This window comes from Bacillus sp. RIT 809, from assembly GCF_016892495.1.
GTDB lineage: Bacteria > Bacillota > Bacilli > Bacillales > Bacillaceae_G > Bacillus_A > Bacillus_A cereus_U.
Genome location: NZ_JAFEMR010000027.1, coordinates 1 through 57,671, shown reverse-complemented (window position 1 = coordinate 57,671; position 57,671 = coordinate 1). Strand labels below are relative to the sequence as shown.

Genomic DNA, 57,671 nt, shown 5'->3' with positions numbered 1-57,671 from the left:
TTATTTTTTCATTGTTTGCAGTTGGTACAAAGGTGGGCATAGGGGCAATTTATGCAACAATGGCTGTCGCGTTTGTTATGTGCTTTATCCAGGCATTTAGACAAAGTGAAAAAGGAAAGAAAAAGGTATATTTACTAAATGGTTGTATTGCAATAACTGTTTTGGTAGGAGTAATGGCTTATACACCTTTTTCACCATTTTTAAAAAACATGGGAATTCATGTCCAAATAATTGAAGAAAAACAGAGTGCAAAAAAGGAAGAGAAGAAGAAAGAATCGGAGAAAGTTAAAGAGCATAAACCTCCTGTTACAGAGAAAGAAAAAGAGAAAGAAAAGGTAGCGGAAAAGAAAGAAGAAACACAAGCTATTATTTTCAGTGGGCGTCAATTATTTGAACAAATGTATAAAGATTTCTATAAGGAAGCCCCAACGTCTCAAAAATTATTAGGAATGGGTTATGCTGGTAACTATAAAGAAGAGCCGAAATTAATTGAGCGCGATTTCCACGATTGGTTTTATTCTTTCGGAATCATAGGATTTGTTTTACTTATCATTCCGTTCCTATACTTTGGTATTAAATTTATTGTATGTGTATTTACTAAATTTAAACAAATATTCACAGTGAAATATGCAATGGTGACTATGGCAATACTTCTCGGATTAGGTATTTCATTTATGGCTGGTCATATTTTAATGGCACCTGGAGTGAGTTTCTATTTAGTGTTAATCATGGCATACTTAATAGTTGACTTGGAAATTGAATGATAGAAAAATAAAAGCTAGCATATGTTAGCTTTTATTTTTGTTATAGTAAATTAAAAAGGAAAATGGGGGATGTAAGAAATGAAAGTGTTGCATATTAATGCTGGTGCAGAAGAAGGTGGGGGAAAAACACATATTATTTCACTTTTATCGAAGTTCCCGAAAAAAGAAGTGGAATTAATGGTATTTGAAGAAGGGGCAATTGCTAGAGAAGCGAGGGACCTTGGTATTCAGGTACATGTTTTTACTCAATCATCTCGGTACGACCTATCAATTCTTTCAAAAATAAAATCATTTATTAATGAGAATCAATTTGACATTGTGCATACACACGGCGCACGAGCGAATTTCTATCTCTCCCTCTTGAAAAAAGGTATAAAAGCGAAATGGATAATGACTGTCCACAGTAATCCAACTTTGGATTTTATGAAGAGGGGATTAAAAGGATGGGCATTTACGAAGTTGAATTTACGTTCTTTCAAGAAGGTAGATTTGTTTTTTGCAATTACAGAAAACTTTAAGGAAAATATTATAAAACTTGGTGTGCCAGAAGAGAAAATTTGTACAGTTTATAATGGAATTGAGTATGATAATATTCCGGTAAAACCTTATGATAAGAGTGAATTTGGCATTGAAGAAGGAGTATTTACAGCCATTCAAGTAGCTCGTCTGCATCCTGTTAAAGGTCATAACATTTTATTTGAAGCACTACAAAAAATTAAAATCTCAAATATAAAAGTACTTTTACTGGGTGATGGACCTATAGAAGCAGAGTTAAAGGCAATGGTGAAACAAAAAGGCTTAGAGGATAAGGTGATTTTTCTAGGTTTTCGTACAGATTCAAAAGAGTTATATGCATCTGCACACATTAATTTGTTAAGCTCTTATAGTGAAAGTTTCCCTCTTGTTTTATTAGAAGCTGCAAATCAACGCTTAACATCTATTGCAACAAACGTGGGTGATATGAGAGAGTTAATAGTTGATGATACGTATGGATGGATTGTACCGATTGGTGATGCGGATTCATTAGCAAACGCATTAGAAAATGCTTATGAAAAATGGTTGAATGGTGAATTAGAAGCGATGGGAAATCGTTTATATAATCACGCATCTACTCATTTCTCGTTAAAGAATTTGTATGAAGATACTTATAATGCATATAAAAAACTTTTACTGAAATAGAGAGGATAGTTAATTATGGCAGTACAAACAGTTGATATTCTTGGTGTTCCTTTCTCTACAATGACAATGGATGAGACGGTCCAATATTTAAAGGAACAATTAGAAGTGGAGCAAACTCATACTTTTCAGGTAGTAACAGCAAACCCTGAAATTGTTATGTGTGCAAAAAAGGATGAAAAATTCCATAAAACATTATTAAATACAGATTTAATTACACCTGATGGTATCGGGGTTGTTAAAGCAAGTGGTATGCTTGGTACACCTTTAAAAGAGCGTGTGGCAGGTTTTGACTTAATGTGTAATTTATTAGCGAAGTTATCGGAAGAGAATAAACCAGTATCTGTTTTCTTATTAGGTGCAAAACCACATGTTGTACAAGCTGCATCAGAGTATGTAACGAAGACGTATTCGGCGGTATCTATTGTGGGTACACAAGATGGGTACTTTAAACAAGAAGAAGAAGAGAATATTGTTTCTCGCATTCAAGAAGCAAAACCAGATCTATTACTTGTTGCGCTTGGTTTCCCAAGACAAGAAAACTTTATCCAAAACAATAAGCATCGTTTAGAAACGAAAATGGCTGTTGGAGTAGGCGGTAGTTTAGATGTGTGGGCCGGAGAGGTAAAACGTGCGCCAAAATGGATCCAAGCTATTAACTTAGAATGGTTTTATAGATTATGTAGTAATCCAACACGCTGGCGTCGTCAGTTAGTATTGGCTGAGTTTTTAAAAGAAGTAATGCGTTCAAAAAAGTAGCGGAACATCGCTACTTTTTTTTATTTGTTTATTTTTGATAAAGTGAAACTTTAATCAGTGGGGGGGGTTGTTCATCCGCCACTGATTATCAGCCCTCACCAATCGGGCATTTGGGCAGCAGGGCTCCCAACTAACTTCTTTACTCCAGCTGGATTTTGAGGCGGGATTTTTACTGCCACAAATAGCGGGATAAGCATTTTACTTTTTGGGAATGATGAAGGAGAATTTTTTACACGAAAGTATTTTACTTATACAATTCACACATGTAAAATGATGTGTAAAGACACCTGTGTAAGGAGGACTTCTTGTGGGCAAAATAAAAGAAATTTCGAAGCGAAAGCTACTTGGTATAGCGGGGCTTGGATGGCTATTCGATGCAATGGATGTTGGAATGCTTTCATTTGTAATGGTAGCACTGCAAAAAGATTGGGGATTAACTAGTCAAGAAATGGGCTGGATAGGTAGTATTAACTCAATTGGTATGGCAGTAGGAGCGCTCATTTTTGGGATACTATCAGATAAAATAGGACGGAAATCGGTCTTTATTATTACATTATTACTATTTTCTATCGGTAGTGGTTTAACTGCTTTAACGACGACACTCTCGGTGTTCCTCGTTCTACGATTTTTAATTGGTATGGGGCTTGGCGGAGAGCTTCCAGTTGCCTCGACACTAGTATCAGAGAGTGTTGAAGCACATGAACGTGGCAAAATAGTTGTGCTATTAGAAAGTTTTTGGGCAGGTGGGTGGCTAATTGCAGCTCTTATCTCATATTTCGTTATTCCGAAATATGGTTGGGAAGTAGCCATGGTATTAAGTGCGGTTCCTGCACTATATGCTTTATATTTAAGATGGAATTTACCAGATTCCCCGAGATTCCAAAAGGTTGAAAAAAGACCGTCTGTTATCGAGAATATAAAGTCAGTTTGGTCTGGAGAATATCGTAAAGCTACAATTATGTTATGGATTTTATGGTTTTGTGTTGTATTTTCCTATTATGGAATATTCCTTTGGTTACCTAGTGTAATGGTATTAAAAGGATTTAGTTTAATAAAAAGTTTCCAGTACGTACTTATTATGACATTAGCTCAACTTCCAGGGTATTTCACAGCTGCTTGGTTTATCGAACGTCTTGGGCGTAAGTTTGTTTTGGTTACCTATTTAATCGGTACAGCGTGTAGTGCGTACTTGTTTGGAGTTGCAGATTCATTAACAGTTTTAATCGTGGCAGGCATGTTACTATCGTTCTTTAATTTAGGTGCTTGGGGTGCATTATACGCGTATACACCTGAACAGTATCCGACAACTATTCGCGGTACAGGTGCAGGAATGGCCGCGGCATTTGGACGTATTGGTGGTATTCTTGGACCACTATTAGTAGGGTATTTAGTTGCTTCACAAGCTTCACTATCGCTAATATTTACGATTTTCTGTGGATCAATTTTAATTGGGGCACTTGCTGTCGTTATACTTGGTCAAGAAACGAAACAGAGGGAATTAGTATAAAGTGAAACTTTAATCAGTGGGTGTTTTGTCCATCAATGACTGATTATTAGCCCGCACCAATCGGGATAAAAGAAAAGGGAAACCAAGGTGGTTTCCTTTTTTCTGTTTTTTTAGATAAATAATGGTATAGTAAGAAAAAGGGATTGTTTCTTACTAAAGCGAATGTATACAACAAGACATATGGACAAAGGAATTAGGTGGCTGGATAAATGAAAATCTTACTTATCATGGAAGAGAAAGAAGAGCGAAGAAAATTAGTTGAGAACTTTACTGAAAACATTCGAAATGTAGAATGTTTTGAAGCGGAAACTGGAACAGAATCTTTGCTAATAATGAAAAAACATACACCTGATTTTGTTTTTTTAAATTCGCAATTAATGGATGGTACTGGTTTTGAATATTCGAGTTTGTTACGGGAAGTGAATTGTTATACGAAATTTATTTTTATTGGTGAGGATATAGAAGAGGCAATTACAGCTTTTCGTTTCCAAGCGTTTTATTATTTATTACGACCATTTCGTGAAGAGGATTTACAATTCATTTTATATAAAATGGGAAAAGAACAAGGTGAGAAAGCAAAGAGTCATCTGCGTAAACTGCCGATAGAAGGCCATGAGGGGATTAGATATATTTTCCCGGAGGATATTGTATATGTAAGTAAAAATAAGGAAAACAAAACCGTTTCAATTTATACAACGAATAATCAGTATATTTCAACATACACACTCCAGGAATTAGAAAATAAACTAAATGCATATGATTTTTTACGTGTACATAAAAGCTATTTAATTAATATGTCATATGTACAAGAACTTAAACCTTATTATAATGGCACGTATAATTTGCATTTAGACAGGTACGATGAGCAACCGATTCCAGTAAGCCGCAATTATGTAAAACGACTTCGAAATAAAATTGAACTGTGACAAGTAATGAGAGAATTTTAACATGATAATCTAAAAATCCTTCATGATAAGGAGGATTCAAGTAAAATATTCAGAAAATTTAGTACAATCTCCACTAAGAAGTAGTAATGGGGGGATTGTATGTGAAAACATTGAAGTCAATTTTACTTTGGGGAGTTATTGCAGCGCTAGGAGCATCTGCTTTTGGTGTAATAGCGTTATCGCAAGGTGAGACAATTAATGCTGTATGGCTATTAGTTGCTGCTGTATCAGTGTATGCGATTGCGTATCGCTTTTATAGTAGATTTATAGCGAGGAAAGTTTTTGGTCTAGATAATAATAGACAAACACCTGCTCATACGTTAAACGATGGCAAGGATTATGTTCCGACAAATAAATGGGTTTTATTCGGACATCACTTTGCAGCGATTGCAGGGGCAGGTCCTTTAGTAGGACCGATTTTGGCGGCGCAGATGGGGTATTTACCTGGGACAATTTGGATTATTGTTGGGGTAGTTATTGCTGGAGCTGTACAGGATTTTGTAATTTTATTTGCTTCAATGAGACGTAATGGTAAATCATTAGGAGAAATGATTAAAGATGAGATTGGTCCTGTTACAGGATTAATTGCAATGATTGGTATTTTAGGTATTATGATCATTTTATTAGCGGTATTAGCTTTAGTAGTTGTGAAGGCGCTTGTTGGAAGCCCATGGGGAATGTTTACAATCGCAGCAACGATTCCAATTGCTATTTTAATGGGAGTTTACATGCGTTACATTAGGCCAGGGCGAGTAGGGGAAGGATCAGTAATCGGTATTGTTCTACTAATCTTATCCCTTATTGGAGGACAATATGTGGCGGAAAATCCGACACTTGCAAGTATGTTTACTTTTAGTGGTGAGACAATTGCTATTATGCTTATCGTATATGGATTTATTGCATCGGCATTACCGGTTTGGATGCTTCTTGCGCCACGTGATTATTTAAGTACATTTTTAAAAATAGGGACGATACTTGGGTTAGCAATCGGTATTTTAGTTGTAGCACCAGATTTAAAAATGCCAGCAGTTTCGCAATTTATCGATGGGACAGGTCCTGTTTTCTCCGGTAACTTATTCCCGTTCTTATTTATTACAATAGCTTGTGGTGCTGTGTCAGGATTCCACGCTCTCGTTTCATCAGGCACGACGCCGAAAATGATTGAGCAAGAAGGCCACGCAAAGCCAATCGGTTATGGAGCAATGTTAATGGAATCGTTTGTAGCAGCGATGGCAATGATTGCTGCTTGTGTATTAACACCAGGAACTTATTTTGCAATTAATAGTCCTGCAGCACTTATCGGTACGGATGTATCGCAGGCAGCTCAAGTTATTTCTTCATGGGGATTTGCTATTACACCGAATGAATTAAAAGATCTTGCTGTTAATGTCGGAGAACAGACCATTTTATCACGTACAGGTGGTGCACCAACATTAGCAATTGGTATGGCGTATATATTTTCGCAAGTAATGGGCGGAACGGCGATGATGGCATTTTGGTACCATTTTGCTATTCTTTTTGAAGCACTATTTATTTTAACAACGATTGATGCGGGAACACGCGTAGGGCGATTTATGATTCAAGACATTTTAGGTCATGTATATAAGCCGTTTGCGAAAACAGATTCAACATTAGCAAATGTGATAGCTACAACACTATGTGTACTAGGATGGGGGTATTTCTTATACCAAGGGGTAATAGATCCGCTTGGTGGAATTAATACATTATGGCCACTTTTCGGTATTGCAAACCAAATGTTAGCAGGTATTGCATTATTACTTGGAACGACAATTTTGTTCAAAATGGGAAAAAAGGCATATGTTTGGGTAACACTTATTCCGACTGTCGGATTGCTTATTGTAACAATGACAGCAGGTTATCAAAAGCTATTTCATGAAAATCCCAAAATAGGATTTCTATCACATGCGAAAGTATTCCAGGGAGCATTAGATGATGGGAAAGTATTAGCTCCGGCTAAAAATATTGCGCAAATGAAACAAATTATTTTGAATGACTATATTGATGCAGCGCTTTGTGGAATTTTTATGATAGTTGTAATCGCTGTATTAATTTCTGCACTTCGAATTTGGATTCAAGTATTAAGAAATAAGCCAATGCCGTTAAAAGAGGCACCATATATTCCAAGAGATGAAAGTGAGTCGAGGAACTATGCTTAAAAGTTTACGGAACGTATGGGGAAAGAGAAAGCAATTTATTAGTTTACTTGTCGGAGTTCCAAGTTATGAAACGTATGTAAATCACATGAAAGTACATCATCCAGAAGAGAAAATTCTATGTCAAAAGCAATTTTTTGCTGAGGCACAAGAAGCTAGATTTAATGCAAAAGGCGGAAAGATATCGCGATGTTGTTAATGGAGGGGACGAAATTTCGTCTCCTTTTTTATTTTGCTTTTTGCTGTTCCACGTGGAACAATAAAATAAAAAAGTTTGGGAATTATAGGTATTTCGTAATACAATAACATATAGAAAGTGATAGATGGAAAAGAAAAAGTAGGGAGATTATTTTATGTTCAGAGATTTATTTGTAAATATGACAATCATTCTTTCCTTTATCTTTGTAGGTGCTCAGCTTTTAAGAGATAAGCCGTTAAAAGAAGGGTTCTCTTTTTGGCAGAAATGTTTGGTCGGCATTTTAACTGGAATATTAAGTATATTATTGATGAATTTTGGTGTACATATTGAAAATATTATGTTGGATTTACGTTATTTAGCAGTTATTTTGGCAGTTATAATTGGTGGCCCAATAGCTAGTAGTATAACAGTTATGATCATTTTAATAACGCGGGTATTTTTTACTGAGTATTCTTTAGCCTCTGAATTGGCTTGCTATACTATCGTGGCAATAGGGATTGGCAGTACACTCATTTGGCGGATGAAGATTTCTATATTTACAAAATGGATATGGTTTAATGTGTACAGTTTGTCTATTTTAATACTACCACTTTATATTTTATTTAAGGATATATATGTAGTGGTTTTATATTTAGTTTGTTGTATTGTAGCGGCATACATCACATTTGTAAGTGCAAGTTACGTATTGCAATCCAATGAATTATTTCAAACGATGAAGCATTATGCAACGATAGATGCATTAACGAATCTAGGAAATGTAAGGCAGTTTGATTTCGAGATGAATCGTCATATTGGTAGCAAGCATATGAAAAATGATTCACTTTGTTTATTACTTATCGATATTGATCACTTTAAGTATGTAAATGATACGTACGGTCATCCTGCTGGAGATGAAGTGTTAAAACAACTAGGGCGTATTTTGTTAGAGAATGCACCATTCCCAAATTTAGTCTTTCGAAAAGGTGGCGAAGAGTTTGCTCTGTTGTTACCAAAAAAGAGAGTAGCATTTGGAACTCGTATAGGGGAACAAATTCGACTAGCTGTTGAAAAGCATTCATTCCAACTGCAAAATGGGGAAAAAATTAAAATTACAGTTTCTGTCGGAATTTCAGAGTATAAAAAATCACCTGATCAATTTATTCAATCAGCGGATGATGCGTTATATTATTCAAAAAGAAATGGTAGAAACAAGGTTAGTTCAGCATCATAGGAATTCGGGGAGTACTTTAAAACATTTCTGCAAAGTAATTAAAACCCACAGAATAATAAATGTTCTGTGGGTTTTAATTTATTTTTAAATGTATTAATAAAAAGCTTTATGTTAGACAAGTTCTTTCGGTGCAACGAATTTACGGTATGCACCGTGATGTGTTGGTCCTACATATTCGTTAATCTTAAATGAATGACGAATTGCAGCTGTGATGAATTCTTTCGCAGTTTTTACTGCTTCTTTCACAGTTTTTCCTTTTGCAAGTTCTGCTGTAATTGCAGCAGAATATGTACAACCTGCACCGTGTGTATTTGTCGTATCAATCTTTTCAGATTCTAGAAGATCGAATGTTTCGCCGTCATATAATACATCAATAGCGGTTTCTGTGCCTAGTTTGCTACCACCTTTAATCAGTACGTATTTAGCGCCTAAAGCATGGATTTTTTTTGCAGCTTCTTTCATATCCTCAAGAGAATTAATTTTCACACCACTTAATTGATATGCTTCAAATAAGTTTGGCGTTACAACCAATGCCTTTGGAACAAGAACGTCACGTAAGCAGTCATTTGTTTCAGGATGTAATGCTTCATCTGCTCCTTTACATACCATAACAGGATCAACTACTACATTTTCGAAATTGTGCTTTTCAATTGTTTCCGCAACCATTTCGATAATTTCTACTGATCCAAGCATACCTGTTTTTAAAGCATCTACGCCAACGCCTTCAATTGTTGTTTCTAATTGTGGTTTTAATGTAGAAGCCGCAATTGGGAATACGTTATGTGCCCAACCGTTATGTGGGTCCATTGTTACGATTGTTGTAAGAGATGTCATTCCATATACGCCAAGTTCTTGGAATGTTTTTAAATCTGCTTGTATACCAGCACCGCCACTTGTGTCAGAACCAGCGATTGTAAGTGCCTTATTTAATGTCATTATGAAAGCCCCCTCAAGTGATATAATGAAAACTATGTTTTCACTATTATATCAATGTTACGAATAAGTACAAAGTGAAAAGTAGATGATTTACTTGAGAAGCGATTTAAAATCTTGTATGTAGGAGACTTGATATGTTTCGAGATAATCGTACAAATGAATTAGTTATATTAAAAGAAATTGCAGAAACGCTAAATACATCAAATGATACCTACCATGTATTGCAAGCGGTCCTAGAAAAATTACTAAGTGTAACAGGTTTAACGACAGGATGGATTTTTCTTGCGGATGAAAATGGGAGGTATACAAAGTTAATTGATTATCAGTTACCAGAGGCACTTACATATGAAAATAAACGCCCAATGTGTGAAGGTGAGTGTTGGTGTTTACGTGGTTTTGTAGATGGGAAGCTAGAGCGCGCGGTTAATATTATTGAATGTAAAAGAATTAATAATGCAATTGAATATAATTGGGGAGATACGGAAGGAATTCTCCATCATGCTACGGTTCCTTTAAAGGCCGGAGGGGAAAAAATCGGGGTATTAAATGTTGCAAGCCCAGGTAAAACACATTTTTCAGAAGAAGAATTGGTTTTGCTCCAATCCGTTGCTTTTCAAATCGGGACGGCTTTAAAGCGAACCAAATTATATGAAAATGAAAAACGAAGAGCACATTATTATGTGAAATTGGAACGTTTTATTCAAGCGTTAAAAACGATTCATAAGTTTAATGTATTACCTGAGAAAGTGGTAAATCACGTGGGTGAAGTATTTCAATGGAATCAAGTGGCGTTTTTTATTAGAGAAGAAACAGAATTATCTTTGCGAGCGTCTTATGGTCAGGAAGAGTTACAGGACGATGTGAAAGAAGCAGCAAAGAAGGCATTAGAAAAAGATGAGCCTGTTTTATTAAAACGTCAAATTGGTCATATTGTACATCCAAATAGGGCCGTTATCGCTACGCCAATACATATTCAAAGTCATATGTTTGGTGTCTTGTGTGTTAGTTCAAATAATGGAGAGTTTGATGTTAATACAATAGATGTAATGCAAGCTCTATCGAATCATATTTCGTTAATAATAGAGAATTTAAGATTAAATGAGCAACGCCGTGAACTTGTACGGATGGAAGAAAGAAATCGGTTAGCAAGAGATTTACATGACTCAGTTTCACAAAAATTATTTTCATTAACTTTTATGACGAAGGGTGCTGAAGCTGTTTTAAAAGGCCAAAATGAAAAGGTAGATAGTTCTTTGTATGAGATGCGTGAACTAGCGCAAGGTGCTTTGAAAGAAATGAGGACCTTGATTTGGCAGCTTCGTCCGGCAGGATTAGAGAAGGGGTTATTACCAGCTTTAAAGCAATATGGCGAAAGTTTAGGATTGAAAATTCGGGAACAAGTTACAGGTGTGCGTGATTTGCCGCGTGTAGTAGAAGAAGCGCTATGGCGAATTGGACAAGAAGCTTTAAATAACGTAAGTAAGCATGCGAATGTAGGAGAAGCGACGATTTATTTCAAAGTGACGGAGAAAAATGTATCATTAGAAATAGTCGATCAAGGAAATGGTTTTGTAGAAAAGGATATAAAAGAGAAGAAATCACTCGGTATGACTACGATGCGTGAAAGAGTAGAATTAGTTGGTGGAACAATTAAAATTGTAAGTAGTAAGAAACGAACGAGTGTAAAAGTAAATGTACCATTATGATGTGAAAATGAGGGAAGTTTGTGAAAATAAAAGTATTGTTAGTTGATGATCATACAGTTGTTTTAAAAGGATTGGCATTTTTTCTAAGCACACAGGAAGATTTTGAATTAGTTGGGGAAGCAAACAATGGGAAAGAAGCGTTGGTGAAAGTAGGCGAAACGAATCCAGATGTCGTATTAATGGATTTATACATGCCTGAGATGGATGGAATTGAGGCAACAGCTTGTATTAAAAAAGAATATCCAAACGTGAAAGTAATTGTATTAACTAGTTTTTCTGATCAAGCTCATGTATTGCCGGCACTAAAAGCTGGGGCGAGCGGTTATATTTTAAAAGATATAGAACCAGATCAGCTTGTTGAAGCTATTCGAAGCGCGTATAAAGGTAATATTCAATTACATCCAGATATAGCAAATGCCCTTCTTTCTCAAACATTACCACAGGAAGAAAAAGAAGAAGAACCTTCCGTTCAAGTGGATGTGTTAACAGCGAGAGAAAATGAAGTATTGCAGCTATTGGCGAAAGGGATGAGTAATAAAGAAATCGCTTCTGTTTTAGTTATTACAGAAAAAACGGTAAAAGCTCATATGAGTAGTATTTTGAGTAAGTTACATTTATCCGATCGCACACAAGCAGCATTATATGCAGTGAAAAATGGAATTGTATAAGACAAAAGTCGTAAGACCTAGTTCGCCTTTAGAAGGTGGACTTTTTTTATGGAAAAATACGTCTATGTGAGGACGTAATTGTCTTGATATAAAGATAGAATATATTTGTAAGCAACAGCAATTACAAGGGAGTACCCTTTTTCGTAAGTGATATATAACAACATAAGAGTGAGTATTAGGAGGAAAAACAATGGCAACAGTTTTATTTGTAAAAGCAAACAACCGCCCAGCGGAACAAGCAGTAAGTGTGAGATTATACGAGGCATTTTTAGCAAACTATAAAGAAGCACATCCAAATGATACAGTAGTAGAACTTGATTTATATAAAGAAGAATTACCATATGTAGGCGTAGATATGATTAATGGTACATTCAAAGCAGGTAGAGGATTTGATTTAACAGAAGAAGAAGCAAAAGTGGTAGCAGTTGCTGATAAGTATTTAAATCAATTTCTAGAAGCTGATAAAGTAGTTTTCGGTTTCCCATTATGGAACTTAACGATTCCAGCCGTATTACACACGTATATTGATTATTTAAACCGTGCTGGTAAAACGTTTAAATATACACCAGAAGGTCCAGTTGGGCTTATTGGAGATAAGAAGATTGCGTTATTAAATGCACGCGGCGGCGTATATTCTGAAGGGCCAGCAGCTGAAATGGAAATGGCTGTTAAATATGTAGCAAGCATGATGGGCTTCTTCGGCGCAACAAACATGGAAACAGTAGTTATCGAAGGACATAATCAATTCACAGATAAAGCAGAAGAGATCATTGCAGCAGGTCTTGAAGAAGCGGCTAAAGTAGCAAGTAAATTTTAATTAAAAACATAATCGTCACTCGAAAAAACAGCATTAACATTTACATGTTAATGCTGTTTTTTTATATTAGTTTGTAGTTTCGTTATGTTTAGGAAGCGGAAATGCATTGCCGATTGCCGCAGCCCCGAGCATCGGTAATAATAAATTGAGCGGGAAAAACATGAGTAATAGTAATGTTATAGCTATTGGTTTTCTTAATGCATAGCTTGAAATAGCTGTCGTGACGATGGCTACAGAAGATATGGGATCTATAGGCAGAATAGAAGCTATAGCGTATCCGATACTTGATCCAGCAAATATAATGGGGAAAATATGTCCGCCGCGCCAACCCGTATTTAAACAAACGGCAGTAATACATAATTTTAAAATTCCTGAAAGAAGTAGTACCCAGAAGGATAAATGGCTCCATTCAACGACTAAATCTTTTAATTGATGTTCCCCTGAAAATAACGTATACGGGAGGAAAGTTCCAGTAACCCCGAGTAAAATACCGCCGATAATTCCAAGTGATACTTTGTATTCCCTGAAGGGGTGGATTAATTTCTCTAATGCGAATTCTAATTTGAAATAAAAGAAACCAACTATAGCACCAATGCTAGCAAGTGGTAGAAAGGCGATCCATTCATTAAGAGCAAGAGACCCTTCCCCGAAATCAACAATAAAGGATCCACGACTATCGAGTTTACTAAGTAATAAGTAAACGGAAAAACCAGCAAAAGTGGTAGCTAAATATACAATTGCTTTTTTTCCTTTAGAAAATTCGTTAATTTGTTCACCCTCATTTTCATTCGGAGCTAAGTAACCAAATAATGGTGCATTAAAAATGACACTTAAAGTAGCACCAATTCCAACCTCTGTTAGTTCATTCATTCCCTTTAAAGCAAATTTAAAGCGATCTCCTACCCATGTACAAAGTCCACCGATAATTCCAACAAGTGCAGCTTCTGGTCCTAAACTAGCTCCAAATATTAAAACGATAATCGCAGTTAAAGTAGCTTTATGTACAAAACTGTATTCAATTCTACCTGTTTGTTTATATTCAGCCATTACTTCCGGCATAAGACGTGGGTATGTGCCGAAGTATTTTTGTGTTAAACCAACGAGGATACCACCGATGATTGTTACACAAATGGTGTAATAAGGAGGAGAAGAGAAAATAGTAGGTAAGTATCCCCAAATAAAGTGAATTCCGATATTTATTGTAACTAAAAATAACCAGACTGTAGCTCCTACTATAGAGCCCAAAAGAAGGCCATATAAGACGAGTATATAGTGCATGTCCTTTTTATTTGTCATGTTGTACCTCCATTATGTAAGTTTTAATGTAGAAAGGATTGAATATGCTAGTGTGAAATGAATTGAATATATATAGTATCTTTTTGAGAGGTTGGCTTATTCAATATATTAGGGTCTCATAAAAATTTGAAACCAACGCGGTTAAACCACTTATTTAATTCTATATATTGATCGGAGTTTTTAAAAGGTCTTTTTCAAATGAATATGGAATATATTTCTTTTGTTGTTTAAATTAAATTACTTACATTTAATTTAGAACATTCAGAAAAACTATTTGACATTAGGAAATTATTGCTATAAAATCAACGGTAATTGCATAGTCTTATCAAGAAAAGGTGGAGGGACAGGCCCGATGAAACCTTGGCAACAGCCGTATAACGGAATTGTGCCAAATCCTGCAGGTAATAATCCTGAGAGATAAGAAAGAGCCTTAGAGCGTGTCTTCAAACTGCTCCTTTCTTGTTTTCAGGAAAGGAGCAGTTTTTTATTTTGCATTAAAAGAAAGGAGAATGAGAGATGGGAGAATCATGGGGGAAAGGAACGATTTGTGTGCAAGGTGGCTATACGCCAAAAAATGGTGAGCCGCGTGTTTTACCACTTTATCAAAGTACAACGTATAAATACGATACGTCAGATGATTTAGCAGCACTATTTAATTTAGAGGCAGAAGGATATATATATACGCGTATTGGAAATCCTACTCTAGCTGCATTTGAGCAGAAGTTATCAGATTTAGAAGGCGGTGTAGGGGCTGTTGCAACAGCTTCTGGGCAGGCAGCTATTATGCTTGCGGTTTTAAATATTTGCAGTAGTGGAGACCATTTACTTTGTTCTTCAACTGTTTACGGAGGAACGTTTAATTTATTTGGAGTGAGTTTGCGCAAGCTTGGCATTGATGTTACATTTTTTAATCCTAATTTAACAGCAGATGAAATTGCGGCACTTGCTAATGATAAGACAAAACTTGTTTATGCAGAATCGTTAGGAAATCCAGCAATGAACGTTTTGAATTTCAAAGAACTTTCAGCGGCAGCAAAAGAATTAGAAGTACCTTTTATCGTTGATAATACATTAGCGACGCCTTATTTATGCCAGGCGTTTGAACATGGGGCAAATATCATTGTCCATTCTACAACGAAATATATTGATGGCCATGCAAGCTCTCTAGGTGGCATTGTAATAGACGGGGGGAATTTCGATTGGACAAATGGAAAATACCCTGAGCTTGTCGAACCTGATCCGAGTTATCACGGTGTAAGCTATGTTCAAAATTTTGGAGCAGCAGCGTATATTGTGAAAGCACGCGTTCAGTTATTAAGAGACTACGGAAACTGTATGAGCCCATTCAATGCATATATTAGCAACATTGGCCTGGAAACATTGCATTTACGAATGGAGCGTCATAGTGAAAATGCTCTCGAAGTTGCTAAGTGGCTTGCTAATCATGATCGCATTGAATGGGTGAATTATCCAGGGTTAGATAGTAATGAAAATTACTCGTTAGCACAAAAGTATTTGAAAAAAGGTGCTAGTGGAGTTTTAACATTTGGTATTAAGGGCGGATTAGAAGCAGCAAAAGAATTTATCGCAAATGTAAAACTCGCAACTCTTGTAACGCATGTAGCTGATGCAAGAACTTGTGTAATACATCCCGCTAGTACGACGCACAGACAATTAAGCGCAGAAAATCAGCGTTTAGCTGGCGTTACATCTGATTTAATCCGTTTATCGGTCGGTATAGAAGATGTTTCTGATATTATTGCAGATTTAGAAGCAGCGCTAGTCGGAGGCAAACAACATGCCGATCATAATTGATAAAGATTTACCAGCTCGCAAAGTATTGCAGAAGGAAAATATTTTTGTAATGACGAAGGAGCGAGCAGTAACACAAGATATACGTGCTTTGAAAATTGCTATATTAAATTTAATGCCTACAAAGCAAGAAACAGAGGCGCAATTACTTCGTTTAATTGGAAATACACCGTTGCAATTAGATGTTCATTTACTTCATATGGAATCGCATCTGTCTCGCAATGTAGCACAGGACCATTTAACGAGCTTCTATAAAACATTCCGTGATATTGAGAATGAAAAATTTGATGGACTCATTATTACAGGAGCACCAGTTGAAACTCTTTCTTTTGAAGAAGTAGATTATTGGGAAGAGCTTGGACGTATTATGGAGTATTCAAAAACAAATGTAACATCTACACTTCATATTTGCTGGGGGGCACAAGCTGGTTTGTATTATCACTATGGTGTGCCGAAGTATCCTCTTGCGGAAAAAATGTTTGGTGTATTTGAACATGAGGTTCGCGAGCAACATGTGAAATTGTTACAAGGGTTTGATGAAGTGTTTTTTGCTCCGCATTCTCGTCATACAGAAGTACGAGAGAGCGATATTGAAAAAGTGAAAGAATTAACGTTATTAGCCAATTCTGAAGAAGCGGGTGTTCATCTTGTTATTGGGCAAGAGGGAAGGCAAGTTTTCGCACTCGGACACAGTGAATATAGTTGTGATACGTTAAAGGAAGAATACGAACGGGACTGCCAAAAAGGGTTAAATATTGATGTGCCAAAAAATTATTTTAAACATAATAATCCAGATGAGAAGCCACTTGTTAGGTGGAGGAGTCATGGGAATTTATTATTCTCTAATTGGCTGAATTATTACGTGTATCAAGAAACCCCTTATATATTGTAAATAGTGATTGTGTAACACGTGGTAGCGTTTTATTTGTAAAGATTAACCTTTATTTTTCCGAATGTTCAAAATACATTGTTTTTCAGATTTTTTGTCTATATAATGGCATCTAAACACAATTTTTGAGGGGTGGACAGTATTATGAAAGAAATTCAAGTGGGCTTATTAGGTCTTGGGACAGTTGGTAGTGGCGTAGTTCGTATTATTACAGATCATCAAGAACGACTGATACATCAAGTCGGTTGTCCAGTGAGAGTAACGAAAGTGTTGGTGCAAAATATTGAGAAAGAGAGAGAGGTAGAGGTACCTTCTACTCTATTAACACAAGATGTGAATGAAATTTTAGATAATCCTAATATTGATGTTGTCATCGAAGTAATGGGCGGCATTGATGATGCGAAAGCATATATTTTACAGGCTTTAAAAGGAGGGAAGCACGTTGTGACTGCAAATAAAGATTTAATGGCGTTACACGGAGCGGAACTCTTAGCGGTAGCAAAAGATAACAAGGCTGATTTATTTTATGAAGCAAGTGTAGCTGGAGGGATTCCAATTTTACGAAGCATCGTAGAAGGACTTTCTTCAGATCTTATTACGAAAGTAATGGGAATTGTAAATGGAACGACAAATTTTATTTTGACGAAAATGTCAGACGAAGGGAGAGCATATAACGACGTGTTAAAAGAAGCTCAGCAGCTTGGATTTGCAGAAGCAGATCCAACATCAGATGTAGAAGGTTTAGATGCGGCAAGAAAAATGACGATTTTGGCTACTCTCGGTTTCTCTACAAATGTAGAGCTTGGAGATGTGAAGGTAAAAGGAATTACTTCTATTACAGCAGAAGATATTGAATATAGTAAGAGCTTAGGTTATACAATTAAATTAATTGGTCTTGCAAAGCGAGATGGCGAGAAATTAGAGGTTACAGTTGAGCCGACTTTACTTCCAAATGCACACCCTCTTGCGGCAGTGCAAAATGAATACAATGCTGTCTATGTGTATGGTGAAGCGGTAGGAGAAACGATGTTTTATGGTCCGGGGGCAGGAAGCTTACCGACAGCGACAGCTGTTGTTTCTGACCTAGTTGCTGTAATGCAAAATATTAGGCTAGGTGTAAACGGAAATAGTGCTGTAGTCCCGCAATATCAAAAGGTACTAAAAGAGCCAGATGAAATTATTGTGAAAAAGTTTTTAAGACTTCATGTGAAAGACGAAATTGGTGTTTTTGCAAAAATTACATCATTGTTTTCTGAGCGCGGTGTTAGTTTTGAAAAGATTATTCAAATGCCACTTGAAGAGAAAGGGAAAGCAGAAATTGTAATTGTAACGCATCGTGCTTCTCTTGCGGATTATGAGTACATTCTACATACATTGCAATCGTATGAAGAAATAGATTGTGTGAAAGCAAACTATCGAATTGAAGGAGATGCTAAGTAGTATCTCTTCCAATAAATGAAAAAAACCCTATTAAGCGGCTTGCTTAATAGGGTTTTTTCTATTTAAAATCTGCGTACCAACTTGAATAAATGCTTGAATAATCCAACCTGTTGTAAAGGATAAGATAATTGTTCCAAAATAGATTGGCCCATCTAATAAGAAGCTTAGTGTTAAAAATAAAAAAGCTAATGAAATTTCTGTTCTTCTAAATGTCCATTTCTTTTTCTCAGCAACAGTTAAAACGAAAGCCTCTTGAGGTGCCGCGCAAAGATTAGTAGAGACGTAAAGACCAATTCCGGCTCCGACGAATAGATTTCCGCAAATAAGTGTTATATATTTTGGAAGAGAGCGGATAGCGTCCATAATAGTCGTAATAGAACCAACCCAATCAACAAAAAGAGAAATAAGAATCATTGTGACAATTGTGCCGATTGTAATTTGTTTTTTGTCCCAAAAGAGTACGATCAGGGTAAAAACAAAGTTAATCATGAAAATCCAAAAACCAATACTTATCCCGAAATTTTGATATAGTGCAATAAAGAAGGAATCATAAGGGCTAAGTCCAAAGGAAGTAATTGTCGTCATCATATTAATGCCGATGGCGAGAATGAGTAAACCACCAATAAAAAATATATATTCTAATTTGAATCGAAGCATAGTTGTATATCCTTTCAAAATGTATTTGCTAAGAAAGGATATACTGTGGAAAGCTTACCAGGTCAAGCGAGAATTTTTGAGGGGAAGGGGAGAATAAGATGACGAATATAAGAAAGATTGCTGAACTTGCTGGGGTATCTGTTTCAACTGTTTCACGTGTACTCAATAATCATCCGTACGTGAATGAACAGAAACGAAAAGAAATTTTAGCGATTATAGAAGAATTAAATTATACGCAAAATGTGAATGCGATTCATTTAGTGAAAGGAAAAACAAATGTAATTGGCGTTTTATTGCCGCACGTAAATGATCAATATTACAGTGCCATTATTGGAGGGATATCAAAGGAAACTGCAAAGAACAATTATAATATGATGCTTTGCCAGACAAATTATAGCGAAGAAAAAGAGCTTGAAATTTTACATATGTTAAAAATGAAAAAACTTGATGGAGTAATTATATGTTCACGGACAAATAGTAAGGAAAAACTTGAAGAGTATACAAAGTTTGGTCCAATTGTGATGTGTGAGGAAATAGATTCGAATTTCATTTCAAGTGTACATATTGATTACTACAAAGTATTTTTGCGCGGGATGAAAAGCTTAATAGATGCTGGTCATACACGTATCGGATATTGCATTGGAAGAAGTAATAGCATTAATAGTCAAAGGCGAAAAAAGGCGTATGAGGATTCACTTCAACAGATTGTTGTAACACCGTTAGATGCCTGGAAGTTTAAAGGCTGTTTTACGGTGGAAGATGGGCGCAATGTAGTCAGAGAATGGGCTAATATGTCTGTAAAACCGACGGCGTTTCTTGTATCTTGCAATCATATTGCTGCAGGAATGGTAACGGAGGCGAAAAAACAAGGAATTCGTATCCCAGAGGATATTACGATTATCGGATGTGATGATCAAGAAGTGGCAAATATATTAGGTATTACGACGATTTCGCATTCTAGTAAAAATGTTGGTGTAAAGGCATTTGAATTATTATATGAAAAGATTAATGATGAGGAAATAGATGTGAAGCATGTAGAGTTATTGCCAGAATTGGTAGATAGGGAAACGACATAATAGAGAAGGTATGAAAATCGCTTTTCGAAAATTCGTTTGGTATAATTATGGACAATCTATAGGGGCTAAAAGGGGTTTTGATATGAGATCAAAATTAGTAAAAGTAATTCTACTCATTACAATTGCGTCTTTCTGTTTATTTGCATACGGTTTTGTTTCGGGTGTGAATGATGTATTAAATCCGAAAGCTTCAAAATTAATTACGAAGACTGACGTAGTGGCAAAAGAGAAAAAGAAAACGGGAACGTTACAAATAGTTAGTTTAGGTGATTCATTAACGCGCGGCGTTGGTGACAAAGAAGGAATTGGCTATATTGGACGAATGAAAGAGGATTTACAAAAAGATTATAAACAAAAAGTTGCACTAACCAATTTGGCAGTTAGTGGCGCAAAAATGCCGGATTTATTAAAACAACTAGAGGGTAGCGGAGCTCAATATTCAATTAAGCAAGCAGATGTAATTGTTTTAACAATTGGAGGAAATGATTTATTCCCAGGATGGGAATCGCTCGGAAAAATAGATTTAGAGACATATCGTCCTGATACGGAAACATTTCAAAATGAAGCAAAGAAAATTATAGAAGAAATTCGTAAATTAAATACAGATAGCCCTATTTTTTGGCTAGGTTTATACAATCCTTTTGAGGATGTAGAAGATTTAAGAGGTTCATCAAATATTGTTGTTGATTGGAATGCCTCTTTAGAGAAGTTAGCATTAAATGATAAAAATGTATATATTACACCGACATTTGATTTATTCCAAAATCGCGGAAAAGATTTACTATACTCCGATCATTTTCATCCGAATGAAGTCGGCTACACATATATGGCAGAGCGATTAGTCCAAAACGTCGTAAGTAAATTAAAACTAGAACAAGGAGGGATAAAATGACGATGATACTTTCCGTACGAGACGTGAAGAAGGTAATTGGAAAGAAGACACTTGTAGAAGACATTTCATTTGATGTAAAACAAGGAGAAGTGTTTGGCTTCTTAGGGCCGAACGGAGCCGGAAAAACGACAACAATTCGAATGTTAGTCGGACTGATTAAAGCGACAGAAGGTACTATTTCTATTGGTGGTTATTCTATTAAGGAAAATTTCAGAGAAGCGATGCGTCAAATTGGAAGTATCGTTGAAAACCCAGAGCTTTATACATATTTAACGGGATGGGAAAACTTAAAGCAATTTGCGCGCATGCTTGGTGATATATCAGATGAACGTATTATTGAAATTGCAAAAATGGTTCATTTAGATGAGCGTATTCACGATAAGGTAAAAACATATTCCCTTGGTATGAAGCAGCGCCTTGGAATTGCACAGGCGCTACTTGGAAATCCGAAATTGCTCATATTAGATGAACCGACGAATGGTTTAGATCCAGCTGGGATTAGAGAACTTAGGGAATTTATACATAAGCTTGTAAAAGAAGAAAATATGAGTGTATTTATTTCGAGTCACTTGTTAAGTGAAGTGCAAATGATATGTGACCGTGTGGCTATTATTCATAAAGGAAAAATGATAACAGTTGCACCTATTGAAGAGTTGATCAAAACAGCGAGTGATCGTGTGGAATGGGTCGTTACACCGGTTTCCAAAGCGAAAGACATGTTAGACGCTGCTGAAGAGGTAGAGGAAGTTAGTATAGAAGATGAGCGTTTACTATGTCGTATGGATGTTGCGTCTATTAGTGTTTGGAATAAGCACTTTGTAGAAAACGAGATAGATGTACATAGCGTCAAGGAGCTTGTATTTACGCTAGAAGATTTATTTATTGAACTCACAAGGGGTGAGCAACATGCGTGAATTTGCGAATCTAGTTTTAAATGAATCAGAAAAGATTTATCGTAAGAAACGGATTGTTGTTGTCATGCTTATTTTAGCAATCTTGATTCCGCTTTTTGTGTATGCTCAGTATCGTGAAATAGAAACAACGCAAAAAAGGCTTGGTACGACCGATTGGAAAGTATCATTACAGCAACAAATTGTTGATTCCCAAAACCGCTTGAACAATTCTAGATTGCCAGAAGAATGGCGTGATTGGCTAAAAGTAAGAGTGGAACAGCAACAATATTATTTAGATCATAATATTAATCCGACTGCACCAGGGGCACCAACATTTGTGAGGGCGTTTATTGAACAAGGAATAACGTTATTTATTCCATTGCTTGTTATGATTGTCGCCATTGATATTGTTTCAGGAGAACGAAGCGATGGTACGATGAAAATGCTTCTGACGAGGCCTATTCGGCGCTGGAAAATACTCCTTAGTAAATATGTGACGATGCTATTTTTCATTTCGCTCATATTGCTTCTTGTCGGTTTATTTGCTTACGCATTATCAGGGATTGTATTTGGATACTCTGGATGGAACTTACCTGTTTTAACAGGATTCGTCATTGATAAGGAGACATTAAATACGAACTTTGTACATCTTATTCCGCAGTGGCAATACATTTTGATGGCTTACGGACTAGCTTGGTTTGTTGCTATCGTTGTCGGAACTATATCATTCATGGTTTCCGTTTTAATTCGTAATACACCAGCCGGCATGGGCGTTATGTTAGCTGCGTTAATTGCGGGTGGCATTTTGAGCTCTTTTGCAACGTCTTGGGAAGGTGCGAAATACATTTTTAGTGTCAACTTATCGTTAACGGATTATTTATCAGGAAAACTGCCTGCATTACAAGGGTTATCAATGGGATTTTCTTTAATGAATTTAACGGTTTGGGCAGTAGTATCTCTTATCATTTCATTTGTAGTATTTACAAGGCAGGATATGGTGAATTAATTGGATAGGAAGTGAAGGCATGGAAAACATTTTGCAGAATGATTGGGGACCATTACTGGGGTCAGAATTTGAGAAAGAATACTATCAAGCTTTAGCTAATTTTTTAAAAGAAGAGTATGAGGAGCATGTGATTTATCCAAAGAAAGAAGATATTTTTAACGCTCTTCAGTATACAAGTTATGAAAATACAAAGGTCGTTATTTTAGGACAAGACCCATATCATGGACCGAATCAAGCGCATGGTTTAAGTTTTTCGGTACAACCTGGTATTAAAACGCCGCCATCTTTGTTAAATATGTATAAAGAACTGCGAGATGAATACGGTTATGAAATTCCGAATAACGGTTATTTAGTAAAATGGGCGGAGCAAGGGGTTTTACTATTAAATACCGTGTTAACGGTTCGTCAAGATGAGGCGAATTCTCATAAAGGAAAAGGATGGGAGCATTTCACAGATCGCGTAATTGAGCTATTAAATGAACGTGAAAAGCCAGTTGTTTTCATATTATGGGGACGCCATGCTCAGGCGAAGAAAAAGTTAATTACGAATACGAATCATCATATTATCGAGTCCGTACATCCAAGCCCATTATCAGCAAGACGTGGTTTCTTTGGAAGTAAGCCGTACTCTAAAGTAAATGAGATTTTATCTAACATGGATGAAAAAGAAATCGATTGGCAAATTTCGAATATATAAACGCAAAAAAGGTAGCTAACAATTGTTAACTACCTTTTTACTATTACTGTTCATTTTTTAGTTTTGCATCTAGTACAAACGTACCAAATGGGATAACTGATGCAACAAGTGCACCAAGTGCCCATAAAATTGTTTTGCGGTGTACGATTGTTACTTGAATTACCGCAAAGATGAATAGTACGAATAAAACGCCATGAGCCATACCTGTAATTTTGACAGCTGTAGCAAACCCTGCAAAATATTTTAACGGCATTGCTACAAATAATAGTAATAGGAAAGAAATACCCTCAACTAAGCCGATTGCTCTTAATCGTCCGATCGGTGTAGATAACATGAAATAGCCTCCTTTAATGTATGCTTGTATATAGTAAATTTGTATTCTTTTTCAAAATAAAATAGTCTATTTTGTTTCATTATATACAAAAAGAAACTTTACACTACGAGAATAGTGCAAAGTTCAAAATATAGTCACAAAAGCAATGCAATTTAAATAAAAACCTATTTGAAGTATTTGACTTCAAATAGGTTTTATGAATGAAAATATTAAACAAGCACTTCGCTTTTTAGTACAAATTTCTCTACAACTTTAGCAACACCATCGTTCATATTTGTATCTGTTACATAGTTTGCAATGTCTTTAATATCATCTGGTGCATTGCCCATTGCAACACCAAGACCGGCAAATTCAATCATTGCCTGATCGTTGTAGCTATCACCCATTGCGATAACTTCTTCACGTTTAATACCAAGTTTTTGGATTAATTGGTTTAAGCTCGTTCCTTTTGTAACACCATATTCAGTGAATTCTAAGAAGAATGGTTTAGAGCGCATAACGCTTAATTGACCTTCTAGCTGTTTTTGTAGTTTCTTTTCTACTTCAACAAGGCGTTCAGCTTCTTTATTCATTAATACTTTTACTACAGGCTCTTTAACAGCAGTTTTAAAATTATCTACTTCAATAATCGGCATACCAGTAATTTCGCCCTCAATTTTAGTATAAGGATTATTTTCTTCTGTTACGATATCATCGCCAATATAAGTATGAATCCATACATCTTCAGTTTTACTAATTTCAAATAGGTTGTGAACGATTTCAGGAGATAGCGTGCTACTAAAGATTTCTTCATTTGTTTTACAGTTAATAATTTTAGCACCGTTAAAAGATAGAATGAAGCTACCGTATTCTTCTAAAAGAAGTTCTTTTGCAACATTGCGCATACCAAAAGTTGGGCGCCCAGAAGCAAGTACAACTTTAACTCCTTGTTCTTGTGCTGTCATTAAAGCCTCTTTCGTACGAGGTGAAATTGTATGGTCATCGCGTAATAAAGTATCATCTAAATCTAAAACAATCATTTTATAAGTCATATAGAAAATTCCTTTCTTTGTTGGAATAGAAATAAATTTTTATGAAGATCTTGGGGAATATATAGTAAGACATCGAACCTCTTTACATGAAATTAGGAGAAGTTCTGCATTGTTAGTATAAATTATCATGAGCGTGTTGCCCATGACAATCTATCATTATCGTAACAACTCTAAAGATAGAGTGCAATAATGGAAGTTTTCCAATTTACGATAGTTGTTTTTCGTGCGAACGAGAAAATAGTATTTCCAACAAGATAGCCATTACAGATCCAAGAATGAGACCGTTACTTAAAAATGATGCTAAAAATGGCGGCAGCGTAGAAAATGCTCCGGCTGGAACGAACATAACTCCGATTCCCGTAAAGATTGAAAGACCTGCTACTTTAAATAATTGTTCTTTATTTTGTACAGTGTCATATTCACGAAAAGCGAGACCAATCATGCTTGCAAATACAGGGTAGATCGCAGCATACCCAACTGCAACGGGGATTGCTGCAAAGAATGAAGTAATCTTTGGGAATATACTAACAAGAATGATAAAGCTTGACCCTAACATAAATGGGAGGCGTGTATAAATATTTGTTGTTGCGATAAATCCTGCTGATCCAGAAATGGCAACAGGACCAATGGCTGAAAACAGACCGCCTAGTAATTGATTTATTCCTGTTATAATGCCAGCTTGTTTGAAGCGATTCTCCGCAGAATCTTCTTCATACTTTGAAACAACCTTTTGTACAACGCGAATACTTGCTAACATATTTGTTAGAAGTAATAGTGTGACGAAAACTACCGTAATTGCCATGTTCCATTCAATGCGGGGCATTCCGAAAACAAATAGAGATGGAAGACGAATTATATCTGTCACAGGTGTTACTGGATTAGATAATCCGAAGCACGCGAATAATATCCAGCCGCAGACGATACTGAAAAGAACGGAATATTGTCCAATAATAGGTAGCTTCATAATGAAAAAAGATAGTAAAATAACAATGAGTGAAAGAATAAATACCTTTGGCTGTACTTCTGTATGGTGTCCATCAAGGCCAAACATGCCTTTTAAGAAGGAGCCACTAAGTTGTGCGACAAGAAGGAATAAATACGTTCCAATTACTGTAGGTGTAAAGTAGCGAACTAGTTTATCGATAAGTCCAAAAACACTAAGAATAATACAAATAATTCCGCTTAGTAGGAAAGCGTACTGAAGGACCTTAAGTGTTTCATTGCTTGATCCAAATAATACGACGCCTAAACTTGCATACAGGGAGAAAATTCCCCACCAAAGGCCTGCGGGACCTTCTTGAATAGGAAGTTTATGACCGAATATAGCTTGCAGTAGGCCGGCAAAACCGAGAACAAATAATGTCCTTTGTACAAACGCGATAGCTTCAGCGCCGTCGAGGCCGTAACTAGTTGCGACACTAATTGGTACAATAAGACTTCCAGCTAAAATAAATAGTGCCCATTGTAAGGCAGAAAGAAATAGCTTCATTATATCAACCTCTTTCATAGATTCCATTTCTAGTATATAGGTATTTCATTTCCTTTGGCAAAGATTGTAGATAGAGAAAAGAGTTGAAATATAATATGAATGCACGTAAGCAATTATGGATAGCAGTTATATGTATGACCTTTGTTGTAATTCTAGGGACGCTAGGATTTATGACAATTGAAGAAATTAGCTTGTTTCAAGCATTTTGGATGACGATGATTACTGTATTAACGGTTGGGTATGGTGATGTAGTGCCTGTAACACAGGCAGGGAAATTTTTTGCGCTCCTTATTATACCTGTTGGCGTCGGTATCGTTACGTATGCAATGGGGGTAGTAGCAGCTATGATCATTGAGGGTAACTTATTTCATGCGGTGCGGAGGAAGAAGATGGATAAACAAATAGCACAGTTACAAAAGCATATTATAGTATGTGGTTGTGGAAGAGTAGGGCTTCAAGTTGTACATGAATTACAGGAAAAGAAAATCCCATTTGTAGTTGTGGATAAAGATGAAAGTATATTCGAACAGGAAAAGCTTTTATATGTACATGGGGATGCAACTGAAGATCAAGTGTTACATAATGCGGGAATTTCGAAGGCAGCGGGTCTAGTGGCTATCGTAGCAAACGATGCTGAAAATGTATTTATTACATTAACGGCAAGAGGGCTTAATGGTGCAATTAAAATTGTAGCAAGAGCTGAAAAACCAGAAACAGAAGAGAAATTACGGCGCGCTGGTGCAAATAAGGTTATTAATCCATCTAGTATGGCAGGAATTCATATCGCAAAAGGTATTGCGAATCCGTTAACAGTTCATTATATTGATACAGTATTGTATGGAATAGAACAATCCTTTGTAATTGAAGAAATTCAAGTTGGTAAAGATTCTATCTTAGCCAGTAAATCGTTACTAGAGAGTAATGTGAGAAATCAATTTGATGTAACAATTTTAGCGATTTTAAGGGATGGATATATTATCCATAATCCAACGGGGCAGGAAAAACTACAAGAACATGATATGATAATAGTATTTGGTTCGGTGGAGAAACTGGGGCAATTTGAGAAAGAACTACAAAGTAAGAGGTGACAAGGAATGCAAGTATCTAGTGATAAGATTTTAAATAAAATGGCGAATGAAATTGCAAAGGCAAAAAGTAGTGAAGGACAACAATCAAAAGAACACTTATTAGTTGTACGTGCTTTATGTGATTTATTATTGGATGAACAAGTGGAGCCTTCTACGTATAGAGAACCACAAGTTCAAACACAAGTAATCGGGTCTCAGCCTATGACGACAGTTCAACCAGTTATGCCGGTTTCTGGAGAAAAAGTATATATAAAAGAAAAGGATGCAAACGGTAAATCTTTATTTGACTTTTAAAAGTAAAATCGTTTGGCTTATATGTAAAAATTGCTTATGATAAAGGTAAAAAAGGGGAATTAAGATGAAAATTTTCTTTTTACTAGGTTGTATTGCAGCGGGACTATCTGTTGCATTAGGGGCTTTTGGAGCACATGGTTTAGAAAATAAAATTTCTGCAAAAATGTTAGAAGTGTGGAAGACGGGCGTTACATATCAAATGTTTCATGCAGGTGGCTTATTCGTAGTTGCTCTATTAATGGATAAAATGCAATCATCACTTTTAAGCACTGCGGGTTGGCTTATGGTAGCTGGGATTATTATGTTCTCAGGCAGTCTTTATGCATTAAGTACAACAGGTATTAAATTCTTTGGCCCAATTACACCCCTTGGTGGTGTAGCATTTATTGTGGCGTGGATTTTAGTCGGAACGGCAGTTGTAAAAGGGTTATAAAAAAACAAAAGCTGGCATCCGCCAGCTTTTTTTTATGGTCTTGGAGCATAAGTTGCTTGTTGACTAGGTAAATACGTAATTTCTCCTGGGAATTCTACATAATCTAAGTAGATCATTAGTAGTAAATAGCGCTTTCCAGATTTCGGTTCACTAATTACGATATGATCACGACCAGCTGCCTCGATGATCCCAGTATAAGATTGTGTACCAAGCGAACTACCACGTTCATAAGTCATTACAACTGTAGCTGGTTTACCTTTGTTTAAACGAAGAATGTTTTCAATATACGATTGCTCTAGTGGTAACATCCCTTGAGAAACTGCAAGTTGAGCCTGAGTGGCTTGTTGTTGCATTGCTTGCTGTTGTTGTTGTTGTTGTTGTTGCTGTTGTTGTGGGGTCATTTGTTGCGGTTGTACATAAGTTCCAGATGGTTGATAAAAACCTGTTCCGTAGTACGGGTTTTGTTGCTGTGCCATTCAAAAATCCCTCCTCATTTTCATTCCTTAATATACGCCTGGACAATCTCCACCAGATGGTTGGAAGAAGCAGTGCTTTTTAAAGCGACCAGAATTTTGCTGATCATACCAAGTTGGTGGGCAAGGGCCTTCAGGTCTAAAGAACCATAAGGCAAAGTTGGCGGGCCAAAAACGTTGTCCCTGAATAGTCCGTCTTGCCAATGCGATATCTTGTTCTCTCGCTCGTTGATAAAAATACCCTTTTTGAGTTGCCTCAAAACCACCAGGATTTTGATAAACCATTTGACGTAAATTACGTATTTTTTTAAAATCTAAACAATTTCCGCGGACACGATTTACCCCAACGTTTCCAACCATTAACATCCCTTGTTGGCCTTCTCCTTCGGCTTCAGCACGCATCAGTCTAGCTAATAACTTTACATCTTCTTCGTTATATGCGATAACACCCATTATGTGTCACCTCTCTTTTTGGAATGCCTTGTAGAAAGAGGTTCATTTCTAGATGAAGTGTGGAACAATTACTAGTTCATACGTATGAGAAAAAGGACGCAGATATGACAACCAAACGAAGTTTTACATCTAGAGGGGAAAATAAAAAAAGCTAGCGGGAGCTAGCTTTTCATCATTAAAATACTTTAGACCATAAGTTTGAGAAGAAATCGCCAATTGAACGCATTGTTAATACGAACCAATTTGCTTTTTCTACTTCTTCAGTCGTTTTGGCAGTAACTTTTATACTTTTATTTCCGTCTAAGAAACCATATTTATCAGTTGGTTCTAAGACGATTGAACCTACCTTTGCACCTTTCTTAATAGGAGCAACTAAATGCCCATCTTCAGCAAGTGATTTATCTGCTTCAGTAGAAATTTTGTAAGGTGATTTGCTACCTTTTGCAGTAACTACTGTCACTTCTTTTTCTGGTGCAACTGTTACGTAGTCTTCTTTTCCTTTTACTACAGAAATTTTATTGTTTTTATCTATTTTTAATTTCTGTTTTTCGAAGTTATTAAATCCATACTCAATTAATGCGCGAGATTCTGTGAAACGTTCGTCCATTGATTTCGTTTTAATAATAACAGAGATAAGACGTAAATCACCGCGTTTTGCTGTAATAGTGAATCCATATCCAGCGGTATCAGAACTTCCTGTTTTTAAACCATCTGCTCCTTCATAAGAGAAAGCAGCACCTGGTAACATCCAGTTCCAATTTTCCATACGAATTGGTTTCGGATGATTATCTGGGAAGTTTCTAAATCTTTGTTTTGTATCCTCTAGCATTTCTGGATACTTTGTAATAATTGTTTTTGAAAGAATACCCATATCGCGAGCTGACATGGAATTTTCTCCATTCGGATCAGTTCCTTCAGGATGTTTTCCTTTTAAATCAGCGTTGTTTAACCCTGTAGCGTTTACAAATTTATATTTCTTTAACCCTAGTTTTTTCGCATGTTCATTTGCAAGATTTAAGAAGTTCTTTTCACTTCCTGCAAGTAATTCTGCTAAAGCAATACTAGATCCATTCGCAGAGAAGATAACGATAGAATGATATAATTCTCTTACAGTATACTGGCGTCCCTTTTCGAACGGTACGTTAGAGAATTCATTGTTACGTGAAACTTCATAAGCGTAATCAGAAATGTTTACTTTCGTATCCCAAGTGATTTTTCCTTCTTTAATTGCTTCTAATACGGCATAAACAACAATTAATTTTGACATACTAGCGATAGCTAGTAATTCATCTGGATTTTGTTCATGCAGTATTTTTCCTGTATCTGCATCAAATAGAAGTGCAGCAGCTGCCTCTATATGTATTTTTTCTTCCGCATGGGATGTTGTTACTCCTAAGGAAGAAAATGACAATAGAGACGCTAGTAAAATAGACAAGATTTTCTTCATATACATTATCACCTTCGCATCGTTATTAGCATATAGCTCGTACCATTTTAGCATAAATTTGGATGTGAAAAGGTTACAATCTTACAAGAAATTTGAAAGGAATTTGTCTATTTTTGTTCGGATTTGTAGAAAAAAGAAGGTTTTTGCAGATAAATATAGAGGGTAATAAAAAAAGGAACGAATTTCGTTCCTTTTTTATATTATATGTGTAAAAAATTTGTTACTTTTTCGGTTGGTAAAATGTTTCCGACAAAGAATGTTCCAAATTCACCGTAGCGAGCACTTACTTCATCGAAGCGCATTTCATATATAAGTTTCTTAAATTGAAGAACATCGTCAGCAAATAATGTTACGCCCCACTCAAAATCGTCAAATCCAACTGATCCTGAAATAACTTGGCGCACTTTACCTGCGTACTGGCGACCGATTTTGCTATGACTGTACATAAGTTTCTTACGTTCATCCATAGGAAGCATATACCAGTTATCATTACCTTGGCGACGCTTATCCATTGGATAGAAGCAAATGTGATTTGCTTTCGGTAACTCAGGATATAAGCGAGCTAAGACTTGTGGGTTTTGGTATGGGTCTTCATCAGCTGGAAGATAGTTGCTTAGTTCAACAACAGATACGTAAGAATATGCAGGAACTAAATATTCAGCTAATGTTGTTTTATTTAATTCTGTTTCGATTTCATTTAACTCTTCCATTGTTGGACGTAAGATCATAAGCATAATATCTGCTTTTTGACCAACAACTGTATACATTGCATGACTGCCTTTTTTTGCAGTAGCTACTTCGTTCCATTTTTCAACGACATTTAAAAATTCAGACACTGCTTGTCCGCGTTCGTCACTAGATAATGTTTTCCATGCTGCCCAATCAATAGAACGTAAATCATGTAAACAATACCAGCCATCTAACGTTGTTGTTGCTTCACTCATTCTATTCACCTCAGTTAATGATATTTTACACGTTAACTATAGCATATATAGGATTAAAAACATCTACATAAAGTTTCGGCGCATAAAACTGTCACATTTATATTTACCGGAAAACGGGAGAAAATAAGGCTTAAGTAGGCTTTATTCCCCGGCTGAATTTTATGAAAATATAATCATTTTCATTTTATCTATTTTTTGGGAGCTATAAGTTTAAAATATAGCTGAAAAGAAGTATTCTTAAAGGTAGATTAGTTTTTAACATTTGTAGGAGGGTTTATTCGTGAGCAATTTATTTACAGCAGTAAAAGAAAAAGTTCAAGGAAAAGGCATTTCTATCGTACTTCCTGAAGGAACTGATGAAAGAATTTTAGGCGCTGCAGAGCGTTTAGCAAAAGAAGAACTAGTAAAACCAATTTTAGTTGGTAATAAAGAAGAAATTAGCGCAAAAGCTGCTAGCATGAACTTAACATTAGCAGGCGTTGATATTTACGATCCAGCTACATACGAAGAGATGGATGCAATGGTAGCATCTTTCGTTGAACGCCGTAAAGGTAAAGCAACAGAAGAAGATGCTCGTAAAATTCTTAAAGACGAAAACTACTTCGGTACAATGCTTGTATACATGGGCAAAGCACAAGGTTTAGTAAGTGGTGCAGCTCACTCTACAGCTGATACAGTTCGTCCAGCACTTCAAATTATTAAAACAAAACCAGGCGTTACAAAAACTTCAGGCGTGTTCATCATGGTACGTGAAGAAGAGAAGTATGTATTCGCTGATTGCGCAATTAACATTGCACCAAACAGCCAAGATTTAGCTGAAATTGGTATCGAAAGTGCAAAAACGGCTGAACTATTCGGCATTGACCCACGCGTTGCTATGTTAAGCTTCTCTACAAAAGGTTCTGCGAAATCTCCAGAAACAGAAAAAGTTGTAGAAGCAACTCGCATTGCAAAAGAAATGGCTCCTGAATTAGCTTTAGATGGAGAATTCCAATTCGATGCTGCATTCGTACCATCTGTAGCTGAGAAGAAAGCTCCAGGTTCTACAATTAAAGGTGATGCTAACGTATTCGTATTCCCAAGCCTAGAAGCTGGTAATATCGGCTACAAAATCGCTCAACGCTTAGGTAACTTCGAAGCAGTAGGACCAATCTTACAAGGCTTAAACATGCCTGTAAATGATCTATCTCGTGGATGTAACGAAGAAGAAGTGTATAAGTTAGCTTTAATTACAGCAGCTCAAGCACTTTAATTCTATAATGAATTAATATGAAAAAAGACCACCCTATTTCTTTTGAAATGAGGGTGGTCTTTTTTATTTTTCTAAACCAAGTGCCTTATTATTACGGTCAATAATACGTTGTAAATTCGTCTCATATAAAGGAACTTCATCTACTGTTAGCTGAGATGGTGTTAACTTTGGAGCGAATTGTTGCAGTGTTTTTAAAAGGCGCATCATTAAATCTTGCACTGTAATTGTTTCGCCAAGTAATTCAGATAGTGAAGCCATCGTACTTGGCACAATTTCAGGATACGTAAATCGTGTTTCTTCTCCTTGAATTGCTATGTTGTAAAAATCACGAACGAGTGCGGCACGCTCAGATCCGCTTCCTGTCGCACATAAGTAAATTTGTACAGCAACGCCTCCGCGAATACGACGCTGAGAAATACCAGCAAATTTTTGATCGCGAATGCTCAAATCATAGCTACCAGGACAATAAGAACCAACAATTTCTTTTGCCTCGATAGTAACATCGTAATCTTTTAACATTTCCTTAATTAAATGCCACATCGTATCGTATCCAAGGTCGATATCGATACCCTTTTCTGTTTCTTGGAATAAAAGTGATACGTTTAAAACGCCTTCATCAAGTACGACAGCAAGTCCACCAGAATTACGAACGATAACATTGAAGTCGTTTTCTTTTAAAAAGGAAATACCTTCTTCTAAATGTGGTAGGCGTGAATCTTGAATGCCAAGAACAATTGTATTGTGATGAACCCAAGAGCGCATTGTTGCAGCGGATAGACCATTTCCAATACTTGTGCATAACGTGTCATCCATTGCGAATGACTGCAATGCATGGAATGTTGGTCCTAAACTAGACTGATCCGCAATACGCCACTCTGGCTGAGATAAAATCGAACGGGAATTGCTCATATAACTAACCCCTTATTTATAAAATGACAACCTCTATTATAGCAAAAAATGAAGAAAGGGGTTTTCTCGGATATAAAGGGGGATTTTGAAGTGAAAGAATAAAAAGGATGCATTGCATGCATCCTTTTTATTCTGCAATTTTTTCTAAGTTACCGTTTCGATCCATGCGGAAAGATGTTTGTGAGCGTTCCTCATCATCCATTACTGCTAATTTACGAGCACGGTTCATAATATTCATAAGTGTTTCGTAATCCTCTTGTACAGTATGAGATTGTTGTTCTAATTTTTCTAGTTTCCTTTCTAGTTCTTCATTTCGCAAGATTTGCGCTTTAATTTCTTGTTTCAATCTCGTATTCTCGTTTTCAAGAGCTGTTACTTTTATATTTGAAGATCCAACTGTTTGTAAAAAGTAAATAACATCTTGCATTGTTATTGAGCTTTTTGGAGCAGGGACAGTCGGCTTTTGATATGGAATAGCTTCTGTATATTGAACAGCTGTTTCATACGGTACGTGTTCTTCATAATCAGTTATCGCCTCTGAAGCTGGTGGTGTATAAAGCAAACGTTTTTTTGCCTGTTCACCGCCCGCAGCACGCATTTTATCTTTACGATGTTTTTTTGCTAGTTGAAGAGCTTGTTCATAGCTATAGCGAACAACAGCATTCCAGCGGAAACCACAAGCAGCAGATGTGCGATTTAACTGATCACCTACTTCTTCAAATGCATTTAACTGAGTACTTCCTTCTCGAACATGGCGAAGCACCGTTTCAGCAAGTAATAAATCGTCCTCGTCTGTCCAAGCATCTTGTCTTACTTTCATAGATTCAACTCCCTTTCTTTTTATGAACTTCCTATTTTTATAATGGGCAAAAAAATGAGCTTTTATACAAAGCTTTTAAAAATATGGTAGATTTCAATGAAGAGAAGAAAAGTGGCTATGAATGATGGGAGCTTTTGAAGGAGAAAATATAAATAATAGGTAGCCTTATATAGGAATAGAGCTACGCGCGGACACTTGCAACAAGCTTCAAAGAGCGGTAAAATACCATTTAGTGTTTATTTTTAAATGTACTTGTGAAAAGTTTAAAATAGAGGAAGTGTTATATATAATGGGAAACGAATTTCGTGTGTGTGATGATTGTCAGGCAACGAACGTTAAAACGTTGATTCCGAAGTTAAAAAAAGTAGATTCATGTGCAACGATTGAGGTTGCATGTCAGTCTTACTGTGGCCCAGGTCGTAAAAAATCATTCGCGTTTGTAAATAATCGTCCAGTTGCGGCTCCAACAGAAGACGAATTAATTGTAAAGATTGAAGCAAAGTTAAATAAGTAAGAAAAAGAAGAGTGAACAGGTTACTCTTCTTTTTTTATGTCCATAAGATAGCGCTTTGTATGAATTCGTATTTCAAAATAATGGTTGACAGTCTTTTGACGTGGTAGGTAGAATAGAAAGTGTCTGATTCTGAGAATCATTATCATGAGAATGTCAATTCACCTAATTTTTTTATTATTATTTGAGAATAAATTTCATTTTATTAAATATATGTTGTTGGTTAGGATGGTTGAGGGATGGAAGCGAGCGCAAGGAGTATAGAACAGCAAGATGTGAATGTTAAAGAGATTAAGAGCAGACCGCTCGTTGCTTCTATTATTTTAATAGTAGGCACAATTTTGTTAGCTTTAAGCATGGCAGTTTCTATTTCGTTTGGTGCAGCAGATATTAGTTTAAAGACCGTTTGGCAAGCTGTATTTCAGTTTGATGGGTCTATCACGCATCATAACGTAATTCAAGAACTTCGCATGCCTAGAGCAATAGGGGGCGTAGTTGCAGGTGCCTTTTTAGCGGTATCAGGAGCAATTATGCAAGGTATGACACGAAATCCACTTGCATCCCCATCGTTAATGGGGATTACAGATGGTGCAGTATTCGGGATTGCAATTATGTATGCATTCTTCCCTAATTCACCTTATTTAATGTTCGTTATCGCATCTTTTATTGGAGCTGCGTTTGGAGCGAGCATTGTATATGGTATTGGGTCTTCTTCACCAGGTGGATTAACGCCTGTGAAATTAGCTTTAGCTGGTGCAGCAATTAGTGCTTTATTAGGGGCAATTTCATCTGGAATTGCATTGTATTTCAACCTTGCCCAAGAGGTAAGTATGTGGAATGCAGGCGGTGTTGCCGGAGTGAAATGGCAAAGTATTAATATGTTAGTACCGATTGGCCTTGTTTGTCTCGTCATAGCAATTATGATGTCGAGGTATATTACCATTTTAAGCTTTGGTGAAGAAATTGCGATTGGACTTGGTCAAAATACGACATTAATTAAATTTATCGGAACAGTACTTGTTCTTGTATTAACAGGTTCTGCGGTTTCTATGGCAGGATCAGTTGGATTTGTTGGACTTGTAATTCCGCATATGACTCGTTTCCTTGTAGGCTCAGATTATAGATGGGTTATTCCATGTTCTGCAGTCTTAGGTGGATTGTTAATTGAATGTGCAGATATGCTATCTCGCGTTATTAATCCACCGTTTGAAACGCCAATTGGAGCAATTACAGCGCTAATTGGAGTTCCATTCTTCCTCTACTTAGCACGTAACGAAGGGAGAGGAAAAATGTGAGGACGAGCGTCTTAACAAAAAAGAACGTTTCTATTTTAACGATTTTAGTAGGGTTAATCGTTGCTATATTTTTAATAAGTTTAAATACAGGAACATTTAAAATACCTCCAATAGATGTATTAAAGTCATTGGTTGGATTAGGTGCAGAAGATCAATCTGTTATTTTATTTGAATTTCGTATGCCACGTATGGTTATAGCTATATTAGTTGGTTCTGCGTTAGCTATGTCAGGTGCAATTTTGCAAGGGTTATCACGAAATCCACTTGCTGATCCAGGTATTATAGGCATTAACGCCGGAGCGGGATTAACAGTTGTTGTATTCGTCTACTTTTTCTTTGGAAAAGTTGGAACTGGTACATTCTTATCTGTATTTATCCTTCCATTCTTCGCACTAATTGGTGCGATATTAGCAGCGGTTATTATTTATTTACTAGCATGGAAAGACGGCGTTTCATCCACTCGATTAATTCTTGTTGGTATCGCTGTTGCAGCCGGATTTGGTGCTGTTAGTTTAATTTTTTCTATGAAGATGACATCTAATGATTTCCGCTTTGCAACGATTTGGTTGGCAGGAAGTTTATGGGGAACAGATTGGAAGTTCGTATTAAGTGTACTCCCATGGATGGTTATTTTCTTACCACTTGCCATTAGTAAAGCGCACATATTAAATGTAATGAATTTAGGCGACTCTACAGCAGTTGGCCTTGGTGTAAACGTAGAAAAGGAAAGACGTAAATTATTATTTATTGCAGTTTGTTTAGCTGGTGCATCTGTTGCTGTTGCGGGCGGAATCGGTTTTATCGGTTTAATGGCTCCGCATTTAGCGAGAAGCCTCGTTGGTGGTAAACATCAAATTATGTTACCAACGGCTGCATTAATAGGAACGTTCTTGCTTTTATTTGCAGATGTAATCTCAAGAAGTGTGTTACCAACTTCAGAAATACCGGTCGGTCTTGTTATTTCTGTAATTGGCGCACCATATTTCATATATTTACTTATGAGGACAAAATAAAGGGAGGCTTTTTGTATGGCAACTTTAGCAGTTGATGCGGTATCTGTTGGCTATAATGAAGGGTTAATTATAGATGGATTAACAGTTGAAATTCCGGAAGGACAAATTACAACGATTATTGGACCAAATGGTTGTGGGAAATCCACATTATTAAAAACGGCTTCTCGTATTTTGAAAGCAAAACGAGGTACTGTTTATCTTGATGGAAAAGCAATTGAGAAACAACCAACGAAAGAAATCGCAAAGAAAATGGCGATTTTACCACAAACTGCAGAAGTGCCAACAGGTCTTACTGTGTTTGAACTTGTTTCATATGGACGTTTTCCTCATCAAAAAGGATTTGGAACATTGAAAGAAGAGGATTATCGCTACATTCACTGGGCACTTGAAGTGACGGGGATGACAGAATTCGCAAATCGTCCAGCAGAAGCTTTATCAGGTGGTCAGCGTCAACGTGTATGGATTGCGATGGCTCTTGCACAAGGAACAGATTTACTCGTGTTAGATGAACCAACAACATACTTAGATATGGCTCATCAACTTGAAGTATTAAACTTACTGAAGAAGTTAAACAAAGAAGAAGGCAGAACGATTGTTATGGTTATTCACGATTTAAATCATGCTTCTCGTTTCTCTGATCATATGATTGCATTAAAAGCTGGGAAGTTAATGAAACAAGGAACGCCAGATGAAGTTATGACAAGTGAAACGCTTCGTAACGTATTTGAGATTGAAGCTCAAATCGTTCCATGTCCAGTAAACTGTAAACCAATTTGCTTAACATACGATTTAGCGATGATTAATAATCAATTGCGTAAAAAAGCATAATTAATAGAATTTCCCCCTCTTAAAGAGGTGAGAGGGGGAGTTCTAATGGACGTTGAGCTTCTTACCCATGGCTGGGAAGTTGAACGCCCGTTAGAACGGGCTATAAACAACGATTAATAAAAATATATTAATTAAATGTTGTTTTTGTTTCTTATAGTTACATGCAAATTATAAGAGAAATACAGCTAGAAGGAGTGGGAATATGAAGAATTTTAAAATGGCACTATTAGCAATGGTACTAGTTGTTACTTCTGTACTATTTGCAGCTTGTTCTAACAAAGAAGAAGAAAAGAAAGCAGATGCGAAGGATACGAAAACTGAAGAGCGCACTGTACAACACGCAAAAGGGGAAATTAAAATCCCTGCAAATCCAAAGAAAATTGCTGACCTTAGTGGTTCAACAGAAGAATTATTAATTTTCGGCATGAAACCGATTATTACTGCAAATACAACACAAGAAAAAATTGATGGACATATTGCAAAGAAATTAGAAGGTGTGAAACCAGTAGGTTCTGCTTGGGGCGATAAAATTAACATCGAGGCAGTAGCTGCTGCAAAACCAGACTTAATTCTTGTAAACAATCGTCAAGAAAAGATTTATGATCAATTATCTAAAATTGCACCAACAGTTATGTTAAAAACTCCATTAGACCAATGGCGTCCAAAATTCGAAGAAGTAGGTCAAATCTTCGGTAAAGAGAAAGAAACAAAAGAATGGTTCAAACAGTATGATGAAAAAGCAAGCAAATTACATGACAAAATCATCGCTAAAACTGGTGATGCAACATTCATGAAAATGGCTGCATATCCAAATGCTTTCCGTGTATACGGTGACTACGGTTACGGTAGCGTAATCTTTAATGACTTAAAATTACCAGCAGTTAAAGGTACACCAACTGATAAACCGCTAGTACAAGTACAAAAAGAAGCTTTAATCGATTACAACCCAGATTACTTATTCGTATTTACAACTGGTGACGGTTCTCAGCGTCTAAAAGAATTCCAAGAAGAATCAATTTGGAAAAACATGAACGCTGTTAAAAATAATCATGTATTCACAATTAGCAATGAAGACCTAAACAAAGGATACTTCCCACTAGGTAAAGAAATGATCCTAGACGAAGTTGCTGAATTTGTTTTAGGAAAATAATATATAAAGAAAAATCACTTTTACGTCGGTAAAAGTGATTTTTCTTTATATAACAGGAATTAATATAGTCTTTCATTTCTTTCTGTTTCCTATATCGTTTATAATATATAGTAAGAATGCAGTAAAGAAAGGGGGATGTCGGAAAGTGGTATATTTAAACGACAAACTCAGCGAAACAAAAGTGTTTAAAGACCCAGTACATAAATATGTGCACGTGCGTGATCGCGTTATTTGGGATTTAATCGGAACGAAAGAATTTCAACGCTTGCGCCGTATTAAGCAGCTTGGAACGACATTTTTTACATTTCACGGTGCAGAGCATAGTCGCTTTACTCATTCGTTAGGTGTATATGAAATTATTCGTCGTATGATTGATGATGTGTTTGATGGCAGACCAAATTGGAATGCTGAAGATAGATTGTTATGTTTATGTGCTTCATTACTTCATGATGTTGGTCACGGCCCATTTTCTCATTCGTTTGAAAAAGTATTTTCGTTAGATCATGAGAAATTTACGCAAAAGATTATCGTTGGTGATACGGAAATTAATCGTGTATTAAGCCGTGTGGATAAAGATTTCCCGCAAAAGGTAGCAGATGTAATTGCGAAAACATCTACTAATAAATTAGCGATTAGTATGATTTCAAGCCAAATTGATGCTGATCGTATGGATTATTTATTAAGAGATGCATATTTTACTGGTGTAAAGTATGGGAACTTTGATATGGAACGTATACTGCGTGTCATGCGCCCGTATGGTAATCAAGTTGTCATTAAAAATAGTGGTATGCATGCTGTAGAACATTATATTATGAGTCGTTATCAAATGTATTGGCAAGTATATTTCCATCCAGTAACACGTAGTGCAGAAGTAATTTTAACGAAGATTTTACACCGAGCTAAATCACTGCATGAGAAGTATTATGCGTTTAAATATCATCCTGTTCATTTCTATTCTTTATTTGAAGAAGAAGTAACAGTAGAGGACTATTTAAAGCTAGACGAGAACGTAATGTATTATTACTTCCAAGTATGGCAAGACGAAGAAGATCCAATTTTAAGTGACTTATGTCGCCGTTTTATGAATCGAAATCTATTTAAATATGTAGAGTTTACAGATAAACACGGTTTAGATAATTGGATGGAATTAAGTAGCTTATTTAAAAAGATTGGACTAGATCCAGAGTATTATTTAGTTGTTGATTCAACATCGGATTTACCGTATGACTTTTACCGCGCAGGAGAAGAAGAAGAGCGTCTGCCAATTTTACTTCTTATGCCGAACGGGGAACTTAGAGAGCTTTCGCGTGAATCGGATATTGTTGAGGCGATTACAGGTAAGAAGCGAACGGATCAAAAGCTATTCTATCCACATGATTTAATCTATGAAGATGGAAGAAAAGGAAAATATAAAGAGAGAATTATCGAGTTGTTAGAAGGAAAGAAATAAGAAGCAGCTAAGAGCTGCTTCTTATGAAAAAACTTGAAATTATTTGTCGCTTAAGCGTTTTCCGCCAACTGCATAATGGTTTTTAGACATTTCTTCGATGAAAACAACGATGTTTTCTTCAGGAGCACCAGTTGTTTCGCTTACTGCTGCTGTTACTTTCTCAGCAAGAGCTTTCTTTTGTTCTTCTGTGCGTCCTTCTAGCATTTTCACTGTTACGTATGGCATGTACAATCGCTCCTTTTATGTAAGTTACACTCTTATTATAGCGGATTATGAGGAAGAACAATCGGAAAAACAAATAATTTCTTTTTTGGACATATTGAAGAGGAGATGAACTATGGATCAGTTATTTAGATATCCGTTGCACCAAATTCCATTGGTAGCAATGGCGATTATTATTGCGCTATCTGTGCATGAATTTGCACATGCGTATGTTGCATATAAATTTGGAGACGATACAGCAAAGAAACAAGGACGGTTAACGTTATCACCGATGGCTCATTTAGATCCTATCGGGATGATTGCTGTATTAATTCTTGGATTCGGTTGGGCAAGACCAGTGCCTGTTAACCCGTATAACTTTAAAAGACCGCGTCTTGCGGGAATATTAGTTTCTATTGCGGGACCGATAAGTAATCTTATTTTAAGTGCAATTGGTTTAATTATTTGGTATAGCTTAATAACGTTTGGTGTGTTAGATGCGGTTCCACCTGCAGTAGCAGATACGTTAAGTCAGTTCTTCCAAATTTTCATTGGGCTTAATATTGTTTTACTTGTATTTAACTTATTACCGATTCCACCACTTGATGGGTATCGCGTTGTGGAAGATTTAGCACCAGCAAATATTCGTGCGAAAATGACACAGTATGAAAAGTATGGATCAATTGCGTTATTAATTCTTGTTATTACACCGCTTAGCAATTACACAATTCAGCCTATTTTCAATGTAGTTATTCCGTATGTATTAGTATTTTTACAAAGTATCATTGCGCCTATTTTCGGGCTCCTATAATTATTAAGTGAGGAGGAATTTACATATGACAGAGAAAAAGAAAAAAATCGGTTTTAATATCGTGAAGAATGACTCCACAGATGGACATGGTGGATTTGGTGTTGGGGCATTAAGCCTAGAAAATATTTCTCCTGTATTTGTTGATGTATTAGAGAAAACTGCGTTCGTTGATATCGGTGCGATGCATGCACGTAGTACAGTAGAAAAAGGAATTAAGTTTTTAACAAATAAAGATGAAGTTCCAAACGGAAAACCATTTTGGCTCGTTTGGGTAACGATTGAAAGAACACCAAACGGTGCATATTACGCAGGTGTAACTGCTTGTGAAATGACAGTTGATCGTGAAATTCGCCGCGGATATAAATCACTTCCAGAGCATGTAAACAAAATGGATAAATCACTAAAGCGTCACATCATGATTGATCATATGGATGAATCATCTAAAAAAGTACTTGGTACATTCTTAAAAGAGCATAATGAAGCAATTTGGAATGAATCTAGTGAAGAATTGCGACGTGCATTATTAGGTGAATAAAAGAAAAGGATGTCTCATTAGTCGATTTTTGACTAGTGAGGCATCCTTTTTATTTTGTGAATAGGACTATGGGATATGAAAATATATCAGCGATTCGACAAGGAATATCAATAGCCTTCTTTCTTACCACGGGAGATATTTTTTCCACCAACCCGTCTTTTTCTTTTCTTCACTAACCTTTTCGAATTCTTCCTTACCATCAACGTGATCCATACAGTACTCTGTTGGCTCTGTACCTTTTGCGAAATACATCTTCACAGAAATGGGACAATTTTTTGTCGCAATCTTACCGTTTTCAGGGTTAACGTCGACAGCAACAACATCTGTTGGTTGTTTGAACTCTTTTTTAGGCTGTCCATCTAATCCTTTTTCCATTGTATCGGTCCATATTTTTTTCGCGTATCCTTGTTCTGCTACATTTGAAATGGATTTAGGTTGATCGTATCCAATCCAAACCCCTGTTACAAGTTGCGGGGTAAATCCAATCATCCAACTATCAGTTTCTGTAGAGCCAGATTTCCCGGCATATGTTCTTGATAGTTTTGATAACATCGATTGACCGGTCACAGCGGCATAACTGCTTAGTTTTTTATTAAACATACCTGTCATCATTTCTTCCATCACAAAGGCTTTGCTTTTATCTAGAACTTGTTTACTTTCTAAATGAGCATCGTATAGCATATTTCCTTCATGATCAACGATGCGCCTTATAAAGATTGGTTTTACTTCTTTCCCGCCGTTTGCAAACATGCTATAAGCATTGACCATTTCAATTGGCTTTACAGGAGATGTGCCGAGAGCGAGAGACGGAACATCTTTTAATGCGCTAGCGATGCCGAATTGCTTCGCTGTTTTTGTAAGAATGTCTTCGCCTAAAAATAAATTCGTCTTCACAGCATATACGTTATCAGAAACAGCGAGTGCTTGTGCCATTGTCACAAAATCGTCTGCATAATAGTTTTTATAGTTTTTTGGTTTATACTTTGAAACACCGTCACCTAAAGTGAATACCGTGTATTCGCTTTTTAAGCGTGTGGCAGGGGTGAATCCTCGTTCTAAAGCTGCATAATATAGGAACGGCTTGAATGTAGACCCGGGCTGACGAGCGGCTTGTGTAGCCCTGTTAAATTGACTCGTATTATAATCAGTTCCACCAACAAGGGCAGCCACTTCGCCCGTTTTTGGATTCATAGAGACGAGGGCAGTTTGGATGTTTGTTGTTTCAGGTATATGATTTTTTACAGCTTGCTCTGCTACAGATTGTAATTTAGGGTCTAGCGTTGTATAAATACGCAAGCCACCTCGCTGTAAGGCTTGCTCATCTAATCCGATATCACGAAGAAGAGAAGCTTGTACAGCATCTTGGAAATAAGGTGCAATTTCTGCAACTTTTTTCGTATCCAATGAGGCAAAAGTAAGTGTTTCTTTTTTTGCTGAGGCAGCTTGCTGTTTTGTAATATACCCTTGTTCTACCATTTCATTTAGTATGAGAGATTGACGCCCTTTAGCACGCTCTTCTTTTAAAAAGGGAGAGTAGAAACTAGGTCCTTTCGGAATGCCTGCGAGCATACTAGCTTCTGCTAATGTTAATTCTTTTGCAGTTTTATCGAAATACAGGCGGGAAGCAGCTTCAATTCCGTAAGCACCATGCCCGTAATAAATTGTATTTAAATACCCTTCTAAAATATGATTTTTATTATAGTTCACTTCAAGACGAACGGTATACATTGCTTCTAATAGTTTACGCTTCCACGTTTTATCATGATCTAAGTATAGGTTACGAGCATACTGTTGTGTGATAGTACTAGCACCTTGTACTTTTGCCATTGCTTTTAAATCGGCAACAATGGCACCAGCAATGCGCTTCATATCAAAGCCATGATGTTTGTAGAATCGTTGATCTTCAATAGATAGTGTCGCCCCTTTTACATAAGGAGAAATTTCATCGAGAGATACATTATAGCGTTTTTGCATTTCATTACTTTGTCCTATAACAGTGTCATCATTAGCGTAAAAGACACTCGTTTGCGGAACCGCAACAGGTGGAGGTCCCATAATTTTTGCAGCTACAATGATAATAAAAAAGGAAAAAACGAAAAAAAGAACACAAGAAAACATTACGGTGAAGAAAAGACGTTTATATTTTTTAAGTTTTGGATTCATAGTTTGATTCATCTTTTTCAGCCCCTCATTAATACAAGCATTATTGTATTAGTATTGAGGGTTTTCGTTTATTTTAAACAATGAAATTTCCAAAATAAAAAGAGCCCCTTCATTTAAGAAAGGAGCTCAAAAGCACGCGCTGGCCAATCGGTAATAATAACATCTACGCCATAATCAATCATAGTTTGTAAATCTTTATATTCATTAATGGTGTAAGGACGAAAAACGTATCCTTGCCCCTGTGCTAATTGGACAAACTCTTTCGTTAATAATTGAAAGTTTGGATGTAATCCAGTTGCCCCACGTTTTTTTGCTTCAGCAATAGGATCTGCAAGTGGTGTATCGTACAAAATCGCTCTTGGAATTTCTGGAGCAATTTCTGCTAATAATGAAACGGAATCGTGGTTAAATGATGAAAATGCAATTTGATTGGATAGATGATATTCACGAACAAGAGCAACAACTTTTTCTTCAATATTTGGATAATGAATAACATCTGTTTTTAATTCAATGTTAAGTTGTAAATTTGTTGTAGAGAGCCAAATAAATACTTCTCGTAATGTTGGGATTTTCGCCTCATAGAAAGAAGAATCTTTATGGCTACCAGCATCTAAAGCTTGCAATTCCTCTACAGTTTTCTCAGAAACAAGTCCCACGCCATTTGTTGTACGGTCCACTGTTTCATCATGAATAACAACTAGTTCACCATCTTTTGATAGATGAACATCAAGTTCAATTCCGTGAGCACTAATGCGTTCAGCCTCTTGGAAGGCAATCATCGTATTTTCTGGATGTGTTCCTTTTACCCCGCGATGAGCGAAAATAAGTGGTTTATTCATGTGAAAATCTCCTTATCATCTCTTTTCTTTCATTATGAAACTGCTTTGAGAAAAATACAATTCATATGACAAACATTTACAAAAGTATAATAGTTGCACAAAAGTTAACGTTAACGTAAAATGTAATAATCCGGTGAAGGGAGGAATACACATGTATAAAATTGATGAAGTAACAAAGCAAGTGGGTTTAACAAAGCGTACACTTCGTTATTATGAGGAAATTGGTTTAATTCATCCCCCAGAACGCAGTGAAGGGAATATTCGCCTGTATACAGACGAGGACATTGCAAGAATTAAAAAGATTGTGGAAGCGAAAGAAGTACTAGGAATTACGCTTCAAGAAATGCAACATTTCTTATCGTTAAAAGAACGAATGGAACAAAGAAGAAATAGTGAGAATCCGCGTGACCGTGAAGTGATTCAAGAAATTAAAGAGATGCTTGAAAAACAAGTGCAAACGTTAGACGAGAAAATGGAGCAAATGCAGCGTGTGAGGGCAGAGCTAGAGGATAGTTTAAGCCGTGCAGTTACATTTTTAGAGAATACAAAAGGAGAGTAATCAAAATGGAGAGCAAACAAAAATTAGGGAGATTGATTACAGTGGTGGCTACCTTCCTTGCCTTTTCAGGTATAGGGGTAGTCGACCCAATTTTACCAAGTATTGCTGAACAAATTGGTGCATCGCATTGGCAAGTCGAGATGTTATTTACATCATATATTTTAACGATGGCAATTATGATGTTACCAGCTGGAATATTTGCATCAAGATTTGGTGATAAACGAATGATGACGATTGGTCTTGCGATTGTGACTGTATTTGCATTTATATGTGGTATATCGCAAACGATTGCTCAATTATCTCTTTTCCGCGCTGGGTGGGGATTAGGGAATGCGATGTTCTTCGCAACGGCGATGACATTATTAATTGCATTAAGTAAAGAAGTTCATGAAGCAGTAGGACTATATGAAGCAGCCATTGGTTTAGGGATGGCAGGTGGACCATTATTAGGCGGAATATTAGGTGGACATTCTTGGCGTTACCCATTTTTTGCGACGAGTATTTTAATTTCCTTAGCATTTATTTTAGTTTTCTTTTTTGTAAAAGAACCGGAGCGAAAAGTGAAGCGTAAAGCAGCAGGCATGGGGGAATTACTTAACTTGGTGAAGTATAAACCGTTTATGCAAGGTGCCATTTCAGGGATGTTATATTACTACGGATTTTTCGTCGTTTTAGCATATTCACCACTTATTATGCATTTATCTGCTATTCAATTAGGATTTGTATTTTGTGGATGGGGATTAGCGCTAGCTTACGGATCAGCAATTTTAGCACATAAGCTAGAAGGTAAATATGAACCAAAAACAGTGTTAAAGGGTAGTTTACTCGTATTTGCGATGTTATTAATTGCACTATTCTTCGTAAAAATTATGTGGTTACAAATCGTGTTAATCGTCCTATCTGGATTAGCATCAGGATTAAATAATGCGTTATTTACAAGTTATGTAATGGATATTTCACCTTATGAAAGATCTATTACATCAGGTGTTTATAACTTCGTTCGTTGGTTAGGAGGCGCGATTGCTCCAATTTTATCAGGAGTTATCGGTCATACAGTTTCGCCGCAAAGCCCGTTTTTAGTCGGTGGAATTGTTGTGTTAGTTGGTTGCGTTATGATCTTAATTCCGATTCGTAAACCGGTAGAAATAGAGACAAAAGCCCTTTCTTAAGAAAGGGTTTTCTTTCCTATTACAGAGCAAACCCTTTTCGCATATATGTTAGAACCCTCTGACTAAAATATATTTTCGGTATTTTTGTACTTTTAACTATACTTTTTGGATGTTTTGTTTTATTTTTGTTAGGGGACATTAATGATGTCCCTATTATAAATTTGCAGCGAAAGGCGTGATTGTACGATGGAACTATGGTTCACTGAAAAACAAACAAAGCATTTTGGAATTACGGCGCGTATTAACCGCACATTACATACGGAGCAAACAGAATTCCAAAAACTTGATATGGTTGAAACGGAAGAGTTTGGAAACATGCTTATTTTAGATGGCATGGTTATGACAACAGAAAAGGACGAGTTCGTTTATCATGAAATGGTAGCGCACGTACCTTTATTTACACATCCAAACCCTGAGAATGTATTAGTTGTTGGCGGAGGCGATGGTGGTGTTATTCGTGAAGTTTTAAAACACCCAAGCGTGAAGAAAGCAACTCTTGTTGAAATCGATGGAAAAGTAATTGAGTACTCTAAGCAGTACTTACCATCAATTGCAGGTGCATTAGATAATGAACGTGTAGAAGTAAAAGTAGGAGACGGTTTCCTACACATCGCAGAAAGCGAAAACGAATATGACGTAATTATGGTAGATTCTACTGAGCCAGTAGGCCCAGCAGTAAACCTATTTACAAAAGGCTTCTACGCTGGAATTTCAAAAGCGTTAAAAGAAGATGGTATTTTCGTTGCCCAAACGGACAACCCTTGGTTTACACCAGAACTAATTACAACTGTATTTAAAGACGTAAAAGAGATTTTCCCAATTACTCGTCTATACACAGCAAACATTCCGACGTATCCAAGTGGACTTTGGACGTTCACAATCGGATCGAAAAAACATGATCCATTAGAAGTAAGTGAAGAGCGTTTCCATGAAATCGAAACGAAATATTATACAAAAGAATTACACAATGCAGCATTCGCATTACCGAAATTTGTTGGCGATTTAATTAAGTAAGAAAATCGAGTTTGAACAAATAAAGTGTAAGTAGTTCATTTAAGGTGTTTGTCCAGAAGACTTGAACATGCTAGCTACTTACACTTCTGTAAAGAAAATCGTCTTCTTATTGTTAAAAAAGAAGACCCCGGTAAATCGAGAAAGAGGAGCTGTATGCTCCAAATTTGAGAAATAATGAAAGGTTGGGATACCTTAAGTTCCACACAAGGAGGAAAAGAGTATGCGTTTTGATGAAGCTTATTCAGGTAAAGTATTTATAAAAAGTCATCCAAGTTTTGAAGAGTCAAAGGCGGTTATTTATGGGATGCCTATGGATTGGACAGTAAGTTTTCGTCCAGGATCTCGCTTTGGCCCTGCACGTATTCGTGAAGTATCAATCGGTCTTGAAGAATATAGTCCGTATTTAGATCGTGAACTAGAAGAGGTAAAGTACTTTGATGCGGGTGATATTCCATTACCATTTGGGAACCCACAGCGCAGCATAGACATGATTGAAGAATATGTAGCAAAACTATTAGATGCCGGTAAGTTTCCACTAGGTCTCGGCGGAGAGCACTTAGTGTCTTGGCCAATTTTTAAGGCAATGGCAAAAAAATATCCGGATTTAGCAATCATCCATATGGATGCTCATACTGACTTACGTGAGTCATATGAGGGAGAGCCTTTATCCCACTCTACACCAATTCGTAAAGTGTGCGATTTAATTGGTCCGGAAAACGTATATTCTTTCGGTATTCGTTCTGGAATGAAGGAAGAATTCGAATGGGCAAAAGAAGTAGGTATGAACTTATATAAATTTGACGTATTAGAACCGTTAAAAGAAGTATTACCGAAACTTGCAGGACGCCCAGTCTATGTCACAATTGACATCGACGTATTAGACCCAGCTCACGCTCCTGGAACAGGAACATTAGAAGCTGGAGGTATCACATCTAAAGAACTATTAGAGTCCATCGTAGCAATTGCAAATTCAAATATAAAAGTAGTCGGAGCAGACTTAGTAGAAGTAGCTCCAGTCTACGATCATAGTGATCAAACACCAATCGCAGCAAGCAAATTCGTGCGGGAAATGCTGCTCGGTTGGGTGAAATAAAAGCGGAGGCAGCTCGCTCAGAATGTGAGGGGGATGGAGCTTCAGACGTAGAGGCGCTTTTTGCCTCGAAGGAAGAAGCGAAGCCACCGATTATTCTAGCTGCTGTAGCTGGATAAAGTAAAAGTGAAGCCGACTGTTTAGACCCGGTGACTAAGGTTCTTTCCTGCAAAAGGTGCTTTTTACCTTTTGGCAGGGAAGGTTCTTAGACGCAAGGGTCTAGAAGGCGTAACTGGATAAAATAAAAGCGTAGGCGGCTCGCCCAGAATCGCAGGTCATTGGAGCACTCGACCGAGAAGCGCTTTTGGCTTCGAACGAGAGTGTGAAATGGCCGGAGATTCTAGCCTTTACTCTTGTCGTTATGTGTCGGTAAGTCGATATATTTAAAAAATCGCTGATATAATTTCACTTACCGTCACGAGACATCAAAAAAAAGCTATTCTCAAACGATGAGAATAGCTCTTTTTCTTATGCAACTTTCTCTTCCGAAGTAATGCCGCGAATTTCATCAGCAGAACGGATTGGATATTTGCGGAACACAATGGAACCGACGTATCCAACGATGGTGGTAACGATTCCACATAATACGGCAGCAATCGTTACTTTTATTACATCATTAAATCCGAACAACACGAGAAGTCCTGGAATTGGTGATGCTGTCCCTGGTGCATTATTAACGAGCTGGAATAGCGACGTAATAATACCGGCAAGCGCACCGCCAACAAAGTTTGTCATATAGATAGGAATTGGGTTTGCTGAGACAACATCGGCTTGTGTTAACGGCTCGATTGCCACAGCGATTGTATCTTTCTTTGAACAGATTTTTAGTCGTTTAAAGAAAATGAAGTTCATTGGGGCAGAAGCTGCTACGGCAAGACTACCAATTGCCATTGGTAAACCAGTTAATCCAAGCATTGCAGTTAGTGCCATAGAACTTAATGGAGATGTAGAGATAACTGTTATTAATCCACCAAGCATAATACCCATAATGATAGGACTTTCTGTAGTTGCAACTGAAATCATAGAACCGATTTTACCGAGTGTTACGTTAACGAGTGGATCCATAAGCATGGCCATTCCACGTGAAATTGGTGCGGCAATAAATAGAATTGCTAAAAATTCTACACCAGCTGGTAATTTCTTTTCGAGAAATTTCACGACGAAAGCACAAACGTATCCAGCGAAAAATCCTGGTAAAATACCGAACCCACTAGTAGCTATACCGATTAAAACAGCGTATACGGGTGAAACACCGATTGCTAATGCTACTAAAATTGCCGCGGCGACACCGCTCATACTACCAGATGCTTCTCCTACTGATTGTAAAAAGTCATTATGAAACATTTCTCCACCGATATAACGGTGAAATGCCTCAATAAGAAAACTCGCGATTGCTGCATTAGCTAAAGCACCCATTGCTTTCATTCCGTAAGGAGCACGGTAACTAAAAAGTGTAAATAGACAGAGTACAACAAGTAATAGTGCTAAACCTTGCAAGATAGCCATTTGAAAACTGTCTCCTTTGATTTTTGTAATAAAAATTCGTATCATTCAATAATAATATAAAAGTTTGTTAAACGGAAAAACTTTTTGCCCGGAAATTGCTGTAAGGTGAAAAAGTATTACAATAATGTAAGGGAAGTGTAAGGCATTTCGATGGAGTATAGTATGCTTTTTTTCGTATAATACAGGTATAGACATACGGTTAGTGAGAAAGAAGTGCAAACAGGAGGCGCATTTATGAAATTGGTCATTAAAGTTTTAGCTGTGTTCGCCATTATTTTAGGGGGAACAGCATATTATTTAAACACAAAAACAGAAGGGGTACATGCTTTTGTAGACAACTTCTTTTCAAATAAAGAAATACAAGATTATTATGCAGTTATAGATAAAGGTGAGAAAAAAGACGATGAATATTTGTATACATTTAAAGGGTATACGGAAGACGGAAAGCTACAAATTATTAAAAGAATAGTGAACCGTGAATTGCATACAGGTGATTTTATAAAAATTTATGCAAAGGGTATGCAAGGAAAAGGATGGGCTGAAATCCCGAAAGAATCAATCCCGCAAAAGGCATTACAAAAAATAGAAAAAGTTTAAAAGGAGCGAACAAATCGCTCCTTTTTTAATTCGTTAAAATTGTAATAGATGTGCTCTTTGTATTAGACGTGATTGTTGCTCTTCCGCCAATGGGAAAAGTGAAAATAGGAGTTGTATGCCCAAAACTAGCATTTGCAATGATAGGTATATGTTTAAGTTCTACCTTTGAAGCAATCATTTCTTGAATGTCTGCTATCGCACATTCTGCTCCTTTTTGCATTCTTCCTATAACAATGCCTTTTACATGTTCAAAGTCAGGTTGCTGCATAAGAGAATGTAAATATCGATCAAAAGTTTTAAGGGTAGCTTTTTCTGTTAAACTATCCTCTTCAAGAAATAAAATTTTGTCCTGTAAGTTAGGCATATATGGCGTACCTTGTAGTAAATTAAATGTGCTCATATTACCACCAACAATATCTCCTGTAGTTTCTCCTTCTTGAATTGAAACATATCCTTCATTTTTAATAAATTCTCGATTTTCCTGATCAATATACCAAGAATCATCGCTCCATGTTTCAGCCGGCAATATTTCAATAGGCTCATTAGAAGTTAAGCATTTTAAAAAGTAATCGGTCGTATAATCGAGGCCTTTCTCCATTCCAAATGAAGAGAAGTGAGGGCCTGAATATGTAACTAAGCCTGTTTTAGCATAAATCGCGTTAGTTAAAGCGGTAATATCAGAATAACCGCAGAAAATTTTCGGATTTTCTCGAATTAAATCATAATCGAGATGTTTCAATAAACCGTTAGAGTTGTATCCGCCAAGTGTCGTCAAAATTGCTTTTACATTAGGGTCTCTAAATGCTTCATGAAGATCTTGAACTCGTGAAGCAATAGAGGATGAAGAAAAGCGATCTATTTCTTCAGCATTTTTTGAGAATGTAACGTGAAAGCCCATATCGGTTAATCTTTTTGTGGCAAGCTCTCGGTTCGTATTTGAGACAATACTTAAACTACAAGATGGTGAAATAACCCTTATTTCATCACCTTTTTTTAATTTTGTTGGTATCACCAAATTCACCCCTTTAAAGTGAAAGAATATTTAGATTTAAAAAACATTTTAACATATGAAATAAAGTGAAGGTGAATTATTTTTTGAAAAGGAGTTTTCCTGATTTTTCAGCAGACAGACAGAGTCTTTTTTTGATATGATAGGAAAAGTGATTTATTATAAGTAGTATTTAATATCTATAACATTTGAAGGGTGTGCAAGACGTGAAGAAACAACTTGCAGGCTTGCCGGTACACGTTCATTTCGTAACAGAAATCCGTGAAGGGGCGAGGAAGGAAACCGTTGCTTTTGAAGCAAATGGTCAATACTATGTAAAAGGTCAAGGTACATATATAACATTCCAAGAGTCGAACGAACAAGGCGAAGTAAAAACAATTATTAAAATTCAAGATGAACAAGTTCTCATTATGCGTTCAGGTGCTATTTCTATGCGTCAGACGCATGTGAAAGGTGAATGGACAACTGGTACGTATACGAGTGAGCTTGGTACGTTTGCATTGCAAACGAAAACTGATAACGTTCTTTTTAAATGGTCGGATGAAAAGAAAAAAGGACAACTCTTCTTAACGTACGCATTGCTTCTAAGTGAACAAGAGGCTGGCAGATATACAATTACAATTAATTTGAAGGAGGCAAAGTAATGAATTCTTTAGAACAAGTAAAAGGATTGATTAAAGAAGAAATCCAAGCTGCTGTATTAAAGGCAGAATTAGCGACAGAAGAACAAATTCCCAACGTTGTATTAGAATCGCCAAAAGATAAAACAAATGGTGACTTCTCTACAAATATGGCAATGCAACTTGCACGCGTTGCGAAAAAAGCACCTCGTATGATTGCAGAAGAATTAGTTGCAAACTTCGATAAAGCAAAAGCTTCTATTGAAAAGATTGAAATCGCTGGTCCTGGTTTTATTAACTTCTACATGGATAATAGCTACTTAACAGACTTAATCCCAACAATCGTTAACGCTGGTGAAGCATACGGTGAAACGAATACTGGTAAAGGTGAAAAAGTACAAATTGAGTTCGTATCTGCGAATCCAACAGGCGATCTTCACTTAGGACATGCACGTGGTGCGGCAGTAGGTGACACTTTATGTAACGTATTAGCAAAAGCAGGATACGATGTATCTCGTGAGTACTACATTAATGATGCTGGTAACCAAATTCATAACTTAGCTCTTTCTGTTGAAGCTCGTTACATGCAAGCTTTAGGTTTAGAGAAAGAAATGCCAGAAGACGGTTACCATGGTGCGGACATTATTGGAATCGGTAAACGTTTAGCTGAAGAGTTTGGCGATCGTTATGCAAAAGCTGATGCAGAGGAAAGCTATGAATTCTATCGTTCATACGGTTTAAAATATGAGTTAGCAAAACTTCAAAAAGACTTAGCAAGCTTCCGTGTTAACTTCGATGTGTGGTTCTCAGAAACATCATTATACAAAAACGGAAAAATTGATCAGGCTCTTGCTGTATTAAAAGAGCGTGACGAAATCTTTGAAGAAGGCGGAGCAACTTGGTTCCGTTCAATGACTTACGGTGACGACAAAAACCGTGTATTAATTAAAAATGACGGTTCTTACACATACTTAACGCCAGATATCGCTTACCACAGTGATAAATTAGAGCGTGGTTTCGGTAAGCTAATCAACATTTGGGGTGCTGACCACCACGGTTACATTCCTCGTATGAAAGCTGCTATTCAAGCGCTAGGTTACGATAAAGAAACACTTGAAGTAGAAATCATCCAAATGGTACAACTGTACCAAAATGGTGAAAAAATGAAAATGAGTAAGCGTACAGGTAAAGCAGTTACACTTCGTGAGCTTATGGAAGAAGTAGGCGTGGACGCAATGCGTTACTTCTTCGCAATGCGTAGCGGTGATTCTCATTTAGACTTCGATATGGACTTAGCTGTATCAAAATCTAATGAAAACCCAGTATACTATGCACAATATGCTCATGCTCGTGTATGCAGTATCCTTCGTCAAGGTGAAGAGTTAGGATTAGCTACAGGCGAAGACGTGAATTACAAACTTGTTACTTCTGAGAAAGAAGTAGAGTTACTGAAAAAACTTGGTGAATTCCCAGCTGTAGTTGCGGATGCAGCGCAAAAACGTCTGCCACACCGCATTACAAGCTATGCATTTGAATTAGCTGCAGCATTACACAGCTTCTACAATGCAGAAAAAGTATTAAACCAAGATAACTTAGAATTAAGTAAAGCTCGTTACGAATTAATGAAAGCAGTACGCACTACACTTCAAAATGCATTAGCAATCGTAGGAGTATCTGCACCAGAAAAAATGTAATAGACAAAAGAAAAGATACTTATTTTTGTTTAGAAATGATATACAAGTTGATATAAAGACATCTGATCAGCCTATACACTGATTAGATGTCAAAGAAAGAAGATCAACGAAAAGACGTATGGGGGAGAACCTCACGTACGTCTTGATGAGGGTAAACTGAAATAAAAAAGAGATGGCAGAGCTGTCTCTTTTTTTTATTTCAGTTTTCTAATATAAATACATGTGACAAATATATGTTATGGTGATGAAGTGAAAATAGTAAAATACCAATTAACTATTGATTTTTAGGAACGATTCTAGAATAATAGACTGTCGGGGGTAAAATTATCAAAAATCCATATATGTATTATTAGTTGGTGGAATGTTACTAGGAAATGGTGTGATTGTTGTAAAAAACATTGTTACAGCTATGCCAAATACTAAAATAACAATTCATCTAACCAATTAGTAATTAATCTTGAAAACTTCCAGCTTAGTCAAGAAACTAGGGGGATATGTTTAAAATAGTACATATAGTACAATTGAAGTTTTCATGATTTGATAAAAAATAATGAAAGGATATAAATCTCTCGGTTTTGATATTATCATCATATAAGCTCATTTTAATTCTTCGACATAGCCATGGAACCCATTAGGCAAAGTGTTTTTTCTCGACACTCATTTATATACTCCAAAAATGAAAAGGCTGAATTTCGTATTTCTATGCGATTTACATGAAATCAGTTGACAATCATACTCTTTTTTATTTACCCCCAAATTCGGTCCACTGTATTCAAATTTGGAGAATATGACTATCATCTTGCATAGGCAAACAATACTTCATCCAGAGCGTTTTTAATTATATAATGCTGGCGGTGGAACGCTTCTTGTTCTACTTGTTTCGGTGTGTAGGTCGGCTGTGTAACTAAACACAAAAGGCTTTAACATATGGCCAATTTCACCGCAAATTATAATGGCAGAAAACGCATCTTCAATAACATCTTTTAGAACACGAGTATCCAAGTATGTTTCACAGTTCGAACTTTCCTTGGCTGATATGCTAATTTCGATTATAGATGGTACTTCTTGTTATTCTTTAGGAGGATAAGTAAGGAAGTTGACCAAATGTATATTTACTGTGAAGTAGCTTGGTCATACTTTCCGGCAATGAAATTTTTTGTATTTATAGAGCAAGCGTTTGCGCTGGATGTGAAGAAATTTCGAGAACTCTACGGCATAATAAGACAAAAGACTGTCATGAGTTTTATCGTGAGTGCTTTTCGAATTGTCTTTTTCTGACTTTGAAGTTATTCTAGGGTCCGTCCATGTGTATTTGTAATTTGAATTTCTTTATCTGTTTTTGTTAAACAATATAGACCAGAAATAACATAGTTTAGACATGTCGGAGAAATGAGATGAATCTATATAAAAGTCAGACTTCAAACTTCAAGTTTCTAAGCAATAGAAGGGTTGAAAAAAGAGAAAAAGATGATAATAGCTATCAAAAATATTTAAGTAAAATAGTTTAATGACATTGAATAATAGAATCTTTGTCATAGTATGTTTGTACCAGGATTTATCTATTTTTAATTTTATAGGAGGATAACATAAAATATGTATTTAAAAAGAGTTACTTCGATTTTTTCGATTATAATGATTTTCATGTTTACTATAGGTCAGAGTTTTTTAGGTATTGTAGCAAATGCACAAGAGTTAAATACGGTAGGACTTGTGGATAGTTTTAAGATTGATAAAACAAACCTTTCTATTGGACAAGAGACTAAAGTAACTGTAAATTTCAGTGAAAAAAATGGAGTTAGGCTGAAGCCAGGAGACACACTAACATTAACACTGCCTCCAGAATTAATAGGGTTGGACACAAAGTTTGATTTAGGTGATTATGGTACTTGTACAGTCAATTCAGGTACTGTGGTATGTACATTTAATGATAAAGTAGATACACGTGAAGATATTAAAGGATATTTAAACTTTTACGTGCAAGCTGCTAATGTAGGAGAAGATCAAAAGAAAGAGATTGAAACCAATTTCGGTACAAATTTAGATAAGCAAGCTGTAATAATTACCGGTCCAACAAGTGGTGGTGGTACAGATCCTGGAAAGGGTCCGTTTTTTTATAAAACTGGTGATATGAGAGGGAAGCCAGGTGAGGTGCGTTGGTTCTTAAATGCAAACTTAAATAAAGAAGAGTTAAGTGATAATATTGTTGTGACTGATAATTTACGAGAAGGTCAAATACTTAATAAAGATAGTTTTAGGATAGATATTGATAATTATCTAGGCCGTCAGTACTTATCACTGCAAGAGTTTGAATCTAAAGGTTATGGAAAGATTACCTTTACTGGTGAAAACTCATTTCAAGTTGTGCTTTATAAGGATAAAGCACGTCTTGCCTCCTTTTCGATTGCTTATACATCTACTATAACGGATACCGGAAAGATGCAAGATTTCTTTAAGAATGATTATACGGTTGATTACCAAATTTATAATAAAGATAAAGTTACTGAATCGGATAGCCACTCAGTTGAAAATAGGACAGCCGGCGGTGGTGCTGAAGGAGTTCCAAAAGGAACGCTAAAAATTGTTAAGCACCTTGATAAAGATGAAGAAAAAGTAATACCGAATGTTTCATTTAATTTGTATAAAGAGTCGGGTGAACAAGTTGGAGATCTATATACAACAGATGAAAAAGGTATCATCGAAATCAAGGGTTTAACACCAGGCAAATATTATGTGAAAGAAGTTTCAGCTCCAGACTATATTGATTTTGATCCACAAGCAAAAGTAAGTTTCGAAGTTACATCAGATGCTGTAAACGGAATTAAACTACCGATTTCGAATAAAGTGAAAACTACATCTGTTTCAGGAACGAAGACGTGGAAAGACAGCAACAACAAGTTTGGTAAACGCCCAGAAAGCATTACGGTTCAATTGCTTCAAAATGAAAAAGAGTTCAAAACGCAAGAAGTGAAAGGCGATAAGGCTGATCAAGACGGCAACTGGAATTTCAGTTTCAAAGATCTTCCAAAGTATGATGAAAAAGGACAAGAGTACACGTACACAGTAAGTGAAGTAAAAGTGAAGGACTATGAAACAAAAGTAGAAGGAACAACGATTACGAACACTTACAAG

At 36.4% G+C, this 57,671-nt stretch carries 57 protein-coding genes and 1 riboswitch (1 of these 58 running past the window's edge); of the genes, 40 read left to right on the top strand and 17 right to left on the bottom strand.

Annotated features, from left to right (window positions below):
• From JTF23_RS23035 to JTF23_RS23000, 8 genes are all read left to right on the top strand, one after another.
• Window positions 1-764, top strand: partial view of an O-antigen ligase family protein gene (locus JTF23_RS23035; RefSeq protein WP_199715476.1) — the 3' portion only. Its footprint begins 631 nt before the window's first position; 764 of the gene's 1,395 nt are visible here — the last part of the coding sequence; its start codon lies off the left edge, out of view; the stop codon is at window positions 762-764.
• Window positions 765-842: 78 nt separating this feature from the next.
• Window positions 843-1,943 (top strand): glycosyltransferase family 4 protein, encoded by a 1,101-nt coding sequence (locus JTF23_RS23030; protein WP_204209839.1) that lies wholly within the window; start codon window positions 843-845, stop codon window positions 1,941-1,943.
• Window positions 1,944-1,958: 15 nt separating this feature from the next.
• On the top strand, window positions 1,959-2,699 hold the full coding sequence (locus JTF23_RS23025) for a WecB/TagA/CpsF family glycosyltransferase (protein WP_000290758.1): 741 nt from the start codon (window positions 1,959-1,961) through the stop codon (window positions 2,697-2,699).
• A 307-nt stretch (window positions 2,700-3,006) separates the two neighbouring features.
• Window positions 3,007-4,206 (top strand): MFS transporter, encoded by a 1,200-nt coding sequence (locus tag JTF23_RS23020; protein WP_204209838.1) that lies wholly within the window; start codon window positions 3,007-3,009, stop codon window positions 4,204-4,206.
• Window positions 4,207-4,415: 209 nt separating this feature from the next.
• A complete protein-coding gene (locus JTF23_RS23015) occupies window positions 4,416-5,132 on the top strand; it encodes a LytR/AlgR family response regulator transcription factor (protein WP_204209837.1) in 717 nt (238 codons plus the stop codon).
• A 122-nt stretch (window positions 5,133-5,254) separates the two neighbouring features.
• Window positions 5,255-7,330 carry a carbon starvation CstA family protein gene (gene cstA, locus JTF23_RS23010; RefSeq protein WP_199709644.1) on the top strand — a complete coding sequence of 692 codons (2,076 nt, stop codon included), beginning with the start codon at window positions 5,255-5,257 and terminating at the stop codon, window positions 7,328-7,330.
• Window positions 7,323-7,526 (top strand): YbdD/YjiX family protein, encoded by a 204-nt coding sequence (locus JTF23_RS23005; protein WP_002113158.1) that lies wholly within the window; start codon window positions 7,323-7,325, stop codon window positions 7,524-7,526. Before cstA ends, JTF23_RS23005 begins: the two co-directional genes overlap by 8 nt.
• 154 nt (window positions 7,527-7,680) lie before the next feature.
• Window positions 7,681-8,736, top strand: coding sequence for a GGDEF domain-containing protein (locus JTF23_RS23000; protein WP_204209836.1), 1,056 nt, complete (start codon window positions 7,681-7,683; stop codon window positions 8,734-8,736).
• Window positions 8,737-8,847: 111 nt separating this feature from the next.
• Here JTF23_RS23000 and pdxK read toward each other — a convergent pair whose 3' ends face one another.
• Window positions 8,848-9,672: a pyridoxine/pyridoxal/pyridoxamine kinase gene (gene pdxK / locus JTF23_RS22995; protein WP_002113152.1), complete on the bottom strand. Its 825-nt coding sequence runs from the start codon at window positions 9,670-9,672 to the stop codon at window positions 8,848-8,850.
• Between the two features lie 134 nt (window positions 9,673-9,806).
• Here pdxK and JTF23_RS22990 point away from each other — a divergent pair, with 134 nt between their 5' ends.
• The 3 genes from JTF23_RS22990 (at window position 9,807) to JTF23_RS22980 (ending at window position 12,863) form a co-directional block, all read left to right on the top strand.
• On the top strand, window positions 9,807-11,378 hold the full coding sequence (locus JTF23_RS22990) for a GAF domain-containing sensor histidine kinase (RefSeq protein WP_078180860.1): 1,572 nt from the start codon (window positions 9,807-9,809) through the stop codon (window positions 11,376-11,378).
• Window positions 11,379-11,398: 20 nt separating this feature from the next.
• The gene (locus JTF23_RS22985; RefSeq protein ID WP_199709647.1) at window positions 11,399-12,046 is read left to right on the top strand and encodes a response regulator; all 648 of its coding nucleotides are present in this window, start codon (window positions 11,399-11,401) and stop codon (window positions 12,044-12,046) included.
• A 190-nt stretch (window positions 12,047-12,236) separates the two neighbouring features.
• The gene (locus JTF23_RS22980) at window positions 12,237-12,863 is read left to right on the top strand and encodes an FMN-dependent NADH-azoreductase (protein WP_204209835.1); all 627 of its coding nucleotides are present in this window, start codon (window positions 12,237-12,239) and stop codon (window positions 12,861-12,863) included.
• A gap of 66 nt (window positions 12,864-12,929) precedes the next feature.
• Here the strand turns inward: JTF23_RS22980 and JTF23_RS22975 are convergent, their stop codons facing one another.
• Window positions 12,930-14,159 (bottom strand): chloride channel protein, encoded by a 1,230-nt coding sequence (locus tag JTF23_RS22975; RefSeq protein WP_002016391.1) that lies wholly within the window; start codon window positions 14,157-14,159, stop codon window positions 12,930-12,932.
• 319 nt (window positions 14,160-14,478) lie between these two features.
• Window positions 14,479-14,583, top strand: a riboswitch (SAM riboswitch).
• A 92-nt stretch (window positions 14,584-14,675) separates the two neighbouring features.
• Here JTF23_RS22975 and JTF23_RS22970 point away from each other — a divergent pair.
• The 3 genes from JTF23_RS22970 (at window position 14,676) to JTF23_RS22960 (ending at window position 18,300) form a co-directional block, all read left to right on the top strand.
• Complete coding sequence (locus tag JTF23_RS22970; protein WP_002068601.1) at window positions 14,676-15,974, top strand: bifunctional O-acetylhomoserine aminocarboxypropyltransferase/cysteine synthase; 1,299 nt, start codon at window positions 14,676-14,678, stop codon at window positions 15,972-15,974.
• Window positions 15,958-16,863, top strand: a complete 906-nt coding sequence (metA, locus tag JTF23_RS22965) for a homoserine O-acetyltransferase MetA (RefSeq protein WP_016106758.1) — start codon at window positions 15,958-15,960, stop codon at window positions 16,861-16,863. Before JTF23_RS22970 ends, metA begins: the two co-directional genes overlap by 17 nt.
• A 141-nt stretch (window positions 16,864-17,004) precedes the next feature.
• Complete coding sequence (locus JTF23_RS22960; protein WP_204209834.1) at window positions 17,005-18,300, top strand: homoserine dehydrogenase; 1,296 nt, start codon at window positions 17,005-17,007, stop codon at window positions 18,298-18,300.
• A 30-nt stretch (window positions 18,301-18,330) separates the two neighbouring features.
• On the opposite strand, the gene JTF23_RS22955 is transcribed toward JTF23_RS22960, so the two are convergent.
• Entirely contained in the window at window positions 18,331-18,957 is a 627-nt protein-coding gene (locus tag JTF23_RS22955; RefSeq protein WP_002159723.1) for a YczE/YyaS/YitT family protein, read from the bottom strand.
• Between the two features lie 98 nt (window positions 18,958-19,055).
• Between JTF23_RS22955 and JTF23_RS22950 the strand changes: the two genes are divergently transcribed.
• Genes JTF23_RS22950 through JTF23_RS22930 form a run of 5 tightly spaced genes read left to right on the top strand, consistent with a single transcriptional unit; the run spans window position 19,056 to window position 23,521 of the window.
• Complete coding sequence (locus JTF23_RS22950; protein WP_078174639.1) at window positions 19,056-20,033, top strand: LacI family DNA-binding transcriptional regulator; 978 nt, start codon at window positions 19,056-19,058, stop codon at window positions 20,031-20,033.
• Between the two features lie 10 nt (window positions 20,034-20,043).
• Window positions 20,044-20,925: an SGNH/GDSL hydrolase family protein gene (locus tag JTF23_RS22945; protein ID WP_002159725.1), complete on the top strand. Its 882-nt coding sequence runs from the start codon at window positions 20,044-20,046 to the stop codon at window positions 20,923-20,925.
• Entirely contained in the window at window positions 20,922-21,839 is a 918-nt protein-coding gene (locus JTF23_RS22940) for an ABC transporter ATP-binding protein (protein WP_002198728.1), read from the top strand. Before JTF23_RS22945 ends, JTF23_RS22940 begins: the two co-directional genes overlap by 4 nt.
• Window positions 21,832-22,824: an ABC transporter permease gene (locus JTF23_RS22935; RefSeq protein ID WP_002113133.1), complete on the top strand. Its 993-nt coding sequence runs from the start codon at window positions 21,832-21,834 to the stop codon at window positions 22,822-22,824. Before JTF23_RS22940 ends, JTF23_RS22935 begins: the two co-directional genes overlap by 8 nt.
• Window positions 22,825-22,843: 19 nt before the next feature.
• Window positions 22,844-23,521, top strand: coding sequence for a uracil-DNA glycosylase (locus tag JTF23_RS22930; RefSeq protein ID WP_204209833.1), 678 nt, complete (start codon window positions 22,844-22,846; stop codon window positions 23,519-23,521).
• Window positions 23,522-23,564: 43 nt separating this feature from the next.
• Here the strand turns inward: JTF23_RS22930 and JTF23_RS22925 are convergent, their stop codons facing one another.
• The 3 genes from JTF23_RS22925 to JTF23_RS22915 all read right to left on the bottom strand — a co-directional run bounded on the left by JTF23_RS22925 (window position 23,565) and on the right by JTF23_RS22915 (window position 26,375).
• Window positions 23,565-23,855 (bottom strand): DUF3817 domain-containing protein, encoded by a 291-nt coding sequence (locus JTF23_RS22925; RefSeq protein WP_002113131.1) that lies wholly within the window; start codon window positions 23,853-23,855, stop codon window positions 23,565-23,567.
• A gap of 209 nt (window positions 23,856-24,064) precedes the next feature.
• Window positions 24,065-24,886 carry a Cof-type HAD-IIB family hydrolase gene (locus tag JTF23_RS22920; protein ID WP_204209832.1) on the bottom strand — a complete coding sequence of 274 codons (822 nt, stop codon included), beginning with the start codon at window positions 24,884-24,886 and terminating at the stop codon, window positions 24,065-24,067.
• Window positions 24,887-25,091: 205 nt separating this feature from the next.
• Window positions 25,092-26,375 carry a purine/pyrimidine permease gene (locus JTF23_RS22915; RefSeq protein ID WP_204209831.1) on the bottom strand — a complete coding sequence of 428 codons (1,284 nt, stop codon included), beginning with the start codon at window positions 26,373-26,375 and terminating at the stop codon, window positions 25,092-25,094.
• A 95-nt stretch (window positions 26,376-26,470) separates the two neighbouring features.
• Between JTF23_RS22915 and JTF23_RS22910 the strand changes: the two genes are divergently transcribed.
• From JTF23_RS22910 to JTF23_RS22900, 3 genes are all read left to right on the top strand, one after another.
• On the top strand, window positions 26,471-27,463 hold the full coding sequence (locus tag JTF23_RS22910) for a potassium channel family protein (protein WP_016106750.1): 993 nt from the start codon (window positions 26,471-26,473) through the stop codon (window positions 27,461-27,463).
• A gap of 6 nt (window positions 27,464-27,469) precedes the next feature.
• The gene (locus JTF23_RS22905) at window positions 27,470-27,757 is read left to right on the top strand and encodes a YwdI family protein (RefSeq protein WP_002089830.1); all 288 of its coding nucleotides are present in this window, start codon (window positions 27,470-27,472) and stop codon (window positions 27,755-27,757) included.
• Between the two features lie 64 nt (window positions 27,758-27,821).
• Window positions 27,822-28,190: a DUF423 domain-containing protein gene (locus tag JTF23_RS22900; RefSeq protein WP_002016371.1), complete on the top strand. Its 369-nt coding sequence runs from the start codon at window positions 27,822-27,824 to the stop codon at window positions 28,188-28,190.
• Window positions 28,191-28,222: 32 nt separating this feature from the next.
• Here the strand turns inward: JTF23_RS22900 and gerQ are convergent, their stop codons facing one another.
• The 4 genes from gerQ to hemQ all read right to left on the bottom strand — a co-directional run bounded on the left by gerQ (window position 28,223) and on the right by hemQ (window position 31,507).
• A complete protein-coding gene (gene gerQ / locus JTF23_RS22895; protein WP_204209830.1) occupies window positions 28,223-28,666 on the bottom strand; it encodes a spore coat protein GerQ in 444 nt (147 codons plus the stop codon).
• Window positions 28,667-28,693: 27 nt separating this feature from the next.
• Window positions 28,694-29,116 carry a cell wall hydrolase CwlJ gene (cwlJ, locus tag JTF23_RS22890; protein ID WP_000538158.1) on the bottom strand — a complete coding sequence of 141 codons (423 nt, stop codon included), beginning with the start codon at window positions 29,114-29,116 and terminating at the stop codon, window positions 28,694-28,696.
• A gap of 175 nt (window positions 29,117-29,291) precedes the next feature.
• Complete coding sequence (locus JTF23_RS22885; protein ID WP_204209829.1) at window positions 29,292-30,569, bottom strand: serine hydrolase; 1,278 nt, start codon at window positions 30,567-30,569, stop codon at window positions 29,292-29,294.
• A gap of 194 nt (window positions 30,570-30,763) precedes the next feature.
• Window positions 30,764-31,507, bottom strand: a complete 744-nt coding sequence (gene hemQ / locus JTF23_RS22880; protein WP_088079776.1) for a hydrogen peroxide-dependent heme synthase — start codon at window positions 31,505-31,507, stop codon at window positions 30,764-30,766.
• Window positions 31,508-31,787: 280 nt separating this feature from the next.
• Between hemQ and pta the strand changes: the two genes are divergently transcribed.
• Entirely contained in the window at window positions 31,788-32,759 is a 972-nt protein-coding gene (gene pta / locus JTF23_RS22875; RefSeq protein WP_002113123.1) for a phosphate acetyltransferase, read from the top strand.
• Between the two features lie 63 nt (window positions 32,760-32,822).
• Here the strand turns inward: pta and lipL are convergent, their stop codons facing one another.
• Both lipL and JTF23_RS22865 read right to left on the bottom strand, forming a co-directional pair.
• Window positions 32,823-33,668: an octanoyl-[GcvH]:protein N-octanoyltransferase gene (gene lipL / locus JTF23_RS22870; protein WP_204209828.1), complete on the bottom strand. Its 846-nt coding sequence runs from the start codon at window positions 33,666-33,668 to the stop codon at window positions 32,823-32,825.
• A 127-nt stretch (window positions 33,669-33,795) separates the two neighbouring features.
• Entirely contained in the window at window positions 33,796-34,488 is a 693-nt protein-coding gene (locus JTF23_RS22865; RefSeq protein ID WP_016106747.1) for an RsfA family transcriptional regulator, read from the bottom strand.
• A gap of 289 nt (window positions 34,489-34,777) precedes the next feature.
• On the opposite strand from JTF23_RS22865, the gene JTF23_RS22860 reads away from it, so the two are divergent.
• The 6 genes from JTF23_RS22860 to JTF23_RS22835 all read left to right on the top strand — a co-directional run bounded on the left by JTF23_RS22860 (window position 34,778) and on the right by JTF23_RS22835 (window position 40,735).
• A complete protein-coding gene (locus JTF23_RS22860) occupies window positions 34,778-35,002 on the top strand; it encodes a YuzB family protein (RefSeq protein ID WP_000526075.1) in 225 nt (74 codons plus the stop codon).
• 236 nt (window positions 35,003-35,238) lie between these two features.
• The gene (locus tag JTF23_RS22855; RefSeq protein WP_002159734.1) at window positions 35,239-36,294 is read left to right on the top strand and encodes a FecCD family ABC transporter permease; all 1,056 of its coding nucleotides are present in this window, start codon (window positions 35,239-35,241) and stop codon (window positions 36,292-36,294) included.
• A complete protein-coding gene (locus JTF23_RS22850; RefSeq protein WP_002113117.1) occupies window positions 36,291-37,307 on the top strand; it encodes a FecCD family ABC transporter permease in 1,017 nt (338 codons plus the stop codon). The genes JTF23_RS22855 and JTF23_RS22850 overlap by 4 nt, the downstream gene beginning before the upstream one ends.
• A 15-nt stretch (window positions 37,308-37,322) precedes the next feature.
• Window positions 37,323-38,135 carry an ABC transporter ATP-binding protein gene (locus JTF23_RS22845; protein WP_000212073.1) on the top strand — a complete coding sequence of 271 codons (813 nt, stop codon included), beginning with the start codon at window positions 37,323-37,325 and terminating at the stop codon, window positions 38,133-38,135.
• A gap of 202 nt (window positions 38,136-38,337) precedes the next feature.
• On the top strand, window positions 38,338-39,285 hold the full coding sequence (locus tag JTF23_RS22840; RefSeq protein ID WP_016106745.1) for an ABC transporter substrate-binding protein: 948 nt from the start codon (window positions 38,338-38,340) through the stop codon (window positions 39,283-39,285).
• 145 nt (window positions 39,286-39,430) lie between these two features.
• Window positions 39,431-40,735 carry an HD domain-containing protein gene (locus tag JTF23_RS22835; RefSeq protein WP_002113111.1) on the top strand — a complete coding sequence of 435 codons (1,305 nt, stop codon included), beginning with the start codon at window positions 39,431-39,433 and terminating at the stop codon, window positions 40,733-40,735.
• Window positions 40,736-40,774: 39 nt separating this feature from the next.
• Here the strand turns inward: JTF23_RS22835 and JTF23_RS22830 are convergent, their stop codons facing one another.
• Window positions 40,775-40,960, bottom strand: a complete 186-nt coding sequence (locus tag JTF23_RS22830; protein ID WP_001147171.1) for a 2-hydroxymuconate tautomerase — start codon at window positions 40,958-40,960, stop codon at window positions 40,775-40,777.
• Window positions 40,961-41,072: 112 nt separating this feature from the next.
• Here JTF23_RS22830 and JTF23_RS22825 point away from each other — a divergent pair, with 112 nt between their 5' ends.
• Both JTF23_RS22825 and JTF23_RS22820 read left to right on the top strand, forming a co-directional pair.
• On the top strand, window positions 41,073-41,747 hold the full coding sequence (locus tag JTF23_RS22825; RefSeq protein ID WP_002113109.1) for a site-2 protease family protein: 675 nt from the start codon (window positions 41,073-41,075) through the stop codon (window positions 41,745-41,747).
• Window positions 41,748-41,772: 25 nt separating this feature from the next.
• Window positions 41,773-42,282 (top strand): YwhD family protein, encoded by a 510-nt coding sequence (locus JTF23_RS22820; RefSeq protein ID WP_002113108.1) that lies wholly within the window; start codon window positions 41,773-41,775, stop codon window positions 42,280-42,282.
• A 123-nt stretch (window positions 42,283-42,405) separates the two neighbouring features.
• On the opposite strand, the gene JTF23_RS22815 is transcribed toward JTF23_RS22820, so the two are convergent.
• Window positions 42,406-44,457 carry a transglycosylase domain-containing protein gene (locus tag JTF23_RS22815; protein WP_204209827.1) on the bottom strand — a complete coding sequence of 684 codons (2,052 nt, stop codon included), beginning with the start codon at window positions 44,455-44,457 and terminating at the stop codon, window positions 42,406-42,408.
• A 101-nt stretch (window positions 44,458-44,558) separates the two neighbouring features.
• On the bottom strand, window positions 44,559-45,284 hold the full coding sequence (locus tag JTF23_RS22810; RefSeq protein ID WP_204209826.1) for a glycerophosphodiester phosphodiesterase: 726 nt from the start codon (window positions 45,282-45,284) through the stop codon (window positions 44,559-44,561).
• Between the two features lie 151 nt (window positions 45,285-45,435).
• Here JTF23_RS22810 and JTF23_RS22805 point away from each other — a divergent pair, with 151 nt between their 5' ends.
• The 5 genes from JTF23_RS22805 to JTF23_RS28155 all read left to right on the top strand — a co-directional run bounded on the left by JTF23_RS22805 (window position 45,436) and on the right by JTF23_RS28155 (window position 49,235).
• A complete protein-coding gene (locus JTF23_RS22805; protein ID WP_204209825.1) occupies window positions 45,436-45,843 on the top strand; it encodes a MerR family transcriptional regulator in 408 nt (135 codons plus the stop codon).
• A gap of 5 nt (window positions 45,844-45,848) precedes the next feature.
• Window positions 45,849-47,012 carry an MFS transporter gene (locus JTF23_RS22800; RefSeq protein WP_002113104.1) on the top strand — a complete coding sequence of 388 codons (1,164 nt, stop codon included), beginning with the start codon at window positions 45,849-45,851 and terminating at the stop codon, window positions 47,010-47,012.
• A gap of 186 nt (window positions 47,013-47,198) precedes the next feature.
• On the top strand, window positions 47,199-48,026 hold the full coding sequence (gene speE / locus JTF23_RS22795; protein ID WP_000424696.1) for a polyamine aminopropyltransferase: 828 nt from the start codon (window positions 47,199-47,201) through the stop codon (window positions 48,024-48,026).
• A 220-nt stretch (window positions 48,027-48,246) separates the two neighbouring features.
• Entirely contained in the window at window positions 48,247-49,119 is an 873-nt protein-coding gene (gene speB / locus JTF23_RS22790; RefSeq protein WP_016106742.1) for an agmatinase, read from the top strand.
• A complete protein-coding gene (locus JTF23_RS28155; RefSeq protein WP_000503874.1) occupies window positions 49,107-49,235 on the top strand; it encodes a hypothetical protein in 129 nt (42 codons plus the stop codon). Before speB ends, JTF23_RS28155 begins: the two co-directional genes overlap by 13 nt.
• A gap of 349 nt (window positions 49,236-49,584) precedes the next feature.
• Here the strand turns inward: JTF23_RS28155 and JTF23_RS22785 are convergent, their stop codons facing one another.
• Window positions 49,585-50,622: a PTS sugar transporter subunit IIC gene (locus JTF23_RS22785; protein ID WP_204209824.1), complete on the bottom strand. Its 1,038-nt coding sequence runs from the start codon at window positions 50,620-50,622 to the stop codon at window positions 49,585-49,587.
• A 234-nt stretch (window positions 50,623-50,856) separates the two neighbouring features.
• Between JTF23_RS22785 and JTF23_RS22780 the strand changes: the two genes are divergently transcribed.
• A complete protein-coding gene (locus JTF23_RS22780; RefSeq protein ID WP_002113100.1) occupies window positions 50,857-51,219 on the top strand; it encodes a YxeA family protein in 363 nt (120 codons plus the stop codon).
• Window positions 51,220-51,244: 25 nt separating this feature from the next.
• Here JTF23_RS22780 and JTF23_RS22775 read toward each other — a convergent pair whose 3' ends face one another.
• Window positions 51,245-52,231, bottom strand: a complete 987-nt coding sequence (locus tag JTF23_RS22775; RefSeq protein WP_204209823.1) for a S66 family peptidase — start codon at window positions 52,229-52,231, stop codon at window positions 51,245-51,247.
• Between the two features lie 203 nt (window positions 52,232-52,434).
• Between JTF23_RS22775 and JTF23_RS22770 the strand changes: the two genes are divergently transcribed.
• The 3 genes from JTF23_RS22770 to JTF23_RS22760 all read left to right on the top strand — a co-directional run.
• Window positions 52,435-52,872, top strand: a complete 438-nt coding sequence (locus JTF23_RS22770) for a YwiB family protein (protein ID WP_016106740.1) — start codon at window positions 52,435-52,437, stop codon at window positions 52,870-52,872.
• Window positions 52,872-54,542 (top strand): arginine--tRNA ligase, encoded by a 1,671-nt coding sequence (gene argS, locus JTF23_RS22765; protein WP_204209822.1) that lies wholly within the window; start codon window positions 52,872-52,874, stop codon window positions 54,540-54,542. The genes JTF23_RS22770 and argS overlap by 1 nt, the downstream gene beginning before the upstream one ends.
• Window positions 54,543-56,135: 1,593 nt before the next feature.
• Window positions 56,136-57,671: Cna B-type domain-containing protein (locus JTF23_RS22760; protein ID WP_204209821.1), on the top strand; the 1,536-nt coding region annotated here is incomplete at its 3' end.

Excerpts from the sequence above, each read along its gene's own strand:
- JTF23_RS22825 (WP_002113109.1), top strand. The coding sequence starts at position 41,073 with ATGGATCAGTTATTTAGATATCCGTTGCACCAAATTCCATTGGTAGCA.
- JTF23_RS22820 (WP_002113108.1), top strand. The coding sequence starts at position 41,773 with ATGACAGAGAAAAAGAAAAAAATCGGTTTTAATATCGTGAAGAATGAC.
- lipL (WP_204209828.1), bottom strand. The coding sequence starts at position 33,668 with ATGAGCAATTCCCGTTCGATTTTATCTCAGCCAGAGTGGCGTATTGCG.
- JTF23_RS22905 (WP_002089830.1), top strand. The coding sequence starts at position 27,470 with ATGCAAGTATCTAGTGATAAGATTTTAAATAAAATGGCGAATGAAATT.
- argS (WP_204209822.1), top strand. The coding sequence starts at position 52,872 with ATGAATTCTTTAGAACAAGTAAAAGGATTGATTAAAGAAGAAATCCAA.
- JTF23_RS22910 (WP_016106750.1), top strand. The coding sequence starts at position 26,471 with ATGAATGCACGTAAGCAATTATGGATAGCAGTTATATGTATGACCTTT.
- JTF23_RS22800 (WP_002113104.1), top strand. The coding sequence starts at position 45,849 with ATGGAGAGCAAACAAAAATTAGGGAGATTGATTACAGTGGTGGCTACC.
- JTF23_RS22930 (WP_204209833.1), top strand. The coding sequence starts at position 22,844 with ATGGAAAACATTTTGCAGAATGATTGGGGACCATTACTGGGGTCAGAA.
- JTF23_RS22885 (WP_204209829.1), bottom strand. The coding sequence starts at position 30,569 with ATGTATATGAAGAAAATCTTGTCTATTTTACTAGCGTCTCTATTGTCA.
- JTF23_RS22810 (WP_204209826.1), bottom strand. The coding sequence starts at position 45,284 with ATGAATAAACCACTTATTTTCGCTCATCGCGGGGTAAAAGGAACACAT.
- JTF23_RS22990 (WP_078180860.1), top strand. The coding sequence starts at position 9,807 with ATGTTTCGAGATAATCGTACAAATGAATTAGTTATATTAAAAGAAATT.
- JTF23_RS22785 (WP_204209824.1), bottom strand. The coding sequence starts at position 50,622 with ATGGCTATCTTGCAAGGTTTAGCACTATTACTTGTTGTACTCTGTCTA.
- JTF23_RS22845 (WP_000212073.1), top strand. The coding sequence starts at position 37,323 with ATGGCAACTTTAGCAGTTGATGCGGTATCTGTTGGCTATAATGAAGGG.
- hemQ (WP_088079776.1), bottom strand. The coding sequence starts at position 31,507 with ATGAGTGAAGCAACAACAACGTTAGATGGCTGGTATTGTTTACATGAT.
- pdxK (WP_002113152.1), bottom strand. The coding sequence starts at position 9,672 with ATGACATTAAATAAGGCACTTACAATCGCTGGTTCTGACACAAGTGGC.
- JTF23_RS23025 (WP_000290758.1), top strand. The coding sequence starts at position 1,959 with ATGGCAGTACAAACAGTTGATATTCTTGGTGTTCCTTTCTCTACAATG.
- speB (WP_016106742.1), top strand. The coding sequence starts at position 48,247 with ATGCGTTTTGATGAAGCTTATTCAGGTAAAGTATTTATAAAAAGTCAT.
- gerQ (WP_204209830.1), bottom strand. The coding sequence starts at position 28,666 with ATGGCACAGCAACAAAACCCGTACTACGGAACAGGTTTTTATCAACCA.
- JTF23_RS22920 (WP_204209832.1), bottom strand. The coding sequence starts at position 24,886 with ATGACTTATAAAATGATTGTTTTAGATTTAGATGATACTTTATTACGC.
- JTF23_RS23000 (WP_204209836.1), top strand. The coding sequence starts at position 7,681 with ATGTTCAGAGATTTATTTGTAAATATGACAATCATTCTTTCCTTTATC.
- JTF23_RS23015 (WP_204209837.1), top strand. The coding sequence starts at position 4,416 with ATGAAAATCTTACTTATCATGGAAGAGAAAGAAGAGCGAAGAAAATTA.
- JTF23_RS22925 (WP_002113131.1), bottom strand. The coding sequence starts at position 23,855 with ATGTTATCTACACCGATCGGACGATTAAGAGCAATCGGCTTAGTTGAG.
- JTF23_RS22815 (WP_204209827.1), bottom strand. The coding sequence starts at position 44,457 with ATGAATCAAACTATGAATCCAAAACTTAAAAAATATAAACGTCTTTTC.
- JTF23_RS22940 (WP_002198728.1), top strand. The coding sequence starts at position 20,922 with ATGACGATGATACTTTCCGTACGAGACGTGAAGAAGGTAATTGGAAAG.
- JTF23_RS22840 (WP_016106745.1), top strand. The coding sequence starts at position 38,338 with ATGAAGAATTTTAAAATGGCACTATTAGCAATGGTACTAGTTGTTACT.
- JTF23_RS23005 (WP_002113158.1), top strand. The coding sequence starts at position 7,323 with ATGCTTAAAAGTTTACGGAACGTATGGGGAAAGAGAAAGCAATTTATT.
- JTF23_RS22900 (WP_002016371.1), top strand. The coding sequence starts at position 27,822 with ATGAAAATTTTCTTTTTACTAGGTTGTATTGCAGCGGGACTATCTGTT.
- JTF23_RS22915 (WP_204209831.1), bottom strand. The coding sequence starts at position 26,375 with ATGAAGCTATTTCTTTCTGCCTTACAATGGGCACTATTTATTTTAGCT.
- JTF23_RS22860 (WP_000526075.1), top strand. The coding sequence starts at position 34,778 with ATGGGAAACGAATTTCGTGTGTGTGATGATTGTCAGGCAACGAACGTT.
- JTF23_RS22780 (WP_002113100.1), top strand. The coding sequence starts at position 50,857 with ATGAAATTGGTCATTAAAGTTTTAGCTGTGTTCGCCATTATTTTAGGG.
- JTF23_RS22960 (WP_204209834.1), top strand. The coding sequence starts at position 17,005 with ATGAAAGAAATTCAAGTGGGCTTATTAGGTCTTGGGACAGTTGGTAGT.
- JTF23_RS22980 (WP_204209835.1), top strand. The coding sequence starts at position 12,237 with ATGGCAACAGTTTTATTTGTAAAAGCAAACAACCGCCCAGCGGAACAA.
- JTF23_RS23030 (WP_204209839.1), top strand. The coding sequence starts at position 843 with ATGAAAGTGTTGCATATTAATGCTGGTGCAGAAGAAGGTGGGGGAAAA.
- JTF23_RS22865 (WP_016106747.1), bottom strand. The coding sequence starts at position 34,488 with ATGAAAGTAAGACAAGATGCTTGGACAGACGAGGACGATTTATTACTT.
- JTF23_RS22950 (WP_078174639.1), top strand. The coding sequence starts at position 19,056 with ATGACGAATATAAGAAAGATTGCTGAACTTGCTGGGGTATCTGTTTCA.
- JTF23_RS22945 (WP_002159725.1), top strand. The coding sequence starts at position 20,044 with ATGAAAATCGCTTTTCGAAAATTCGTTTGGTATAATTATGGACAATCT.
- JTF23_RS22975 (WP_002016391.1), bottom strand. The coding sequence starts at position 14,159 with ATGACAAATAAAAAGGACATGCACTATATACTCGTCTTATATGGCCTT.
- JTF23_RS22970 (WP_002068601.1), top strand. The coding sequence starts at position 14,676 with ATGGGAGAATCATGGGGGAAAGGAACGATTTGTGTGCAAGGTGGCTAT.
- JTF23_RS22955 (WP_002159723.1), bottom strand. The coding sequence starts at position 18,957 with ATGCTTCGATTCAAATTAGAATATATATTTTTTATTGGTGGTTTACTC.
- JTF23_RS22805 (WP_204209825.1), top strand. The coding sequence starts at position 45,436 with ATGTATAAAATTGATGAAGTAACAAAGCAAGTGGGTTTAACAAAGCGT.
- speE (WP_000424696.1), top strand. The coding sequence starts at position 47,199 with ATGGAACTATGGTTCACTGAAAAACAAACAAAGCATTTTGGAATTACG.
- metA (WP_016106758.1), top strand. The coding sequence starts at position 15,958 with ATGCCGATCATAATTGATAAAGATTTACCAGCTCGCAAAGTATTGCAG.
- JTF23_RS22935 (WP_002113133.1), top strand. The coding sequence starts at position 21,832 with ATGCGTGAATTTGCGAATCTAGTTTTAAATGAATCAGAAAAGATTTAT.
- cwlJ (WP_000538158.1), bottom strand. The coding sequence starts at position 29,116 with ATGGGTGTTATCGCATATAACGAAGAAGATGTAAAGTTATTAGCTAGA.
- JTF23_RS22855 (WP_002159734.1), top strand. The coding sequence starts at position 35,239 with ATGGAAGCGAGCGCAAGGAGTATAGAACAGCAAGATGTGAATGTTAAA.
- JTF23_RS22830 (WP_001147171.1), bottom strand. The coding sequence starts at position 40,960 with ATGCCATACGTAACAGTGAAAATGCTAGAAGGACGCACAGAAGAACAA.